This is a genomic window from Streptomyces sp. NPDC050509 (assembly GCF_044457965.1).
Lineage (GTDB): Bacteria > Actinomycetota > Actinomycetes > Streptomycetales > Streptomycetaceae > Streptomyces.
The window spans coordinates 1-54,483 of sequence record NZ_JBITHL010000021.1 but is presented as its reverse complement, the minus strand read 5'-3'; the positions used below and the strand labels follow the sequence as shown (position 1 = coordinate 54,483).

Here is a 54,483-nt window from a genome sequence, read left to right as displayed (position 1 = left end):
GGCCGCCGACCGCAGCATGCGCCTGCCTCGTACGAGGGAGGAGGTACGGAATCCGGCGGTGGCACGCATGGGTGGCTCCTTCGATTCGGGTCTGTGCGGACCATCCTGTGCGACGGCACGAACGCAGTCGTGAGTACACGTACTCAACTGATGTGCGGGCGCGACCACATCGACCGGCAGCCCGAGGCGGTGCCGCACGGCGGTCAGTCGCGGTAGGCGGTTGCCGCGAGGTGGACGAACGAGCGGATCAGTGGGTTCGGGTCGCCCTCGTTCCATGCCGCCACCACGCGGCTCGGCGCCATGTCGATCAGTTCGACCACGGCCAGTTCCGCCGGGTGGTCGTGGCCGAGCGGGGTCATGCCGACCGTGCCGTTCCACAGCACGGCCTGTACGCACTCCTGGACGGCGCGCACCACCGGGCCCTCGCGGGGCTCGCCGCCGTGCCAGTACGCCTGCCAGAGCGGGTCGGTGCCGTCCGGGAAGCGGAACCAGCGCCGGTCGGCGAGGTCCGCCAGCTTCAGGTGGTCGTGGCGGGCCAGCGGGTCGTCGGCGCGCAGCACCGTACCCACCGGGTCGGCGCGCAGTTCGCGTACGGTCAGGCCGGTCGTGTCGAACGGGGCGCGGGTCAGGGCGACATCGACCAGTCCGGCGCGCAGCCCGCAGGTCGGGTCGGTCAGGTCGGTCTCGCGGACGCGGACCTCGACGCCCGGGTGCTGTCTGCGGTACGCGGCGGCGAGCCGGGTCGCGCCCCGGTCGGTGCCGTCGCCCAGGATGCCGACGGTGATGGTCGCGGCGCCTGCCGCCGCCGCGACCCGTACGCGTACCCGGTCGGCCCGGTCGAGCAGGGTGCGCGCCTCGTCCAGCAGTACCGCTCCGGCCGGGGTGAGCGTGACGCCCGTGGGCGAGCGGTGCAGCAGGGTGGCGCCGAGGTCGGTCTCCAGGTGTTTGACCGCCCGGCTCAGCGGCGGCTGGCTCATGTGCAGCCGGGCGGCGGCGCGGCCGAAGTGGAGTTCCTCGGCGACGGCCACGAAGTAGCGCAGCGTGCGTAGGTCCATGACCGGCGAAGATACCCGGCGGCCGGACCCTGGGCAGGTCCGGCCGCCGGGCCGGGATCGCGCCGTTCCCCCGTCCCCACGGGGTGCGGCGCGACGGGGCCGCCGCCGCTTTCGGCGGCCCCGGTCAGGGGGGAAGGGGAGGGAAGGGAAGGGGAGGGGAGGGAAGGGTCGGACGCGGGCCGGTTCGCGGTCGGCCGGGGGCGGGGAGGTGACGCGCCCGGACCGTCGGGGGTCGTCAGGCCGGGTGCCGCTGGGCGCCCGCCGGGCGCCGGCGGGCGTCGTCCCGGAGCAGGCCGATCCGCGCCCCGAGCGAGACGGCGGCCATGCCGACGGCCGTCGCGACGCCCTGCGCGCCGTCCAGGACGAAGGGCGCGATCACGGCGACGACCAGGTTGAACAGGAACAGGAACCAGAGGACCGGACGGGAGGAGAGCAGCGCCTTCATGACGTTTCCTTGGGGGTTCGCGAGCGGTGGGCCTTCTGGCTTCAACCCTCCCGGCCCGCCCGCGCCCGGACGAGGTGGCCCACTCCCGAACCGGTGGTGTAGCGGGCTACACCGCCTGTTCCGGTACACGGGGGCGCGGCGGGTTCATGACGAGGGGCACGAGAGGCGGATACGCCCCATTCGTGGTGTCCTGTCCAGAGGTCCACGCGCCTACCGACCACCTGCCGATCCCTACGGAGCCACTACCGAGCCATTACGGAGCCACTGCGAGGGAAGAACCCGATGAGCGACCCGGCGACACCCGGCGCGGCACCCGGCGTACGGCCCGGTACCTCCGACACCGACCCCGAGGCCCACCGCTGGTGGGGCCTCGCCGTCATCGCGATGGCGCAGCTCATGGTCGTGCTCGACGCCACCATCGTGAACATCGCCCTGCCCTCCGCCCAGCGCGAGCTGGGGCTGACCAACGGGAACCGGCAGTGGGTGATCACCGCGTACACCCTCGCCTTCGGCGGGCTGCTGCTGCTCGGCGGCCGGATCGCCGACCTCGTCGGCCGCAAGCGCACCTTCATCGTCGGCCTCATCGGCTTCGCCGCCGCCTCCGCGCTGGGCGGCGCCTCCCAGAGCCCGTCCATGCTCTTCGCGGCCCGCGCCCTCCAGGGCATGTTCGCGGCGCTCCTGGCGCCCTCCGCGCTCTCCCTGCTCACCACGACGTTCAGCGACGGCAGGGAGCGCGCGAAGGCGTTCGGGATCTACAGCGCCATCGCGGGCGGCGGGGCCGCCATCGGGCTGCTGCTCGGCGGCATCCTCACCGAGTTCCTGTCCTGGCGCTGGTGCCTGTACGTGAACGTGCCGATCGCCGCGCTCGCCGTCTTCGGCGCGTTCACGCTGCTGCACGACCGGGCCGGGCACAAGGAGTCGCGCCTCGACATCCCGGGCGTCGTCCTCGGCTGCGGCGGACTCGTCGCCCTCGTCTACGGCTTCAGCGAGGCCGAGTCCTCCGGCTGGTCCTCACCGCTCGTCCTCGGCCTGCTGTGCGGCGCCGTGGCGTTGCTGACCGCGTTCGCCTGGTGGCAGACGCGCGCGCCGAGCCCGCTGCTGCCGCCGCACATCATCAACGACCGCAACCGGGGCGGCTCCGTCCTCACGATGTGCCTGACGACGATCGGCATGTTCGGGCTGTTCCTGTTCCTGACGTTCTTCCTCCAGAACATCCTCGGCTACTCGCCGCTCAGGACCGGCCTGGCCTTCCTGCCGATGTGCGCGATGATCATCATCGGTTCGACGCAGATCGCCGCCCGGCTGCTGCACTTCGTACCGCCGCGCCTGCTCATGGGCCCCGGGCTGCTGCTCGCGGCGGGCGGGCTGTTCAGCCTCACCTTCATCGACACCCACTCCAGTTACGCGGGCCACATCCTGCCCGGCACGCTGATGCTCGGTCTCGGCATGGGGCTGACGTTCCTGCCCGTCATGTCGGTCGCCACGGGCGGGGTCGCGCCGAAGGACGCCGGGGTGACCTCCGCGACCGTCAACACGGCGCAGCAGGTGGGCGGCTCCATCGGTACGTCCCTGCTCAACACCGTCGCGACGACCAGCACCACGGCCTATCTGGCGGGCCGCCTCGCGGAGGCGGCGCGCCAGGGCGGGCTCACCCCGGCGGAGAAGACCACGCTCGTCAACACGGGTACGGTCCACGGCTTCACCGTGGCCATCGGCTGGGCGGCGCTCATCCTGGTGGTGGCGGCGATCCTCGCGATGGTGCTGGTCACGGCCCGCTCACCACGGCAGAGGGAGCAGGCCGCCACCTGAGCGCCGGGTGGGTCGCCGCGCCCAGGTGAGTCAGCCGCGCCCGGCTGAGTCGCCCCGCCCGAGCGCGTCCAGCGCCCCGTCCGTCAGCCGGAACACCGTCCACTCGTCCTGCGGGAGCGCCCCCAGCGACCGGTAGAAGGCGATCGACGGCTCGTTCCAGTCGAGGACCGACCACTCCAGGCGTTCGTAGCCGCGCTCCACGCAGATCCGGGCCAGCTCGCCCAGCAGCGCCTTGCCGTGGCCGCCGCCCCGGCGGTCGGGGCGTACGTACAGGTCCTCCAGGTAGATCCCGTGCACCCCGCGCCAGGTGGAGAAGTGGAGGAACCAGAGCGCGAACCCGACCGGCTCGCCGTCCTCCGTCTCCGCGAGGTGGGCGAACGCGGCGGGCCGCTCGCCGAACAGCGCCTCGTGGAGCTGTTCCTCGGTCGCGCGCACCTCGTGCAGGGCCTTCTCGTACTCCGCGAGCTCCCGGACCATCGCGTGGATCACCGGTACGTCTGCGGGTGTGGCGGTACGGATCATGGGCTCAGCTTGCCGTCCGCCGCGCCCCGCGCGCCAGCAGTGCCCGAGCGATGGACACCTGTACGGGGTCCAGCTCCGTGTCCCCCTCCCCCAGCCGCCACAGCAGGTTCTGGAGCACGCGCCCCAGCGTCCAGGCCGTGGCCCGTGCGCGGTCCAGGCCCAGCGTCTCCGTCATCAGGTCGAAGCGCCAGAGCGTGTCGTCCGGGTCGAAGCGGTTGCGGAGCGCGGGCATCAGCTCGAAGCCCGGGTCGCCCGCCAGCGGCTTCGGGTCGATCGCCAGCCAGGGCTCCCGGTCCGCCGCGAGGACGTTCTCGAAGTGCAGGTCCCAGTGGAGCAGCCGGTCGCCGGGCTCCGCCGCGACCTCCCGTACCGCCGCCGCGCAGTCCAGCAGCAGCCGCCGGCCGGGCCCGGCGGGCAGGGTCGCCGCCAGGGCCGGGGTGTCGTCGAGCATCCGCGCGGCGATGTCCCCGAGGCGGCGCAGCTCCGGCGGGGCGGGCGTCGCGGCGAGCCGCGCCAGCAGCCCGGCGATGACCGGCAGGGCCGCGCGCGGCTCCAGCGCGCCGAGGTCGCGGGTGCGCAGCCGCTCCAGCAGCAGGGCGCCCGTCGTACCGTCGTACCGCAGCAGTCGTACGGCGCCGTCGCCGCCCCAGGCGCGCAGCGCCACCGGCTCGCCGGCCGTCTCGTCGTCCACCGGCTGGAGTTTGAGCATCGCGGGCGTGCCGTCGGCGTCCGCCACCGGCAGCACCAGCGCGCATCTGCCGGTCAGGGAAGGGCCGTTGACCCGCAGCTCCCAGCGCGCGAGCAGGTCGGCGGCCATGGACGGCAGGGCCGCGAGGAACGCCCGGCCCGCCGCCCCGCCCTCCATCGACTGTGTTTCCGCGAACTCCTCCGGAATGTCAATCACGCCCCCGATCCTAGGACCGTGGGTGAATCGCCCCATGCGCCGCATCCTTCACACGGTCCGCGTCCCGATCCAACCGGTCCGCGCCTGGGTCACGAGTGCTCCGGGCACCTACCTCTGGCTGGCCGCGCTCTTCGTCACGACCGTCGCGCTGCACCGGATGTCGCCGGATTTCGAGGAGGCCTTCCTCCGCCAGCGCTCGACCAACATCCACGAACTGTCCACCGACCCCGTCCGGGTCCTCATCGCCAGCGCGTTCTGGATCGACGGCGGTACGTGGCTCCCGTACGCCGTGCTCTACACGGTGTTCCACGCCCCGGCCGAGCGGTGGCTCGGGACGGCGCGCTGGCTCGGCGTCGTCGTCCTCGCCCATGTCGGCGCGACGCTGGTCAGCGAAGGGGTGCTCGGCTGGGCCGTCCACCACGGGCACGCGCCGCAGTCCGCCGTCAACACCCTGGACGTCGGGGTCAGTTACGCGCTCGCGGGGGTGATCGGCGTCCTCACGTACCGGATTCCGCGCCCCTGGCACCTGCCGTATCTCGCCGCGGTCCTGATCTACTTCGGCACACCGCTGATCGTCGGGCGCAGCTTCACCGACCTGGGGCACTTCGCGGCCGTGCTCATCGGTCTCGCATGCCATCCGCTGACCCGGGAGGCGGCCCCGAGGAGCGGCGCCGCCCGGCGCAACACCCGTGCCGCGTCCGGTCCGTAACCCGGAACGGACCTGGTCATGGCGGTCCGACTACGCTGACCCCCGTGGTTCCCGGACGATGGAGTGTGAGCATGAACGCGGGTCGGACAGCGACGGTCCAGCAGACGGCGCCGGTACGGGCCGGGCACCGGCTGGACATCGCCCGCGCCGCCACCGGGCTGTTCCTGGCCAGGGGCGTGGAGCGCACCTCCCTCGCCGACATCGCCGACGCGGCTGGCATCCCGGCCAGCACGCTGTGGAGCCACTTCCCGTCCAAGGAGGAGTGCGTCACGCCGCTGTACTCCTTCGCCACGGAACGGATCGCGCGGCGGCTCGATACCTGGCCGCCGGACCACCCCCTGATCGACGCCTTCGACGCGTTCGACGGCGAGGACTGGCTGACCCCGACGGGCCCCTCCGGCGAGGAGACCCTGCGCGCCATTCTCGACGCGCTGCGGCTGACCCGCGAGGAGCCGAGCCTGCACACGTTGTGGATACGGGAGAGCTTCGCGGCGCTGCCGCTCGTCGCCCGCGCGATCGCCGCCCGCTCCGGCCGCTCGGAACCCGGCATGGACGCCACGGTGCAGGCGGGCATGCTGCTCTCCGCGCTCCAGCTCGCCCTGCGCGCGTACGCGTGGACGCCCCCGGAGGAGCGCCACGCCGACCTGGTGGAGACCCTGCTCGAAGCGGTACGGATCGCGATGCGCGGGCTGCCCGCGTGACACCGGGTGCCCCGTCCGCCTGACGCCGCGCGGGCTGTCCGCCTGACGCCGTACGGGCTGTCCGCCTGACCAGGGGATGCCGCCGATACGGGAGATTCGGCCGATCTGCTGGCTGCGTCCCATTCCTGTCGCTACGGTTCCTGACATGGCATCCAAGGACGAGCACTCCAAGGACGAACCTTCCGAGCAGGACCCTTTCCAGGACGAATCCTTAAAGGCCGACTCTCCCAAGGCGGACTATCTCCGGGCCGAATCCCTCCAGGCCGAATCCCTCCAGGGTGATTCCCTCAAGGCCGAGTCCTCGGCCGAGGACTGGCCGCTCCCCCCGTCCTGGATGTGGGGGTGCACGGAGTGCACCGTGCTGTACAAGGCGATGAAACGGGCCCCCGAGGTGGTGGACGCGGCGCGGGTGGCGGGCGATCCCGGCATCGACTACGACCCCATGGACACCGTGGTGACCACGCAGATCCGGCTCGCGCGGCACATCGCCACCGACCACGCCGAGGACGTCCCGGCGGTGGACGAGAGCTGCGACCGCTGCGTGTCGGACGTCAAGGCCAAGCACTTCCCCGCCGTGCTCATGCTGGAGCACCGGGCCCGCCACCTCTTCGCACCGCCGAGCATCGCCGGCCTGATCTGACGGCCTGATCTGACGGCCAGGGCTGCCGGTACGGGGCCCGGTCCCATAGGCGTCTCGGCTCAGCGGAAGGCGGCGGCGTTCTCCTCGGCCCACTGCCGGAACGTCCTGGCGGGGTCCCCGGTGATCCGCTCGACGGTGTCGCGCACCTTCAGCAGTTCGTCGTTGACGTCGCCGCCCGTCAGGTCGAGCACCGCGTCCGCGGCCTCGTCGCCGAGGAGCGCCGCCAACCGGCCGTGCGCCTCCAGCCGGTCGGTCTCCGCGCACACCACGTCCCGGCCGAGGGCCGCGGCGACGGCCCCGATCTGCTGCCGGGGCGTGATCCGCGCCGGCCCGGTCAGTTCGTACGTACGCCCCTCGTGCCCGGCGCCGGTGAGCGCCGCGCGGGCCACCGACGCGATGTCCGCCGGGTGGATGGTGGGGAGGCCGATGTCCGCGTAGGGCACGCGGACCGTTTCGCGCGCGCGGATCGTGTCGGCCCACAGCAGGGTGTTCGAGGCGAACTGCGTCGGGCGCAGGATCGTCCACGCCATGCCGCTGTCCCGGAGCGACCGCTCGACGGCCAGATTCTCGCCCGCGGGGCCCAGGTGCGGGTGGGTCAGGGCGGCGAGGGACGACACCAGCACCACCCGCTCCACACCCGCCTCCCGGGCCGCCGCCAGGATCTCCGCGTCGGGTCCGACCCGGGACACCAGGAACAGCGCGCGCACCCCGTCCAGCGCGGGGCGCAGCGACGCCGCATGGGCGAGGTCGCCGTGGACCGCCTCGGCGCCGTCCGGGAACCCGGCCGCCCGTGCCCGTACGGGATCACGGGTGAGCCCCCGCAGGGGACCCGCGCCCGCCGCCAGGAGTTCCCGGAGGAGGGCGCTGCCGATGTTCCCGGTGGCGCCGGTCACGAGGATCATGGGTCCGCTCCTTGCCTGTCGGGCCGTCAGCCCCCGGGCCGTCGGCCCCGGGCCGTCAGCCGTCAGCCGTCGGTGGTTGATCGGTACGGCCCGACGCTAGGACCTCAAGCCTGCTTCAGGTCAAGGACGCCCGTGACCTCCGGCGTCGCCGGTACGGCGGCCGGGCGGTGGCGCGGGAGGAAGAGGCAGAGGACGAAGGCGAGGAGCGCGGCACCGGCGCCGGTGGCCATGACCGCCCTGAAGCCGTCCTGCGAGGGCAGCGCGGTGGTGCCGAAGGTGATGGTCATCTGGGCGAGGACCACACCGGCGACGGCACTGGCGAACGACGTACCTATGGACCGCATCAGCGCGTTGAGGCTGTTGGCGGCGGCGGTCTCGGACGCGGGCACGGCGCCCATGATCAGGGCGGGCATGGCCCCGTACGCGAAGCCGACACCCGCGCCGATGACGCAGGAGGCCAGGATGAGGTGCCACACCTCGGACATCAGCAGGATGTTGAGGACGTACCCGGTGGCGACGACGAGCGCGCCGATCATCAGGGTGACCTTCGGGCCCTTGCTCTTGGAGATGGCCGCGGAGAGCGGGGCCGTCGCCATCATCACCAGGCCCTGCGGGGCGAGGACCAGGCCGGTGTAGAGCATCGACTTGCCCAGGCCGTAGCCGGTGACCTCGGGGAGCTGGAGGAGCTGCGGGAGGACCAGGGACATGGCGAACATCGAGAAGCCGAGCGCCACCGAGGCCAGGTTGGTGAAGAGCACCTGGCGGCGGGCGGTGGTACGGAGGTCCACCAGCGGCTGCGCGGTCCGCAGCTCGAAGAAGCCCCACGCCACCAGGACGGCGACCGCGAGGGCGAACAGACCGAGGACGGTGCCGCTGGTCCAGCCCCAGTCGCCGCCCTTGGAGATGGCCAGCAGCAGGGAGACCAGGCCGGTCGCCAGACCGAGGGAGCCGACCAGGTCGAACCGGCCGCCGGTACGCACCTTCGACTCGGGCACCAGCACCATGACGAGAACGGCGGCGGCGGCGCCGAGGACCGCCGAGGTCCAGAACAGCACGTGCCAGTTGAACTTGTCGGCGATGAGGGCGGCGGAGGGCAGGCCGAGGGCGCCGCCCACCCCGAGCGAGGCGCTCATCAGCGCGGTCGCCCCGGCGAGCCGCTCGGCGGGCAGGACGTCCCGCATGATGCTGATACCGAGCGGGATGACGGCGCCGGCCAGCCCCTGGAGGACACGTCCGACGATCATCGGGACCAGGGAGTCGCTGAGCGCGCAGACGACCGACCCGGTCACCAGCAGGGCGATGCTGACCAGCAGCATGCGGCGCTTGCCGTACATGTCGCCGATGCGCCCGGCGACCGGGGTGGCGACGGCGGCGGCGAGCAGGGTGGCGGTGACCGCCCACGCGGCGTTCGACGCCGAGGCGTCGAGGTACTTCGGCAGCTCCGGGACGATCGGGATCACCAGGGTCTGCATCAGCGAGACGACGATCCCGGCGAAGGCCAGGACCGCCACCACGGCGTTCGCCCTCGGCGGGGCGGAGCCCCCGGTGTCGGGCCGGGCAAGGGTGTCGGACATGGAAGTGCCTCCGTGAGAGCCATCGGATGTGCGTCGGCGTGCTCCGGGCATGCCTTGGGCGCGCTTCGGCATGCTTCAGGTGCGCCGGGTGTACTTGACTCACGCAACCATATTCCGATTGATTGACTTAAGCAACTTTACCCAACCGTGACCGGATACCGCCGGAAGGTTTGCATTACTTGAGTCAAGCAATCTTCAGACTCTTGCTTAACTTAGGCAAGCAGCTCTACGGTGGTCCCATGCCCACACCCCCACCCCCGGCGGCACCGGCCCCCGAGCCCGCCCCGACGGATCTGAACGAGATCGAACGGGGTCTCTCCCGCCTCACCTACCTGGCCGGGCGGGCCCGGCACCACGAGCATCTGAAGACCGTGACCGGGCTCCCGCTCGACCGGGCCGCCGTGGCGATCCTGCGGCGCCTCGCCGCACGCGACGGCGAGGCGGCCCCGCGCCCCGGAGCGCTGGCGGTCCGGCTGTCCGTTGAGGCGTCCCATGTCGCCCGGCAGTTGCGCCACTTGGAGCAGCACGGCTACGTGGCCCGCGCCCCCGACCCGGACGACCGCCGCGCGCAGCGCGTCCGGCTCACGGACGCCGGACTGGCCGCCGTCGACCGCGTACGGGAGGTGAGCCGCCGGAGCGTGGAAGAGGCCCTGGCCGACTGGTCGCCCGAGGAACTGCGGGAGTTCGCCACGCTCTTCCGCCGCCTGGCCGAGGACTTCACCGCCCGCTCCGAGAACAGTGTCGATGTACGGCCCTCCGCCTGACGGCGGAGCCGCGCTCCGCGCGGACCGGTCCTTATGACGAACGGTTTTGTCATGCAGAGCAGCCTCAACGAGAAGCTGTCGCCGCGCCGTGGTGACGGACAGCACGTCCTGGTCGTCGCCGACGATCCCGGTATCAACGAACTACTCACCACCACCCTGGAGTTGGCGGGCTACCGGGTCGGCATGGCGGGCACCGGCGCCGAGGGGATGGTACGGATCTCCCAGCACCGGTTCGACCTGGTCGTCTGGGACGCCACCCTGCCGGACCTGGCGGCCTTCGCCCGGGGCCGCCGCGTCGTCCCGGCGGACCGGCCCCCGCTGCTCTTCCTGGCCGCGTGCGACGCCCTCCCCCGCCTCGCCCCCGAACTCAGCCCCGGGGCCGAGGACTACGTCACCAAGCCCGTACGGATCGCCGAGGTGCTGGCCAGGGCCCAGGCCCTGCTGGGCGCCCGCCGCCCCGGCCCGGGCCCCGCAGGGCGGTCGGCCGGGCCGCCCTGCTACGGCGACCTGGTCCTGGACGACACCACCTGCCGGGCACGGCGCGGACCCCGCCCGCTCGGCCTCACCCCGGCCGAGTACCGGCTGCTGCACCATCTGATGGCCAACGCGGAGCGCGTGCTGTCGAAGGAACAGATCAGCCGGCACGTCTGGGGCGACTTCCGCGCCGGGCAGGCGATCGAGAAGCTCGTCTCCCGCCTGCGCCAGAAGGTGGACCAGGAGGAACCCGCGCTGGTCCACACCCACCGGGGCTTCGGCTACTGGCTCGGCTGCCCCAGCCACTGAGCCTTCACCGCCTTCACCGCCATCCTTTGCCGACAGGCGGCCCGCAGCGTGGACCGGCCAGCAGCCATACCTCTGCCCGCATGCCGCGCCATCGCGGACGGCGATCCTAATGCGGCTGGCCCCGCGTGGCGCGGGGCCAGCCGTGTGCCGTGGGTCAGGAGAGGGGGTGCAGCCAGTGGGCCTCCAGTTCCCCCTCGACCAGGCCCGCGATGGCGGCGAAGTACGTCTGCATGAACGGCTGCGAAACGTGCGCCAGCAGGTGGGCGCCGGAGGACCAGCGCTCGTAGAAGGCGAAGGCGCCCGGCTGGTCCGGCGTGGTGTGCACCACGTACTGCTCGCATCCGTCCTCCTTGCGGGTGAGGCCGATGATCGCCTGGATCTCGCCCAGCATCCGGCCCTCCCCGCCCGCCTTGGCCCGGGCGTATCCATATACCGCGACTGGCGTGTCCGAGGCGAGGATGGCGGCGGGGATGAGGCCGTCGGGTGTCGTGTCGTCAGTGCTCATGAGGTCCTACTCCGTCATGGTCGGTTCCGCCGGTGCTGATGGCCGGCTACCGGAGTGTAAAAGTTGACGTTAACGTCAAAGGCAAGTCCAGTGACGAACCCCGGGACGGCCCGACAGCAACCGGGACCCAGCGGCATGCGGAGCAGAGGGAGCGACGGGATGCGAATCGGCGAGGTGGCATCGGCCGCGGGAGTGAGCACGCGGGCGCTGCGCTACTACGAGCAGCAGCAGCTCATCGCGTCGAGCCGCAGCACAGGCGGGCAGCGCCTCTACACCCCGGACACGGTCGAGCGAGTGCGGTGGATCCAGCTCCTCTACGCTGCCGGGCTGAGCAGCCGGACGATCGTGGAGTTCCTGCCGTGCGTGCACACCGGTATCGCCGGCCCGGAGATGATCGCCCGGCTTCGCGCGGAGCGGGACCGCCTCGACGATCACATGCGGGACCTTGCCGCCACGCGAGCCCGACTGGACTCTGTCCTCGCCGCCGCCGAGTTCGGCGCGACACGGCCGGCCGGCGAGGCCGCGGGGGTCTGAGGCTCGACCAGCACGCGCACGCCTTGGCCCGGTGCCCAGGCCGAGGACGCCGAGCTGGTCCTCCATGCCCTCGCGGTAGCCGACGACCACATCCGGGCCGAGGACGCCGAGGAGTGGCTGTTCTCGGACTTCAGCTGGGCGGAGTTCGACACCGAGGTGCATCTGATGCGCACGCTGGGCCGGTTCGAGGGCGGCGTTGACGCAGACCGGCCCCTTGGGGACTCCTTGGAGGAGTTCACGGCCTCCGAGTTCCACTTCCCGGTCCGCGACTGGGACCTGTGCCGCTACAGCGACTGGTTCCTGCTCTCCTGCGTGGTGCTGCCCTGGATCGTCGAGCAGTACGACGCCGCGCTGGTGCCCGCCGGCTGACAGGCCCGCTTCAGTCGGCCGCCGACTCGTCCTCGTCCAGCTCCGGCGCATCCGGGTCGCGCAGCGGGCGCAGGGCGCCGGCGGCCGGGGTGGAGGCGGGGAAGCTGTAGCGGCCGAGCAGGTTCAGGTTGCGGTGCTTGAGCGGGGACAGGCGGGCAATGTCCTCGTCGCGGAGTTCGTGGCCTTCGGCCTGGAGCTGGGCGACGGCGGCGTCGACGTAGCGCGTCGTCCAGAGCACGATGGCGTCGAGGACCAGACCGAGCGCGCCGGGCTGGTCCTCCATGCCGTCGCGGTACGCCTGGTGGATGGTTCCGCGCTTGCCGTGGCACACATCGCGGGCGAGCTTGTGGCGGGACTCCTGCACGGTGAGCTGCCGGTTCATCTGGCGGCGGTAGGTGTCGTCGACCGGGTCGACCACGCGGAGCAGGTGTTCGGTCCTGGCGATGCGCCCGTACTCGGCGAACGCCTGCCCCAGCGGGGCGGGGCGTCCCTCGCGGCCGAACATCCGCAGCAGGTCGTAGGCACGGACCTGGTTGGTGACCAGGGAACCGGCGACCCTCAGCATGTCCGGCCACTGCGTGATCACCCTGTTCAGGTTCACGCGGTTGCGGGCCAGGTCCTCCAGCACTCCGTACGTCCCGGTCTCCACCCCGGGCATCGTGGCCCGCCAGAACCGCTGGTCGTCCAGGTCGCGGAACCGCGGGCTGAAGTTGTAGCCCAGGTCACCGGGCAGCGCCGCATCCGCGCGGCGCGCGGCTCCCGCGACGGTGGCATGCAGCCGCCTGTCCGCGACCTTCCGCACGTCCGACACCTGCCGGGCCAGCACACTCACCCCCGGCAGCAGCACCCGGTTGCGGCGCAGCCACCCCACCGCGTGGTCGAACAGCGCCTTCGGCCCCTCGGCATGCGTCCACGCACGCCCGTGCAGGAACGTACGGAACCGCCGCGGCCACTCCGCATCCTCGTACTCGCGGTACTCGTAGGCGTCCCTGATCTCCCACGCGTGCTCGTACGCCGTCTTCGGCCGCTCGGTGTACCGCTCCACCACCGACGGGTCCTCGATGCCGAGCTGCGCGGCCAGGTGCTCGATCACCGGCCACGGGGCGTCGAGCGGGCCGTCCGGGAGGAACCGGCCGATGTAGCGCACCGTGCACATCTGGAGCGCGAAGCCCAGTTGGTGGTGCGTGGAGCGCCGCCGCACGATCAGATCGCGGTCGACGTCGTCCAGGAAGAAGAACCGCTCCAGCTCGGGGCGGGTCGGCTCCTCGGCGAACGTCCCGTACGCCTCAGCCTGCTCATCAGTCAGAAACTCCACCGGCACGAGCGGACCGTAGCCGGCACCGGTGCCCGCCCGGCGATCTTTCCGCGAACCCCAGCGGGGCCTCCGGCCGGTGTGCTGGCTGACCATGATCGTTCTCGGCGCCAACCGCTGTACCGATGTTCCCCGAGGCCGCGTACGGACAGCCCGGTCCACCCCGCGGGCATCGCACGGCCGTTCCACCTCCCCCAGGAATTGCAAACTTCTGCAATTGCCTAGATGCTGTACGGGCCGTGCGCCCCGGCGTGGGGGCGGTGCGGCGAGAGGGAGAGCGAGGGTTTCGTGGGGGTTCCGCTGTACCAGGCGAAGGCGGAGTTCTTCCGGATGCTGGGGCATCCGGTGCGCATCCGGGTACTGGAGCTGCTCCAGGACGGCCCGATGCCCGTACGGGACCTGCTCGCCGAGATCGAGATCGAGCCCTCCGCGCTCTCCCAGCAACTGGCCGTGCTGCGCCGCTCCGGGATCGTCACCTCCAGCCGCGAGGGCCCGACCGTCGTCTACGAACTGGCGGGCGGAGACGTCGCGGAACTGCTGCGGGCCGCGCGGCGGATCCTGACCGAGATGCTGGCCGGTCAGCACCAACTCCTGGAAGAACTACGGGAATCCGAGGTCTCCGCGCGATGACCCGGCGCATCGCCCCGCTGCCCCACCGCCATGTGCTGACGCTCCCCGCCAAGCCCGCGGCCGTACGGACGGCACGCGAGACCACCCAGCAGTTGCTGGCCGAGTGGGGCATCAGCCCGCACCATCCCACCGTCGACGCGGCCCTGTTGATCCTGAGCGAACTGGTCACCAACAGCGTCAGGCACGCCGCGTCCGTCTCCCCCAGCCTCACCGTCAGCTACGCGGCCGGCCACGACACCCTCGTGTTCGCCGTCCACGACCGCCACCCCTATCAGCCCTCCCTGCGTACCACGACCGGCACGGACACCGGCAACAAGGGGCTGGCCACCGTCGTCGAACTCACGTCCAGCCTCGCGGGCTCCGCGGTCGTACGCCAGGACGGGGACGGCGGAGGCAAGAGCATCTGCATCACGCTCCCGCTCTGACCCCAGGAAGCCTCAGACCCTTCCCATGGCCCGGGTCACGGTGATCTCGATCGCCACCCGCTCCGGGTTGACGCGGGGCGGCTTGTAGCGCCGGGTGTAGCGCCGTTCCGCCTCGGCGACCGCTTCCGGGTCGCGGTTGACCACGGCGGTCCCTTCGAGCGTGGCCCACCGTGCTCCGTCGAACTGGCTGACCGCGACGTACGCGTCAGGCCCCGCCGCGATGACGTTCCGGGCCTTCGCCGTCGCACCGCCGGTGATGACGCGGGCGATACCGGCCGACGGATCGTAGGTCACCCCTACGGGCACCAGATGCGGGGTGCCGTCGGGGCGGCGGGTGGCCAGCAGGCACACATGGCGCTCCTCCCAGAACGCGAGAAAGGCCGGATCCGCGAGCAGGGTGCGTGATGCCATGGGGGACGTCTTTCGGGACGGGCGGGAGGGGACGTGTCCGTCCCCCGGCGGAGCGGGTGGCCCGCCCACCCCATGCTACGTGCGGAGAACCGGACGCCGACGGACGCCAATGGACAAGGCCGGACGAGGCCGGACCGGCGGAACGCCTTCGCTTTCCAGGACCGCGGCCTTTCATGCACCGGCCCGCGTATTGCCCTCGTTCGTGTGCACGCGACGGCCTTTCCCGACCGCCGCCCCCACGCCGACCGGATAGTGAGGGGACAGCGGCCCAACGACCCGGAAGCCCGGAAGACCCGGAAGCCCGGAAAGCAGAGGTGAGCGCCATGCGTACCGTCGAGGCGACCAACCGTGTCCAGCTCGTCTTCTCCCTGTTCGACGCGGACGGGAACGGCCTGCTGGAGGCCGACGACTTCGCGTTGATGGGGAGCCGCGTGGTCTCGGCGGTCCCCACGGCCGGTGGCGCCAGGAAGCAGGCGATGCTCGACGCCTTCCGCCGGTTCTGGACGACGCTCGTCACCGAGCTGGACGCCGACGGCGACGGACGGGTCAGCCAGGAGGAGTTCACCGCCTGTGTGCTGAATCCGGCGCGGTTCGACGCGGCGAGCGACGCGTTCGCCCGCGCGATGAGCGCGCTCGGCTCGCCGGAGGACGACGGACTCGTCGCGCGCCCCGCCTTCATGGCCGTGTTGACAGCCGTCGGCTTCCAACAGGCCAACATCGAGGCGCTGTTCGACGCCCTGGGGCCCACGGACGACGACCGCGTCGGGGTGGACGCCTGGGCGGAGGCCATCAGGGAGTACTACCGCCCCGAGAAGGCCGGCATCGCCGGGGACCACCTGACCGCGGGCGTGGCTCTGTGACCCCGTCCCTCGACGGCACGGCCCCGGAACGGGACCCCGACACGGCGGGCGGCGTGGGCCTGACCGCCCTCATGGTGGCCGCCGCGCGGGCCATCGAGACCCACCGGCCCGCCCCCCTGGCGCGGGACGAGTTCGCGGAGCACTTCGTCCGGGCGGCACCGGCCTCGGCCGGCTGGCCGGTCCGGGCGGACCAGGTGCCCGGGGGACACACGAACCCGTTCTGGGAACGGCTCGGCCGCTACTTCGCCGTACGCACCCGGGTCCTGGACGACCATCTGCTCCGTACGGTGGAGGCGGGCGTGCGCCAGGTGGTGCTGCTGGGCGCGGGCCTGGACTCCCGGGCGTTCCGGCTCGGCTGGCCGCCCGGCTGCGTGATCCACGAGGTCGACACCGCGGAGATGCTCGCCTTCAAACAGGCGGTGCTCGACCGGGCGGGGGCCGTCCCCACGGCCGACCGCAGACCGCTCGCGGCCGACCTCCGGTTCGACTGGGGCGACGCGCTGATCGACGCGGGCTTCGACCCGGCCGTACCGACCGCCTGGCTCGCCGAGGGGCTGCTGCTCTACCTCCCGGCGGCGGCCGAGCGGCACCTCATCGCGACGGTGGCCGGGCTGAGCACGGCCGGGAGCACACTGGCGTACGAGATCAAGGAGGTGGAGGGGGCGAAGGTGCGCGCCCACCCCCTCTACACCACGGCGAGGGAGCAGATCGGCCTCGACCTGCCGGCCCTCTTCGACCCGGAGCCGCGCCCCGCCTCGGCCGCCGCACTCGCCCGGCGGGGCTGGTCGGTCTCGGTCCGCTCCCCGTACGACTTCACCCGCCTCCACGACCACGGCCCCTTCCCCGAACCGGACGACCCGCTGGCGGCCAACCGCTGGATCTTCGCGGAGACGCCCGCCCCGCAGCCCGGAAGCGGATGACACCCCCGCAGGTCGGAGCTTCCTAGCGTCTGCGGAATGTGAACAAGTTCGGCCAAGGTTGGTCCACGGAGGCGTCCACGCTCTATCGTGGCGCGTGCAGCTGGTTCGCCCTGCCCTCCAGGCAGACGCGTCGTAAGAGGGAACCCGGTGGGAATCCGGGACTGCCCCGCAGCGGTGAGCGGGAACGACCGCCGTCATACGCACTGGATCCGCACGGATCCGGGAAGCGACGGCCAGTAGGTGTCTGCCTCGGCAGATGTGCCCGCGAGTCCGAAGACCTGCCCGTTGCCCGTACGCGACCGTTCGCGTACGGATATCCCGGTGACCTCGTGGGCGGGTCGGCGTACATACCGGACGGACGAGCGCGCCCGAGGCGCCGCACCGATCGTCGGGTCCCGTCACCCCTTCGCGCCCGCGTCCCGTCCCCGGGATGTTCAGGAGTCATCTCGCGAAGGAGATTTCCGTGACACCGAAGTCCGCAGCCGCGGCAGCACGAGCCACCGTGTACGGCTACCCCCGCCAGGGCCCGAACCGGGAACTGAAGAAGGCCGTCGAGGGGTACTGGAAGGGCCGCGTCACCGCGGAAGCCCTCCGGGAGACGGCGGCAGGTCTGCGCCGGGCGAACTGGCGGCAGATGGCCGACGCCGGCGTCCACGAGGTGCCGACCGGCGACTTCTCGTACTACGACCACGTCCTGGACACCAGCGTCATGGTCGGCGCCGTACCCGAGCGGCACCGTGCGGCCGTCACGGCCGACGCGCTCGACGGCTACTTCGCGATGGCCCGCGGCACCAAGGACGTGGCGCCGCTGGAGATGACGAAGTGGTTCGACACGAACTACCACTACCTCGTCCCCGAGCTCGGCCCCGACACCGTCTTCACCGCCGACTCCACCCGGCAGGTCGCCGAGCTGACGCAGGCCCTCACGCTCGGGCACACCGCCCGCCCGGTCCTCGTCGGCCCCGTCACGTATCTCCTGCTCTCCAAGCCCGCCCCCGGCGTGGCCGCCGACTTCGAGCCGCTGACCCTGCTGGACAGGCTGCTGCCCGTCTACGCCGAGGTCCTCGCCGACCTGCGCGCCGCAGGCGCCGAGTGGGTGCAGCTCGACGAGCCCGCGCTCGTCCAGGACCGTACGCGCGCCGAGCTGAACGCCGCCGCCCGCGCCTACCGCGACCTCGGCGGGGCGGCCGACCGGCCCAAGCTCCTGGTCGCCTCCTACTTCGACCGGCTCGGCGACGCCCTGCCCGTCCTGGCGAAGGCCCCCGTCGAGGGCCTGGCGCTGGACTTCACCGACGCCGGCGCCGCCAACCTCGAAGACCTCGCCGCCGCCGGTGGACTCCCCGGCAAGCGGCTCGTCGCGGGCGTCGTCAACGGCCGCAACATCTGGATCAACGACTACGAGAAGTCCCTCGCCACCCTGGGGACGCTCCTCGGCCTGGCCGACCGGGTCGACGTGGCCGCGTCCTGCTCCCTGCTGCACGTACCGCTCGACACCGCCGCCGAACGCGACATCGACCCGGGCGTCCTGCGCTGGCTCGCCTTCGCCCGGCAGAAGACCGCCGAGATCGTCACCCTGGCCACGGGGCTGGCCCAGGGCACCGACGCCATCGCCGCGGAGATCGCCGCCAACCGCGCCGACCTCGCCTCCCGTACGAACTCGGCGCTCACCCACGACCCGGCCGTACGGGCCAGGACCGCCGCCGTCACCGACGCCGACGGCCGCCGCTCGCAGCCGTACCCCGAGCGCGCCGCCGCCCAGCGCGCCCACCTCGCGCTGCCGCTGCTGCCGACGACGACCATCGGCTCGTTCCCGCAGACCGACGAGTTGCGCACCGCCCGCGCCGACCTGCGCGCGGGCCGGATCGACACGGCCGGTTACGAGGAGCGCATCAGCGCCGAGATCGGCGAGGTCATCTCCTTCCAGGAGAAGACCGGGATCGACGTCCTGGTCCACGGCGAACCCGAACGCAACGACATGGTGCAGTACTTCGCCGAACAGCTCACCGGCTACCTCGCCACCCGGCACGGCTGGGTGCAGTCCTACGGGACCCGCTACGTCCGCCCGCCGGTGCTGGCCGGCGACATCTCGCGCCCCGAACCGATGACGGTGCGCTGGACCTCGTACGCCCAGTCCCTCACCAACCGCCCCGTCAAGGGCATGCTGACCGGGCCCGTCACCATGCTCGCCTGGTCCTTCGTCCGCGACGACCAGCCGCTCGGCGACACCGCCCGGCAGGTCGCCCTCGCCCTGCGCGACGAGGTCGGCGACCTGGAAGCGGGCGGCACCTCGGTCATCCAGGTCGACGAACCCGCCCTCCGCGAAACGCTGCCCCTGCGCGCCGCCGACCGCGCCGCGTACCTGGACTGGGCCACCGAGTCCTTCCGCCTCACCACCGGCGGCGTACGCCCGGACACCCAGATCCACACCCACATGTGCTACGCCGAGTTCGGCGACATCGTCCAGGCCATCGACGACCTCGACGCCGACGTCATCAGCCTGGAAGCGGCCCGCTCCCACATGCAGGTCGCCCGCGAACTCGCCGCCCACGGCTACCCCCGCGAGGCGGGCCCCGGCGTGTACGACATCCACTCCCCGCGCGTCCCCAGTGCGGACGAGGCCGCCGCCCTGCTCCGCGAGGGCCTGGCGGCCATCCCCGCCGAACGCCTGTGGGTCAACCCCGACTGCGGCCTGAAGACCCGCGGCTGGCCCGAGACCAGGGCGTCCCTGGAGAACCTGGTCACCGCGGCCCGCACGGTCCGGGGCGAACTGCCCACGTCCTGACGGAGAGCCCCGCGGGGGCCGGGGCGCGTACGGACGCCCCGGCCCCCGCTTTTCCGTCTCCGCCTACCGCTCGCCTCTCACCGCCGCCCGTCGACCAGGCCGGATTCCCAGGCCCAGGCGGCGATCTCCACCCGGTTGCGGGCGGGCAGTTTGACCTGCACGTTGCCGAGATGGGTCTTCACCGTGCCCACCGAGATGGTCAGTTCGGCGGCGATCTCCGCGTTGGTCAGCCCTCTGGCCACCAGACGCACCAGGTCCTTCTCCCGTTCGGAGAGCGCGGTGTGCGGCTCCCGGGGGGCGGGCGCCGCGTTGTTGACGCGCCGCAGCAACCGTACGGTGATGGCCGGGCTCACCAGCGCCTCGCCTGAGGCCGCCGCCCTGATGGCCTCGACCAGCAGGGCCGGCCCCGAGTCCTTGATCAGGAAGCCGGAGGCGCCCTCGCTCAGGGCGCGCTGGACGTACTCGTCGTCGTCGAACGTCGTGACCACGACGACCTTCGGCGGATTCACGGTGCCGGGGCGGGTCAGCCGGCGCAGCGCCTCCAGCCCGTCCATGCGGGGCATGCGGATGTCCATCAGCACCACGTCGGGCCGGTGGCGCTCGGCGAGTTCCACGGCGTGCACCCCGTCCTTGGCCTCCCCGACGACCTCGATGTCGTCCTCAGCGGCGAGGATCATCGTGAACCCGGCACGGACCATCGCCTGGTCGTCGGCGATCAGCACACGGATCGTCACGAGACCATCACCCCGGCCGTGGACACCGGGAGCGTCGCCTCGACAGCCCAGCCGCCGTCGCCCGCCACCGGCCCCGCCTGGACCCTTCCGCCGACCAGGCCCACCCGCTCGGCCAGGCCCTTCAACCCGAAGCCGCCGTGGGAGACATGGCGCGGCTGCCCGTCGTCGCCGACCCGTACGGTGACCTGGTTGCCCGAGCGGTCCACGCGCACCCGTACCTCGGTGCAGCCGTGAGCGTGTTTACGTACGTTGGTGAGGGCCTCCATCACCACCCGGTGTGCGGTGGTGGTCACCTCCACCGGCAGGTCGTCGAAGCTCCCCTCCAGATCGAGCCGGGCCCGGGCGCCACCGACGGCCGAGAACTCCTCGACCAGCGACCGCACTTCGCCGATGCCCGCCAGCGGTGTCAGCGCCACCTCCCCGTCGGCGTCGCGCAGCATCCCCACCATGTGCCGCATGGAGGTCAGCGCCTCCGAACCCGCCTGTTCGATCCGCTCCAGCGCGGGCGGCACCAGTTCGGGCCGCCGGTCCGCCATCGCCTGGGCTCCCTGTGCCTGGACGACGATGCCGGTCACGTGGTGGGCGACGAAGTCGTGCAGGTCCCTGGCGAACTCCGTACGCTGCTCCAGCCTGAGCGCCGCCGCCTGCCGCCGCCGGTCCGCCAGGAGCAGACGCATCACGAGGCCGACACTCAGCGCCGTGACCGCTCCCAGGGCGAAGAGCAGCGCCAGGATGGTGGTGGACTGCCGCATATTGATCGACACCGGCCGCAGCACGATCGCCGCGCACAGCAGGGGGACGGCCAACGCCGCCCATGACGGCTTCCCCCGCCAGGCGACGAGCAGCAGGAGCGCCGCCAGTGCGGCCGGTTCGGCGAATCCGTACGCCAGCGAGCTGACCGACAGCTCCACGCGCAGCAGGACCGAGACGCACAGCGACACGAACGCGAGTGCGCAGGCGGCCACCGACAGCGCCCGGCCGTCGAGCCGCGGCGACACCACGACGCCGGCGAGGGCCAGCAGGGCACTGCCGAGCTTGGCGAGGCCCAGCTGGATGAGGCTGCTTTCGCCGAGCCAGTAGAAATCCCCCACGCAGTCCAGCAGGACGAGGCCGACCAGGCCCGCGACCACCAGCAGCCACCCCGTGACGGGCAGGGGCAGCGAACGCCCCTCGCCCCTGGTGGCCGCGGCTGCGGTCGCTCCGTACGCCGCCCGTGCCATCTCATCCACCGTCGTCCACCGTCGTCTCTCTCGCCGACCGGCCGAAAGTCGCAGCCGGCCGCGCATGATCTGCCTTTCGCCCGATCCGCCGCGGGACGCGGCCGAGGAGAGTGGTTCCACCGGGCGGCGTTCGCCATTCATTGCATAAGGAGCATGTCATGACCACGGCCGACGCCACCCGGGCGGGGACGCCGGAGGCGCCGGAGCCCACGCAGGCAGGCCCCCGCTCACTCTCCCTTTTCCCCTCCTCCTCATTTCCCCCCTCCCCTCTCCCCTCCCCTCCACCTCCCCTCCCCCCACGCACAGGAGCCCCACATGGACCACGCGGTGACGCACCACGGAAGCGGAACGGAGTTCGCACGGCCCGTCGGCGCCGGCTCCGGCTCCGGCGAGTCGGCGATCGAGGCTCAGGGGCTCGGCAAGAAGTACCGGCGCGGCTGGGCGCTGCGGAACGTTTCCTTCCGGCTGCCCGCCGGGCGGGTCTGCGGCCTCGTCGGCCCCAACGGCGCAGGCAAGAGCACCCTGATGGGCCTGGCCAACAACATGATCCGGCCGACGACCGGCGCCCTGCGGGTGTTCGGAGCGGCACCGGGGTCGACGGAGTCCGTCCTGCGCACCGCGTTCCTGACCCAGGAGAAGCCGCTGTTCCGGCGCTTCACCGTGGCCGAGACCCTGCGGCTGGGCCACGAACTCAACCCCCGCTGGGACCAGGAGGTCGCCGAGGGCATCGTCCGCGCGGGCCAGGTGCCGATGGAGGCGAAGATCGGCACCCTGTCCGGCGGACAGCGCACCCGCGTCGCCTTCGCCCTGGCCTTCGGGAAGCGCCCCGATCTGCTCATCCTCGACGAGCCGATGTCCGATCTGGACCCGCTGGTCCGCCGCGAGCTGATGACCACGCTGAGGACGGAGGCCGCCCAGCACGGCACGACGGTGCTGGTGTCCTCGCACATGCTCGCCGAGCTGGAGTACATCTGCGACTACCTCCTCGTCATCGCGAACGGCGGTCTGCGTCTCGCGGGCGAGGTGAACGAACTGCGCGCCGCACACGCCCTGTTCGCCGTCCCGGCGGACGGCTCGCCCCCCGCCGTCGCCCCGCACCAGGTCATCGAGTCCCGCAGCGGCGAGGGCCGGCCGGGCCTCCTGGTACGTCTCGGCTCACCGATCGAGTACGGCGGGCCGGCCGAGCCGCCCACCCTGGAGGAGTTGCTGCTCGCCTATCTGCGGTCCCCCGACGCGCCCGCGCTGATCGCCCCCAGCGCCCGGGTCGGCGACATCCACGACATCCTCACCCACGACCGTACGAAGGCTGTGACCGCATGACCACGCTCACCCGTGAACCGGCCCACGCGGCACCCGCCGGCCCCACCCGGAAGAACGTGATGCCCCGGCTCGGCGGTACGGTCTGGCTCGTCTGGCGCCAGCACCGCGCCGCGTTCTGGACGATCATCGCCGCCACCCTCGTCGGCGTGGCCGCCATGCTCTACCTGCGCGGGCAGATGATGGACTTCCTGGGCACCCAGGAGCCGACCTCACGGAGGTCCGGCGGCCTGCCGCCCGAGTTCGAGACCCACGTCGACCGTCTGCTGAGCATCGGGAGCTACCTCAGCTACATTCCTGTCCTGGCCGGCGTCCTCCTCGGGGCTCCGCTCATCGCGGGCGACCTGGAGTCCGGCACCGCCAAGCTGGTGACCTCGCAGTCCGTCAGCCGACTGCGGTGGCTCACCACGAAACTCGCCGTTCCCGCCGCGATGCTCGCCCTGTCGACCGGCGTGCTCGCCGCCGTCTTCACCCGGTGGTGGGGCCCGGTCAAGGGACTTTCCGACGGCCTCATGTGGACCTCCCTCTTCAGTGTCACGGGGGTCGTACCGGTGGCCTACGCCCTGCTCACGTTCACCGTGGGCGTGGCGGCCGGCCTGCTCCTGCGCCGCACGCTGGTCTCGATGGTGGTCACGCTCGGCATCGTCGTGGCGATCGAGTTCCTCTGGAGCGAGGTCTGGCGGAGCCTGGGACACGTCATGTCGATCAGCACCGACCAGGGCGTCGGCCCCGGCATGACACCGCCGGAGCTGCCCGCCGAGGCGGAGCAGCAGGGCCAGGGCACCTACTTCCTCACCGGCTCCGGCGACCGCCTGGACTGGATGACCTGCCTCGACCAGATCGAGAACGACCGGGCACACACCGCCTGCCTGCAGTCCAAGGACGTCATCGGATGGGCCATCGACTACCTCCCGGTCGACCAGATGCAGACGATGCAGTGGCTCGGGGCGGGCGCCATGCTCACGATCACGGCCGCCGTCGTCGCCTTCATCCTCACCTGGGGCCGCAAGCGCCTCCTGTGATCCACGGGACCGGAGCACCACGGGGACCCACGGGCGCCTGGCACCCCTGGCGTCACACCCGGGCCGCAACACAGCGAGAAGCCCAGGTCGGACAGCATCCGACCTGGGCTTCCTCGGAGCCCCCTGTCGGATTCGAGCCGACGACCTGCGCATTACAAGACCGTGAGCGTTCGTGTTGCGTGGTACCTGGTCGTGCTACCGAGGGCCGGGAGTGCCTCGGCCTCCTGCTCGACCGGCGGCGCACAGGCTGTGGATACGTCAGCCGTTGCCGCGCGGGTGAAGGGGATCCTTGACTGCGGTGGCTGATGCGGCGGTCGTACAAGGCCGCCGGGGTCACCCTGACGCGGACGACTGGCCGGCCTCCACCGCCTCCGTATGCCGTCCCTTCGGCGTCGGATGCGCCCGGCGCGGTATGCCGAGGCGCCGTGCGCTTGCGGCCCGGCCGATGTCCTCGATGACGTGCGTCTGTGTCACCCACCTGTGGGCGCCGGCCCGGTGGCGCCGTGTCATTGACGGGTGAACCGGCTCAGCCGTGTGGTCCCGCGCCGTGCAGGAGTGTGTCGATGACGAGCGTGGCCAGCGCGTCCGGGTCCTGGTCCGCGCCGGGCCTGTTGAGGGCTTCGCTGAGGAGGGCGTAGTACACCTGCCGCACCCATTCCAGGTCCGCGTCCGGGGCGAGCAGGCCCTCCTGCTGCGCCCGGACCAGGAGTTTTACGGTGTGGGTGTTGATCTCCTCCCAGAGTGCGGCTGCGGTGCTCGTGTGGGCGGTGGCGTGGCTGAGAGTGAAGCGCCAGGTGCTCTTGACCCGCAGGACGTTCGCGGTCACCCGGTGCAGCGCCACGAGTGCGGGAGAGGCATCGGGCCGTGCTTCCTCGATCGCGTCGATGAGCTGCTGCTTCGCGTTGACGGCGAGCGCCTCCAGCAGTGCCTGCCGGTTCGCGAACCGCCGGTGCACGGTGATCCTGGTCAGCCCCGCCGCCTCGGCGATCTGCTCCATCGAGGCGCCGGCGTCTTCGGCGAGGACTTGCTCGGCCGCCTCCAGAATCGCGCGCACGCTGCGCTCGGCGTCTGCCCGTAGTGCTCGGACCATGTCCTTCTCCTTACTCGACGTTCATCTCTCGATCCGCCATAGACGATACGTGAGCGCTACGACTACCTAGATAGTCGATCCGTCCATGTTGCCATTAAAGCAATACCTGATACTGTCGTGAAACAGATACGGGGTTGTCGAACTGGCCAACCCCCTAAAGCGGGACGAACGAGTCCCCCTGAGCCAGGAGCCCGAAATGGCGACAACACGACCGGTGGCCCTCGTGACGGGTGCGTCCTCCGGCATCGGAAAGGAAGCCGCCCTCGCGCTGGCCGCACAGGGCTACGAGGTGGTCGGCACCAGCCGCGACACCGCGCACGTCGCCCCGCTGAAGGGCGTGACCTTCCTCGACCTGGATGTGGCCAGCGACGCGTCGGTGACGGCCGCGGTCGCCTCGGTGATCGACCGGTTCGGGCGGATCGACCTCCTGGTCAACAACGCCGGCGTCGGCTCGGCGGGCGCCGCCGAGGAGAGCTCCGTGGCGCAGGCGCAGGGCGTCTTCGACATCAACGTGTTCGGTGTGATCCGTATGACGAATGCCGTTCTGCCGCACATGCGCGCCCAGGGCAGCGGGCGCATCGTCAATCTGTCGTCCATCGTCGGGTTCATGCCGCAGCCCTACATGGCGGTCTACGCCGCCTCCAAGCACGCCGTCGAGGGCTACTCGGAGTCCGTCGACCACGAGGTCCGTCAGTACGGCGTGCGGGTCCTGCTGGTGGAACCCGCCTGGACCAGCACCGCCTTCGACGCGGCCAGCGTGCGCCCTGACCTGCCCCTGGAGGTCTACGCCGAGCAGCGCCACGTCTTCGAGGAATACATGGCCTCGGCGGTCAAGGACGGCGACGCTCCCACCGTCGTGGCCAAGGAGATCGTCGCGGCGGCGACCGACGCCAAGCCGAAGCTGCGCTACACCGCCGGCGCCATGACCGGACGGGTGCGCACCATGCGCCGCCTGGTCCCCGCCCGCATGTTCGACCAGCAGCTGCGCAAGCAGAACCAGCTGCCCGCCTGACCACCCCCACACCGCACAGCACAACACAGCACAACACAGCGACAAGGAAGCGACGTTCGCCATGACCACCTATCTGGCAGACACGGCCGAGAACCTCACCGTGGAAGGCCCCTCCGCGACGTTCACCTACCGGCGCATCGGTCCGCGCGGCGGCCTCCCGCTGGTCCTGCTCAACCGGGTCCGGGGCACCCTGGACGCGTGGGACCCGCAGTTCCTGGAGCACCTCGCCGCCGGCCACGACGTGATCGTGTTCGACAACGTCGGCACCGGCTACACCACCGGCACCCCGCCCGACTCCGTCGAAGGGCTCGCCGCCGGCACCCTGGAGTTCATCGAGGCCCTCGGCCTGGACCGGGTCGACCTGCTCGGCTGGACGCTGGGCGGCACCGTCGCCCAGCACATCACCCTCCGGCGGCCCGACCTGGTGCGCAGGCTGGTCGTGGCGGCCGCCGGTCCGGGCGGCACGGTGCCCGGCGCGCCCGCCCCGAACCCGAAGGTCGGGGCCACCATGACCAAACCCGAGGTCACCGACGACGACCTGGTGTTCCTGTTCTTCCCCGAAACCGACACCGGACGCACCGCCGGTCACGCATACCTCGCCCGGGCCGCCACCCGGCTGGCCGCAGGGCTCCCCGACGTGTCCCGAGCCGCCGCCATGGGCCAGATCGCCGCGATCCAGAAGGACGCGTCGATCCCCTTCGAGCAGGTGCGGGCGGACCTGGCGGCCATCGGGCAGCCCGTCCTGTACGCCACCGGCATGCAGGACGCGATGATCCCCGCGCTGGCCGCCTACACCGCCGTCCAGCACCTGCCCAACTCCACCCTCGTCGCCTACAGCGACGCCGGCCACGCCTTCCTCTTCCAGCACGCCAAGGACTTCGCCGCCCAGGTGACCGCCTTCCTCACCGATTGAGTCGCCCACTCGCACGCCGGCACCGCCGGCTGACACGGGTGGACCTCCGCGGCACTGCTCGACGAGATCGGGCGCGGCACCGATGCCACCGGTTGTCCACAACAACCTCACCGTGATCGAACCGGCGTGACATCGCCGTCACCCCAGGCCGCCGGCCTACGGCATCCAGAAGATCGTCGTGGACGACATCAGCCGCCAAGTGCAGGCTGGACTGGCCGGTGGCGTCGCAGCGCTCTACCCCGAGCTGCCCTGACGAGCAGTCGCAGGAGTCATGCGGCCATCACGCGATCCGGGTCCACAGCCCCCTTCTCGTCCGCCTGCCAGCAGATCCACCGACCGCATGCCCCACGGCGGACGACTCGCAGAAACGACGCCCCTTCCCGGAGCGAGATCAAGAACGGTCGGCGGAAGCGGTCCGGATCACGGGATTCACTGTCACAACTCGTTCTCACTCAAAAGTGGGACCAGGCATGTTCTGGGAAATGCTGAACAGCACCCGGGTCCGGGTCCCCCCGCAGTTCGAGGCCAGGACATCCAGCCCGGCCCGCTCATCCCCACCGGCTGCCGTAAAGGACAGAGCCCCGGCCTCTCCAGCATCTACCGGGCTCCGGCCGAGCACGAGAAGACCCAGGCGCACCCGGAGGCCGTCGAAACGGCGCACGCCGACTTCGCCGCCCTCCAGCAGCGCGGTGGAGCAGCCGGTGCCGGTGCCGATGCCGAGGAGCTCCAGCACGCGCGCCACCAGTGACGGCAGGGTGGCCGAGGATGTGGGCCGGCCCGCCTGCGGCGTGGTGGCGGCGCCCGGTCCGCCGATCCGGGTCACCAGGGTCTTGTCGGCGTACGCCAGGTGCAGCCAGCCCTCCTCGCCGAGGTCGCTGCGGGAGACCGGCTCCCACAGCAGGTCGCGGTTCTGCCGGTAGAGGTGGCTGCCGAGGAACACCTCGCGGGGCACGGCTGTCGGCGGGCGCCACTGCTGGCTCGTACCGGTGACCTGCCGCCTTCGTCGCCCCCTTTCCCCTCCCGCGCCAAGCCGCAGATTCCCGGCGATCGCCGGAGCCGCTCCTTGCCATCCACCCCATCGCGCAATAGGCTTACGATCGTAAGCCAAACGATCGTAATTCAATGACGCAAGGAGTCCGTGATGGCGACACATCGGCCGGTAGCACTCGTGACGGGGGCGTCATCGGGGATCGGTAACACCACCGCTCGCGCCCTCGTCGCAGCCGGGTTCGAGGTGATCGGAACCGGACGGAACACCTCGGGCCTCACCCCGCCCGCCGACGTGACCTTCCTCGACCTCGACGTGACCAGTGACGAATCCGTCACCGCCGCCGTCCAGAAAGTGATCGAACGGTTCGGACGGATCGACGTCCTCGTCAACAACGCCGGTCTGGGCTCGGCCGGCGCCGCCGAGGAGAACTCCGTCGCCCAGGCCCAGAGCCTCTTCAACCTCAACTTCTTCGGTCTCGTCCGCATGACGAAGGCCGTCCTGCCGCACATGCGCACCCAGGGCCGTGGACGCATCGTCAACCTCTCGTCCGTCCTCGGCGTCATCCCGCAGCCCTACATGGCCCTCTACGTCGCCGCGAAGCACGCCGTCGAGGGCTACTCCGAGTCCCTGGACCACGAGGTCCGCGAGCACGGCGTCCGCGTCCTGCTCGTCGAGCCCGGCTACACCCGGACCGCCTTCGATGCCAATGCCGCGCAGCCCGACACCCCGCTGCCGCTGTATGCGGAGCGGCGGCGTGTCTTCGACGAAGTGCTCGCTGCGGCGATGAAGACCGGCGACGACCCCGCCGTCGTCGCCAAGGAGATCGTCACGGCAGCCACCGCCCCGAAGCCGAAGCTGCGCTACACCGCCGGACCGCTCGCCTCACGCATCACCACCGCGCGACGCCTCGTCCCCGCCGGGATCTTCGACAAGCAGATCCGCAAATTCAACCGGCTGCCCGGCTGACGTCGCCCCCGGCCCATCGCCCCGCAGTGCGCGCGAGAGGCGCGCGCGCTCAGCTCGGACCTGACAAGGAGCATCACCATCATGGGAATCAGCACGGAAGCACAGCAGTTCGCGCAGTTCCTCGAAAGCGTGCGCGCGAAGGCGTCGACACCGGGCCTCGATCTGGCCGTCGTCCGCGCCATCGTCGACACACACGCTTCGGCCTCGACCGAGCCGGAAGGCGTCACCTACGCCGACGTGGACGCGGGCGGCGTCCCCGCCCTGTGGGCCATCCCTGAGGGCGCCGACCCCGACAAGGCGCTGCTCCACTTCCATTTCGGCGGATCGGTCGCCGCCTCGATCGCATCGGACCGCAAGGCAGCCGGCCACATCGCCAAGGCGGCCGGAGCCCGCTCACTCGTCGTGGGCTTCCGTCTGGCGCCCGAACACCCCCACCCGGCGCAGATCGACGACGCCGAGACCGCCTACCGCTGGCTGCTCGCGCAGGGCTACGAGCCGCGGAACATCGGCAGCACCGGCCACTCCATCGGAGGCACCCTCGCGGTCGCGCTGCCGCTGCGCCTGCTCGCCAAGGGCGAGGCAGCCCCTGGGGCGATCATCAGCATCTCGCCGTGGACCGACCTCACCATCAGCAACCCGAAGGTGGACGAGAACGAGGAACTCGACAAGATGCTCAGCCGGGACATCCTCCAGCAGTTCCGAGCGGCTTGGCTGCAGGACCCCGGCGTGGACTTCGCCGCCCCCGACATCAGCATCGTGAACGCCGACCTGACCGGCCTGCCGCCCACGGCCCTCCACTACGGCGAGTACGAGGCGCTCGCCGGCGAGGGCGCCGACTTCGGCCGTCGACTCGCCGACTTCAAGATCCTCTCCGAGGTCCGCCCGCTGCCCGGGGGCCAGCACTCGTTCATCCTGGGCGCGGGGCGCGTGCCCGAGGTGGACCGGGCGATCGAGCAGATGGGGCAGTGGCTTCGACGGCACCTCGGCAGCTGATGTGGAAGCTGCCCGGACATGCGCATCGTCCGCAGAGAAAGCAACCGAGAAGATCACGCAAAAGGGGTGGCTGACATGAAGGCATTCGTCGTCGAGAAGTACGGCAAGGACGGCCTGCGCGCCGCAGACGTTCCCGAGCCTGCGGTCGGGGACGGCGACGTCCTGGTCCGAGTGAGCGCCACCAGCATCAACCCGCTGGACAAAATGGTCCGCAACGGGGAGTTCAAACGACTCCTGAAGTACAGGCTTCCGTTCGTGCTCGGCCACGACGTCGCCGGCATCGTGACGCAGGTCGGGTCGGCCGTGCGCGACTTGGCAGTCGGCGACGAGGTCTACGCACGCCCCCGCGACCTGCGGATCGGAGGCTTCGCCGAGTTCATCGCGATCGACCAGGACGACGTCTCGCCCAAGCCGGAGTCACTCACCCTCCCCGAGGCGGCCGCGGTGCCGCTGGTGGCCTTGGCCGCCTGGCAGATCCTCGTCGACCGCGCCCACGTGATGCCGGGTCAGAAGGTGCTCATCCACGCCGGTGCAGGTGGCCTCGGATCGACGGTCATCCAGCTCGCCAAGCACCTCGGTGCCACGGTGGCGACGACCACGAACTCCCGCACCGAGAAGCTGGTCAGGAGCCTCGGCGCCGACATCGTCGTCGACTACACCAAGGAGGACTTCTCGCAGGTGCTGTCCGGCTACGACCTGGTGCTGGACTCCCTTGGCGGGACGAACCTCGAGAAGTCGCTGACTGTGCTGAAGCCGGGCGGCCTGGCCATCGGTGTCGTCGGCCCGCCGGACGTCGGGTTCGCCAGGCAACTCGACGCCCCGTCGTTCATGGGCGTGGTCATGAACGCGCTCAGCCGCAAGGTGCGCAAGCAGGCCAAGGCCCTGGGGGTGCGCTATCAGTTCTTCTTCATGCAGGCCAGCGGCGCCCAGCTCCGTGAACTCGGCGCCCTGTACGACAACGGACGGCTCCGCCCGGTCATCGACCGAACTTTCCCCTTCGACCGGACGCTTGAGGCGATGGCGTACGTTGCGCAGGGGCGTACCACGGCCGGAAAGGTCGTGATCTCGATGGCGCCCGACAGCGACTGAATCGGGCTGGCCGCAGAGAAGGCATGGCGGTGCTTCAAGCCGCCGTCCGCACACCATTGGAGTACGTTCGCAATCCAATATGATGGCGAAGCCGGCGGAGGGCAGGTGACCCTTCCGGCGCACAAAGGAGCGAGCGCGTGGCGCGTTACGAGAAAGACCACAAGCAGGCGACGAGGCAGCGGATCATAGAGACCGCCGGCCGCCGGTTCAAGCAGGACGGTATCGACGGCTCGGGCATCTCGACGCTGATGGCGGACGCCGGACTGACCAACGGCGCCTTCTACGCCCACTTCGCATCCAAGGACGACCTCGTGACCACCGCGGTCGCGGACCAGTTGCGCGCGCAGTACGCGAACGTCATCGAGCAGGCGGCCCCCGGGATCGCCGGACTCGAGCAGATAGTGCGGTGGTATCTGTCGCCCCAGCACCGCGACAGTCCCGACGAGGGCTGCCCCTCCGCCGCTCTCCTCGATGAGATCGGGCGCTGCACGGACGAGACCAAGCAGGCGTACACCGACGGCGTACTCGCCGTCATCGACGGTATCGGCGCCCGCCTGGCGCCTGCCGATCCGCGCTCGGTGCACATGAAGGCCCTCAGCGTCTACGCCATGATGGTCGGGACGCTGCAGCTCTCCCGCGCCCTGGCCGACCGGCGGCTCTCCGACGAACTCCTCGAAGAGGGCATCCGTAACGCCCTCACTCTGCTCTGCGCGCAGGAGCCCCGCTGACACGCCGCAGCACCACGCGGCAGCCCCGCCCGAGCCGCTCCACACCACGCCCCCGGCCGAGCGTCCCCGCCGCCACGGTTGGCCACACCGAGCTCCACCAACGTCACTCTCGGCCACTTGCCGCTTCGGCGTAGCTCCGGGAGCGCAGGGCCGTCTCCCAGCCTGCCGGCGGCGCCCAGGAGGTTGAGGCCGAAGCGGCCGATGCGGCGGACAAGCGCAAGGAGTTGGGAGCGATTGTCCAGCGGCATCGCCACCATCGGGGGTGTCTGGGAGTAGGAGGCGGAGGCGCTGACCATGGTGCTGTGAGGGCGATCGCCATCCATGGTGGTAACCACGGTTGACCGGGGGCGACGGCGGCCATGGCGTCGCGGAACGCTTGAGGGGGCGCGGAGTTGGACGGGTGCGGGGTGGTGGTCATGACCGGGCTGGCTTCGTGAGGCGTGGGTCGAGGCCGTACTGCTCGTGGGCGCCGAGGTTCTCGCGCAGGGTGGGGCCTTCGTAGTCGTCGTGGAACAAGCCGCGTTCCCGCAGGATCGGGACGACCTGGTCGACGAAGGCGTCGAAGCCGTCGTGGTAGCTGTCGATGGCGATCGAGAAGCCGTCGCAGGCCCCTGCCTCGAACCACTGCTGCATGTGGTCGGCCACGTCGGCGGCGGTGCCGGCGACCACCGGGTGGTAGTCGATGACGCCGTGGGCGAGCACGTCGCGCAGGGTCCAGCCTTCCCGGGCCACTTCGAGGGCGCGGGCGGAGCGCGGGTCGTGCGGACTGGGCATGGCGTCGGCGAGCTGGTCCGCGGTCAGCGGCTCGTCGAGCCGGCCGGGGCCGAGCGGGAGGCCGATCATGGCGCCGAGGTAGCGGACGCGTTGGTCCAGGTCGACGACCTCGTCCAGGAAGTGGCGCCGCTCCAGGGCGGCCTGGCGGGAGGGGGCGATGGTCGGCATGAAGCCGGCGAGCATCTTCACCTCGTCCGGGTCGCGTCCGGCGCGCTTGGCGGCGTCCCGCAGGGTCTGGCGCTGGGCCCGGGCGTCCTCGATGGTGTACGGGTTGGCGTAGACGCCGCTGGCGTACCGGCCCGCGATTTCCAGGCCGTAACTGCCGCCACCCGCCTGGAAGATGACCGGCTGGCCCTGCTCGGACGGCGGAATGGGCAGCGGGCCGCGGGAGGCGACATGCTTGCCCTGGAGGTTGACCGGCTGGATCTTCTCCATGTCGGCGAACCGCTTGCCCTCGACGTCGAGCAGCCAGGCATCCTTCTCCCAGCTGCCCCACAGTGCCTGGACGATCTGGATGACCTCGTGGGCACGCTCGTACTTCTCCGCGCGCGGCGGGATCGTCGCGCCGAAGTTCGCCGCGGCGGCGGGGTCGGAGGTGGTCACCGCGTTCCAGCCGGCCCGGCCGCGGCTGATCACGTCCAGGGCCTTGAACTGGCGGGCGAGGTTGTAGGGCTCGGTGAACGTGGTGGAGGCGGTGGTGACCAGGCCGATCCGCTCGGTCTCGCGCGCGAGGACGGTCAGGATCAGCAGCGGGTCGATCATGTGGTGCGGGGCGTGGTGGTCGAGGTCGACGTCCAGGACCGGGGTGTCCGCGATGAACAGCAGCTGGACCTTTCCCCGCTCGGCGGCCTGCGCGTAACGCACGAACTGGTCCATGTCCGTGTAGCTGTTCAGGTTCGCACCCGGCAGCCGCCAGGCCCCGGGCGCGGCCCCGTAACCGCCGCTGAACTGCATGCCCAGGATCATCTGTCGGCTTGTCATGGTTGCTCCTCCAGACGAGGCGATGAAAACGGAGGGCTCCTCCGGTTGCCTTCCCGACGAGAATACGGAGGCATCCTCCGAATTGTCAAAAGCCTTGCGGCGCCGGGCCCGGGCCGGCCGAGTGGTGGCCCGGACCCACGCGCCGGACGGTTCCTGCGGGCGGACGTGCTACTGCCTGTCGAGGACGCCAGGGGTGTCATGCAGGACCACGCTCCGCTGGAGCGGGATCCGCTCCCTGCCGACCGCGTTCACCGGTGCCGCCGGGTCGGCCGTGCCGAAGGAGATGCCGAACAGCAGCTTGAGCTCCTCGGGAACGCCCAGGAACTCGCGGACGGTGTCGGCGTAGACGCCGAGTACGGTCTGCGGGATGCCGGCCAGCCCCCGGGCCGCCAGCGAGAGCAGGAAGTTCTGCGCGTACATGCCGATGTCGCCGGCCGTCCGCACCCCGTCGCCGAGTGCCGGCATGAACAGGAAGGCGGCATGGGGCGCGCCGTAGAACTCCAGGTTCTCGCGGACCGCCGCCCGCCTGCCCTCCCGGTCCGAGCGCGCTATGCCCCGGGCTCCGTAATTGGCTGCGGCCAGGGCCTGCGCCCGCTCAAGGTAGATGCCCTCACCGTAGCCATCGGTGAAGTCCGGGGAGGTCCGTCCCTCCTCCTCGGCCCGGAGCAGCTCTTTGCCCAGGGCCTCCCGCGCCGCACCCGAGACGACGTGCACCGCCCACGGCTGGGTGTTGCTGTTCGAGGGGGCCGTCTGTGCGTCTTCCAGCACACCGCGGATGTCCGAAGGGGACAGGGCGGCGGGCAGGAACCGCCGGGGGGAGCGTCGGGAGCGTGCGATGTCGGTGAAGGGTGATGCGGTGCCGGGCAAGGCGGTTCCTCTCTATGGCGCGCAGTCACCGCCACGGCGCAGTACGGCAGGCCACACCAGGAGGCGGCCGGCGTAAGGGCCGGGTGCGGACGCACCCCTACGGGTACCGGCAGGCTTGCGGATGCTCGTGGGCAGCGGCGTGCCGGGGCCGCAGGCTGCAGCGTGGGGGGCTGTGCGCTCTTCGTGTTCGTCGTGTGTGTGCGTGGCGTGCCGACGCTGTCGCCCTGGTGCCGTTGTGTGCGCGAGAGCCGCGTCGGTGGCTCAGCGGTGGGCGGCGCGGTTCATTTCGACGATGTCCTCCAGGGTGGCCGTGGCCGGGAGGGTGGCGAAGCGTTCCGGCACGCTGTCGCGGATGGCCGCGTCCTTGACGCGGTCGGCCGCGGCCAGGGCCGCCGGGAGCTCCTCCAGGGTCAGCTCGGTGCAGTAGGCGGGGCTGTTGGGCTGCTGGCGCCAGGAGTCGGCCAGCGTGCCGGCGTCGTAGGGGTCGAAGCCGGTGTCGTCCACGAGCTGCATGGCCACACGCCGCGCCTCCTCGAAGTCGCCGGCGACGGGGATGGCGAGGCGGCCGGGTGTTCCGGCCGGAACGCCCCGGGTCCGCTGGGTTTCGGCCAGGGCGGCGTTCCACGCCTTGACCACGGGGCGCCCCAGCTGTTCGGCGTTCCACACGCTGTCGACCTCGCCGTTGTCCACGGCCTCGATCTGCCCGCTGAGGTGCGGATAGTAGTTCGAGGTGTCGATGACCACCGTCTCGGCGGGGACCGGGGCGAACAGGCCGGCCAGCTTCCCCGCCACCCCGAAGGGGACGGCCAGGACGATGACGTCCCGGCCCTGGACGGCGTCGGCGAGGTCCCTCGCACGGGCCCCGGACTCCAGCACCTGTGCCCGGACGGTCTCGGGGCCGCGGGCGTCGGCCACCTGGACGTCGTGACCGGCCGTGCTGAGCTTGGCAGCGAGGTTCCCGCCGATGGCACCGGCGCCTATGACAGTAATTTTCATGATTTATCCCTTGGGAGGTTGTGCTGCCCCTGAGGGCAGCGCGATGTGATGGCCGCGTCGTGGTGCCGCCCGGCGTTGCGGGGTGCCGCCTGGCGTTGCGGGGTGGAGCGGGGTGGTGCCGGCGTTCTACGCCTGGACGTCCCGCTCGCGGTAGCCGCTCGCGATGAGCGTGCGGAGCCGGTCGAGCGGCTCCTCCTCCATGCCGGTGCCCTTGATCCAGGCAACGGAACAGGCCGCGAGGAACAGGTCGTGCCCCCGCACCGACGCGCGCACACGCCCCGCGAGCTGCGCCGCTTCCACGTACTGATCGGTGGCGGAGATGAGGATGTCGCAGGGAATCGTGAGCGGGTTGTCCGGCTCCTGCGCCCTGGCCGCGGCCATCAGCGGGTCCGGCAGCCCGCTGAAGGCGCTGAAGTACTCCTCCATCGCCCGCAGCCACTGCTCCAGCGCATCGACCGGGTCGCCGAGCTGATCGATGTCCGCCTGGCGGGCCACCAGCTCCTCGGAACGCGTCTGCAGCACAGCCGCCAGCAGCGCCTCCCGCGTGGGGAAGTGCCGGTACAGGGTGCCCGGCCCGACGCCCGCCTCCTTGGCCACCGCCTCAAGCGAGGTGCCGACCCCGTGCCGCAGGAAGTGACGCTGCGCGGTCTCCAGGAGGGCAGCGCGATTGCGCTGGACGTCCGCGCGGGGCTTGCGCCCCCGCTGCTCACCAGCGCCCATGATGCCCTCCTGCCTGCCTGCCGTGATCCTGCGGTCGCAGCAAAACGGATGCTGCCTCCGTACGCATTCGAGAGTAAAGCGGAGGCGGCGTCCGGTCAAACCGGCGACCCGCCGGCGACCCTGACCGGGTTCGGCACACAGGTCCCCACACCCCGGCCGAAGGGCACCAGGACGTCAGGGGGTGAGCTGCTGGTGCCCTATGACGGAGAGCAGTTCGAGCTTGCTGTGGCTCTCCGTGCCGGGGCGCGTGGTCAGCACCACCAGAGCCTGGGCACGGTTCTCGGTGAACAGGACCTGGCCGTCGACATCGATGCGGCCGAGTTCGGGATGGAGGATGGTCTTGCAGTCGTCGTAGCGTTGGGCGACCTCCTGAAGTTCCCACATGCGGACGAACTCGGGGCTGTGTTCCTGGAGTTCGGCGAGGATCCGGGCGGCTCGGGGGGTGTCGCTGCCCGCTGCCAGCGCGGCCCGCAGGCGCGCTGCCTGGGCACGGCCGTGGCGTTCGTGGGTCTCCTCGGGGTACAGCAGACGCTCGGCCGGGTCCATGAACCAGCGGTAGTAGCCACTGCGGGCCAGACCGGTGTGGCGGGTCTGGTCGCCGAGCAGTGCGACAGCCAACGGGTTCATCGCGAGGGTGTCGACCAGGTCGGTGTGCACCAGGGCCGGGGTGTCGTTCAGTCGGTCCAGGACCCGCATCAGCGTCGGGCTGACATGCTCGGAGCGCTGGAAGCGGGCCGGGGCGTTGTGGCCGATGAGGACGAAGAGATGGTCGCGTTCGTCCAGGGTCAGCCGCAGCGCCCGGGCGAGAGCCGCGGTGATCTGGACGGAGGGCTGCGGAGCACGCTGCTGTTCCAGCCGGGCGTAGTAGTCGGTGGACATGCCGACGAGCTGCGCGACCTCCTCGCGGCGCAGCCCCTGCGTACGCCTGCGCGGCCCCTCGGTCAGCCCGACGTCGCGCGGGCGCAACATCTCACGCCGGCGGCGCAGGAATTCCGCCAGTTCTTTCTTGTCCATGTCTCCATACTCGCCCCGTCCCGCCCGACTATCCAGAGACCACCGGTCCATGGATGAGCCGTCCTCTCCCACCCGCGCGAAGCCGCTCGTTCGACCGACGCCGAGGGCGCTCGCAGCGAGACGACCCGATGCCCACTTGACCTGCATGACCCGCTGGGACATTCGCCGACCGTCGGCGGTGCGCCGCAGGCCGTCGGCGTGGAAGGCGGCCTGCGGCGACGGTCCCCCCGTCGACGACGCCCGCCGCTTCGGACCGGCCTCGGGCCTCGTCGCCCGGACCGTCCGATACGACTGTGTTCGTCGGTGACGGGCGACCTCGTACCCGTCGGTACTCAGGACGGAGCTGGTCGCTTCCAGCCCGGCGACCGGGGCGAAGGCGAAGACGCTTCCTTACCGTTCCGCGTCTTCGGCGAGGACCTCCCCGCAGCGGTCCGGCTCGCGTTCATCCCTGATGTGACCCCGCAGGGACCGCCCACGTGCTGATCCGACAGTGTCCTCGTCGTCCTCGTCGGCTTCGGTCGTGTGTTTCGCTTCCGTCGTTACGGGTCGGTCAGCTTCCGCTGATCATGGCGAGGACGTTGTCGTAGGAGCCGTTGGCCTCCGCGTCGCGGATGATCCTGGCGCGCTCGACGACAAGTTCCTTCGCGTCGGGCTTCTGGCGCAGCAGGTCGAGGGTCTCGGTGAGGAAGTCGTCCAACGGCATGGCGTGGTCGTCGTCCTGCTGGCCCAGCAGGCCCGTACGCACGCCCGGCGGGACCATCTCGATCACCTGGACGCCGGCGTCATCACCGGCGAGTTGGATGCGCAGGCTCTCGGAGAAGGAGTGCAGCGCGGCCTTGGTCGCGCTGTAGGTCGGGGTGATCGGGAACGGTACGAACGCCAGCGCGGAGGTGACGTTCATGACGACCGCATCCTCCTTGCCCACCAGCAGCGGCAGGAAGGCGTACGTCATCCGGATCGTGCCGAGCAGGTTGGTCATGATCTGATCCTCGGCGACCTGGAGTCCGGCCGGGTCGAGGACGTTCTCCCGCAGCATGATGCCGGCATTGTTGACCAGCACGTTCAGCCCCGGGTGGCTCGCCGCCACGGTCTCACGGGCCCGGGCAATCGAGTCGGGGTCCGCGACATCGAGGACGAGCGCGTCGATGCCCGGATGCTTGGCAGTGATCTCGTCGAGGAGTTCCTCGCGCCGGCCGGCGACGACCACCTTGTTGCCGGCCTCGTGCAGGCGCAGGGCCAGGCCGAGCCCGATCCCCGAGGTTCCGCCGGTGATCAGGATCGTGTTGCCGGTCATCTTCATGGGGGGTTCGCTCCTTGGTTGCGGCGGGCCGATGAGCGCCCGCAGCCTCGACCGTAGGGGCGCCCGCGCGGGGGCGGGAGAGGAAGGTTTATCCATGGATCGGCGGTCTCTGCCTGGTGAAGTGGTCCCACCCGGCGGATCCGGTGTCGCTGTTCGGCGTCGCGGCATCGGGTCGAGCTGAGGCGGTGGTGGGCAAAGGAGCCGTCGAGGGGTGACCGCACTCGACGGGCACGGCTACGTGTCGGCGCCGACCTTGGCGGTGTCCAACTCGCCCTGCGGCGGCGTGGTGGTGCGGGAGTGCAGGACCTTGCGGGCCTGTTCGGTGTCGAAGTCGTTCTCCCACTTGCCGATCACGATCGTGGCGACGGCGTTGCCGAGGACGTTGATGAAGACGCGGCCCTCGTTGAGGATGCGGTCGATGCCGACGATCAGGGAGAGGGCGGCGAGCGGGATGTGGCCGACCGCGGTGACGGTGCTGGCGAGGACGATGAACGCGCCGCCCGCGATCCCGGCGGTGCCCTTGCTGGTGAGCATCATGACGCCGACCATGATCAGCTGCTGCTGCCAGGACAGATCGATGCCCATGGCCTGGGCCAGGAAGAGGGAGGCCATCGTGAGGTAGACCGCGGAGCCGTCCAGGTTGAAGGAGAACCCGGAGGGGATGACGATGCCGACCACGGGCCGGCCGACGCCGAGGATCTCCAGTTTGCGTACCAACTGGGGCAGAACGGCCTCGCTGGAACAGGTGCTGAGGGCGACGAGCAGTTCGGCCTTGAGGAAGCGCATGAGGCCGAACAGGCTCAGGCGGCAGGCCCGCATGATGGCGCCGAGGACGACCAGGACGTAGATGACGCAGGTCGCGGTGAACAGGATGATGAGGTAGCCGAGCTGTTTGAGGCTCTCGGCGCCGTAGGTGGCGACCACGGTGGCCAGGGCGCCGAAGGTGCCCAGGGGCGCGAGCCGCATCACCCAGCCCACGATGCGGAAGACGACGTCCGACAGCGCCTTGATGCCGCGGGTCAGCGGTGCCCCTTCCTCGCCGGCCATGTTCAGGGCCACACCGAAGACGATCGAGACCATCAGCGCGGCCAGGATCGCGTCCCCGGTGATCGCGCCCAGCAGGGAGGCGGGGATGAGGGAGGAGACGAAGCCGGTGAAGGTGGCGTGCTCGGTGGCGGTCCTGGGCACGTCGTCGGCGTTCAGCGACGAGGGGTCGACGTGCAGGCCGGAGCCGGGCTGGAAGATGTTGGCGACGACCAGCCCGATCAGCATGGACACCAGGGACAGCACCAGGAAGTAGCCGATCGCCTTCACACCGATCCGGCCCGCCTTGCGCAGGTTGTCCATGGAGGCGATGCCGGTGGTGACCACGCAGAAGATGACCGGGATCACGATCATCTTGACCAGCGCGATGAACCAGTCGTTGAGCGGCTTCAGGTCCTCACCCAGCCCGGGCGCGAGGATGCCGACGGCGATGCCGAGGACGGCGGCCAGTACGACCTGGAACCACAGCTCACGTATGAGACGGCTCAGCCGTGACCGCTGCGGGCGGTCGGCGGTGGTGGTGCTTGTCATCGTTGGTGCTCCCTTGCACGACGATCGTGTGTAGCCCTGTCCCGTGGGGGTGCGGGGGACGCGACGCGGCTCGCGCGCCCCCGATCTCGTGTGCGGCGCCCGTATCCGACGGCGCGGCCGACGGCGCCCGCCCGGTGGCGGGCGCGTCTGCGGCGGGGTGGCGGTCAGCCGTGCAGGGCGCGCAGCACCTTGTAGAAGGCGGCCTTGCTCTCGAAGCCGATGCCGGGGGTGTCGGTCAGGCCGACGCGGCTCTTCTCGACGACGGCGTCGTCGGCGAAGCCGCCGGTGGGCTGGAACTCGCCGGGGTAGGACTCGTTGCCGCCGAGCTTGAGGGCGGCGGCGATGTGGAGGGAGAACTGGTGCCCGCCGTGCGGGATGCAGCGCCGGGAGGACCAGCCGTGCTGACGGAGCATGTCCTGGATGCGCAGGTACTCCACCAGACCGTAGGAGAGCGCGGGGTCGACCTGGACGGTGTCGCGGTCGGGGCGCAGGCCGCCGTAGCGGATCAGGTTGCGGGCGTCCTGGAGGGAGAAGAGGTTCTCGCCCGTGGCGATGGGGCCGCGGTAGTGCTCGGCGACGGTGGCGTTGAGGTGGTAGTCGAGCGGGTCGCCGATCTCCTCGTACCAGAACAGCCCGTACGGCTCGATGGCCCGCCCGTACTCCAGGGCGGTGGTGAGGTCGAAGCGGCCGTTGACGTCGACGGCCAGCCGGGAGCCGTCGCCGTCCAGGACGTCGATGACGGCCTCGATACGGCGCAGGTCCTCCGCCAGGTCGGCGCCGCCGATCTTCATCTTGACGACGTCGTAGCCCAGGTCGAGAAAGCCGCGCATCTCGTCCTGAAGGTCGGTAAGGGTCTTGCCCGGGGCGTAGTAGCCGCCCGCGGCGTAGACGAAGACGGAGTCGTCGGGCTGTCCGTCGCCGTAGCGCTCGGACAGGTACCGGTACAGCGGCTTGCCCTCGATCTTGGAGGCCAGGTCGAACAGGGCCATGTCCACCACACCGACCGCGACCGAGCGCTCGCCGTGCCCGCCGGGCTTCTCGTTACGCATCATCACGTCCCACGCCTTGGCGTGGTCCAGGCCGCCCTGCTCGTCGAGCAGGCTGCCGGGTTCGGCGTCCATCAGCCGCGGCAGGACGCGGCGGCGCAGGATCTCGCCCGCGCTGTAGCGGCCGTTGGAGTTGAAGCCGTAACCCACCACCGGCTTCCCGTCGCGGATGACATCGCTGACGATCGCGACGATCGAGCAGTCCATCGCGCTGAAGTCGATCCACGCGTTGCGGATCGAGGAGCTGATCGGAACGACGCCCTCGTAGACGTTGGTGATCTTCACTGCGAAGCCTTCCTCATATCTTATAAGATGCAACGCCTGTTAGAGTGAGCTGGCCCGCTGCGCGATGTCAAGGGGTGGAGAAGCTCCGGAAAGGAATGGTCAGGGGGCTATGGCAGGACAGAACCTGTTCTTCAGCAAGAGCGACCTCGCCTACGCGGAACTCCGCGACCGGATCCTCTTCGGCACCCTTCCCGCCGGGTCACGGCTCGCCCAGTACGACCTCGCCGAGTCCCTCAACATGAGCATCACGCCCCTGCGCGAGGCCATCCGCCGCCTCAGCAGCGAGGGGCTCGTCACCGTGGAAACCCACCGTGACGTCCGGGTCTCCGTCATGAATTCGGACGAGGCCCGCCAGCTTTTCGAAGTCCGCCTGTCCCTGGACCCGACCGCCGCCGAACTCGCCGCCCGGCGACGTACCGACGACGACATCGCCACGATGCAGGCCGCCGTCGACCGCCTCCTCCCCGTCACCCGCCAATGGGGGGAAGAGGCACTCACGGCCCACCGCGGCTTCCACCAGGCGCTGTACCGGGCCTCGCACAACGACGTCCTCATCCGTCTCCTGGACGACCTGTGGGACAAGTCCGACCGGTACCGGCGCCTCGGCCTCGAACTCCCGCCCGGTGACGAACCCCGCACCCGGGACCTACAGGAACACCACCAACTTGTCTCCCTCATCGTGGAAGGACGCGCCGCCGAAGCCGGCCAGCTGATGCGGGGCCACATCACCCACAGCCTCACCGCCACCGCCATCAGCGCCCTCGAAGACCGCGAGGGCGTTCGCGTGACGTGACGCGCGGACGGGGACTGATGAAAATGCGTGAGCTGGAGTATTTCCTGGCAGTCGTCGACTCCGACGACTTCAACCGTGCCTTCGCCCTGTACGTCTCGTGACCGCCCCTGTCGGTTTCCAGGCAGTCCGTGCGCTGGAGCACGACAGGTCCCGACCCGAACCCGGGTCCGCCAGGAGGGACTTGGGGATCTCGGTCAGCATGAACACCTCGTCCTCGCGGGTGTGCAGGTGGAACGGCGGGGCTTCGCCCTTGGCGACGTCGAAGCGGCCCACGGTGGGTCAGTCGGGAACGCTTCACGGGCGCGGTACGGCAGACACTCGGTACGCCACCCGTGCCCCCGTAGCTCAAGCAGGAAGGGGCGCCGGCCGAGAGCAACGGAGGGGCCAGATCACCAAGCGGGGCAGGCTCACCCAGTAAGCCCTGGCCCCCTCCGCTCACGCATCGCTCACGCAAGCCGGCTCACGGCTTCTCGACCGCCCCTCATGTTCATGTGTCGAGCAGCAGAAAACCCCAGGTCAGAAGCCGTCCGACCTGGGGTTCATCGGAGCCCCCTGTCGGATTCGAACCGACGACCTACGCATTACAAGTGCGTTGCTCTGGCCAACTGAGCTAAGGAGGCGCGTCCGAGAAGTGTAACCGGACCCGATCACCCGTCCTCCGGGAATTTACCCCGTGCAGGAGTGCTGACAGATCGCCGAGCGGCGGGTAGCGTCACCGGGAAGTTCACCCAGGTGGACTAGACCCATCTCCCGCCTCCTTCGGCGGGAGACCCATTCCTTTACTCGGATCGTCCGGCACGTTCCTGCCGGTGAGGGGACACATCGCCATGGCTACTGTCTCGTTCGACAAGGCAACCCGCGTCTACCCGGGCTCCACGAAGCCCGCCGTGGACCAGTTGGAGATCGAGATCGAGGATGGCGAGTTCCTCGTCCTCGTCGGTCCCTCCGGTTGCGGCAAGTCGACCTCCCTGCGCATGCTCGCGGGTCTGGAGGACGTCAACGGCGGCGCCATCCGTATCGGCGAGCGCGATGTCACGCACCTGCCGCCCAAGGACCGCGACATCGCGATGGTGTTCCAGAACTACGCGCTCTACCCGCACATGTCCGTCGCCGACAACATGGGCTTCGCGCTCAAGATCGCCGGTGTGAACAAGGCGGACATCCGTAAGAAGGTCGAGGAGGCCGCGAAGATCCTCGACCTCTCCGAGTACCTGGACCGCAAGCCGAAGGCGCTCTCCGGTGGTCAGCGGCAGCGTGTCGCGATGGGGCGGGCCATCGTGCGGGAGCCGCAGGTGTTCCTCATGGACGAGCCACTGTCGAACCTCGACGCCAAGCTCCGTGTCTCCACCCGTACGCAGATCGCCTCGCTCCAGCGGCGCCTCGGCATCACCACCGTGTACGTGACCCACGACCAGGTCGAGGCCATGACCATGGGCGACCGGGTGGCGGTGCTCAAGGACGGGCTGCTCCAGCAGGTCGACTCGCCGCGCAACATGTACGACCGGCCCAACAACCTCTTCGTCGCCGGCTTCATCGGCTCCCCCGCCATGAACCTGGTCGAGGTGCCGATCACCGACGGCGGTGTGAAGTTCGGCAACAGCGTCGTGCCGGTCTCCCGCGAGGCGCTCTCCGTCGCGTCGGAGAAGGGCGACAAGACCGTCACGGTCGGCGTCCGTCCCGAGCACTTCGACATCGTCGAGGAGGGCGGCACCGCGGGCGCGCTCTCGAAGGACGCCCCGGCCGGACTCGCCGTGACCGTCAACGTCGTCGAGGAACTGGGCGCCGACGGTTACGTGTACGGCACCGCCGAGGTCGGCGGTGAGTCCAAGGACATCGTCGTCCGCGTCAACGGCCGTGCCGTGCCGGACAAGGGTGCCAAGCTGCACGTCGTGCCGCGCGCGGGCGAGACGCACGTCTTCTCGACCTCGACGGGCGAGCGCCTCACCGACTGATCCCGCCCGATCCCGTACCGCGAAGGGCGGAGTCCGGCGCGCCCGCGCCGGTCTCAGGCCCGAATTCGTCCGCACGGCCCCGTACTCCGGTGCGGGGCCGTCGGCGTATTCTGTCGGCCTGTCGCAAATACCGCCCCATAGGGGCCATTTCGGATGCCGCTCGTCAACATCCGATTCGAAAAAACCTATCGAACCGTCCCTCAAGTGAGTGACTAAATGTCGCCAAATCATCACTGACCGCTACGCTCGCCTGCGTGACCCACACAGCCCGCCGTATCGGCCGAACTCTCGCATTCGTACTGCCCGTCGTCCTGGTGCTCTCCGGGACCCTCGCGGTCGCCCGTGTTCCGTGGGCGACCAGCACCACCGAGTCGCAGGTCCTGACGGCCTCCTCGGACACCGCCTCGGTCCGGGCCAAGTCCCGTACCCCCCAGGATGTTCTGCGCGACCAGCTCCTCGTGGAGCTTCAGGAGAAGGATCCGGGGATCGCCCTGACGCACCTTCAGCGGCAGGTCGAGGAGCGCCCCTCGCTCGCGCGGCACTGTGTGTCGATCGCCCGCGCCCTCGGACGCGCCGCGGTCGCCACGTACGGCCCGGCGCGCGCGCAGTCGTTCTCCCGTCCCGTGTGCGACACGTCCTTCGCGTACGGCGTCTCCGAGCAGGCCACGGGGAGCTGATCCCCCGGACCGCGGACGCCCGCACGCCGTCCGCCTCGTTCGCTCCGTACCCGTACCCGTACTCGTACCCGCACCCGGACCGCCCGCTCCCTGGCCGCGAGCCGCCTGACCGCCCCGCCTATCGTTCACGGCATGCATACGTATCCGACACAGGCCGTGGTGCTCGCGGGCGGCCAGGGGTCGCGGCTGCGGCCGTACACCGACGACCGCCCCAAGCCGATGGTCGAGATCCCCGGAACCGGGACCCCGATCATCGGCCATCAGCTCGCCTGGCTCGCCGCCGAGGGCGTGACCGACGCCGTCGTCTCGTGCGGCCATCTCGCCGAGGTCCTCCAGGAGTGGCTGGACTCGGCCGATCTCCCCCTGCGTGTCACCACCGTGGTGGAGGAGGAGCCCCTGGGGCGCGGCGGCGGCCTCAAGCACGCCGCGGGCGGGCTGCCGGATCCCGGGCAGCCCTGGTACGCCACCAACGGCGACATCTGGACGCGCTTCTCGCTGCGCGAGATGGCCGCCTTCCACTTCGAGCGCGACGCGACCGCCACCCTCGCGCTCGCCCGGCCGCGGATCCCCTGGGGAGCCGTCGAGACCGACGAGTTCGGCCATGTCCTCGACTTCATCGAGTCCCCGCCCTCCCCGTATCTGATCAACGCGGGCGTGTACGTGTTCTCCGCGGGCTTCCACGAGCTGCTGCCGGACCGCGGCGACCATGAGCGGACCACCTTCCCCCGGCTGGCCCGGGAGCGCCGTCTCGCGGGCTTCCCGCTGCCCCACGGGGCGTACTGGCGCGCCATCGACACCGCGAAGGACCTCACGGAGGCCGCGAAGGAGCTGGCCGGCGGGTCCCGCTGAGCCCGGACAGGGCGAACAGGAGGAAGGGGGCGGCCATCCCGTGGTCCGGGTGGCCGCCCCCTCGTCGGAGAGCGGGTGTGGCGGTCGCGTCAGCCGAGGAGTCCACCGATGGGGTTACGGTTTCCGCCGCCCCCTGAGGAGCCCCCGGACGAGCCGGTGGCGGGCGCGCCCCCGTCGCCGCCTCCCCCGCCGCTCCCGTCGCCCGTACCGCCCGTGGAGGACGGTCCCTGGCTGCTGGCGGGCGGCGGGGCCTGCTCGGCCGTCCGGGGCGGCTGCTGGACGGCGCCCTGGGTCTGGCTGGGCTGCTGCTGTTGCTGTTGCTGCCCCGTCCGCCCCGTGCCCGTCCCCGTACCGGCCCCGGTGCTCGCGCCGCCGCTCTCCGGCGTCGTACCGGCGCCCGGCGCCGACTCCCGCGCCGACGGGCTGCCCGAGCGGGTCGCTGACGGCGCCGACGACGTACCGCTGGTGGCGCCGCCGCTGTCCGGCGAGCCGGACGCGCCGCCCGACGCGCCGCGCTGCCGCTGCGGCAGCGGCATGCCGGGAAGCTGGTTGACCGGGTCGACGCCCGGGCCCGGCACCCGCACCAGGTCGGAGGAGCGCACGGCCCCGCCCAGCATCGAGCCGATCAGCAGCGTCAGCCCGATGACGACGCTCGCCACGATCGTGCCCCTGCGCAGCACGCGCCGTCGCAGGTCCCAGATCTCGGAGCGCGGTCCGAGCGTGCGCCACGCCTCGCTCGCGAGCCGTCCGTCGACGGAGTAGACGGGCGCGCCCGCGATGATCAGCGGGGACCAGGCGGCCAGATAGATGATGTCGGGCGCGTCGTACGCCGGTACGGTCCGCCAGCTCACCGTCAGCAGCAGCGCCGCCGACAGCAGCGTCCCGACGGAGGCGGCGACCCGCTGCCAGAGGCCGAGGACGGTCAGGACGCCGACGACGATCTGGAGGAAGGCGACGCTGAGCCCCGCGCCGACCGGGTGCGAGAGCGCGAACTCCCGCAGGGGTTCCGCCAGCGCCCACGGGTGCAGCGAGCTGAGCCACTTGACCATGGAGCCGCGCTCGCCGCCGTCGAAGTAGACGGGGTCGCAGAGCTTGCCCATGCCCGCGTAGACGGAGATGAAGCCGAGGAAGACGCGGAGCGGGAGCAGCACCACGCCGAGGTTCATCCGGCGGCCGGGGTAGTAGGCGTGCCGGACGGAGTCGTTGCCGTGGCGCTGGAGGCGCGGGCGCTCGTCGGGGTCGTACCCGAGGTCGTCGTCGAAGTCGAAGCCGGTGCCGGTGTCGTCCACGCCCCGGCCGCCGTACGCTCCCCTGCCCTGCTCGGGCAGGTCGTACGCGCCGACCGCCCGGCGCATGGGCGGCAGCAGCGGCGTGGCCTCCGTACGGGGGCCGCCGACGACGGGGGTCGGCATCGTCGTCTCGGTGTCGGTGCCCGGTCCCGGCCGGGGGATGACCTGCGTGGCGCCGGCCTCGTACCGTCTTCCGGGGCCGTGGGCCCCGCCCGCCGGTACCAGGGCGGAGTTCCGTACGGCCTGGAGGAGCCCGCCGGCCCCGGGGTCGCCCGGCGCCGACTTCCCGCTCCAGACGACGGGCGCCCGCCTCCGTGGCGCCCTGCCGCCGGCGGCGACCGCCGCGCCGGTCATGGCGGGGATGCGCAGGGGGCTGGGGCGCTGAGGCGTTGCGAGCTTCACCCGGAAGCTGGCGTGGTTCACGATGACCTGCGCGGGATCGCAGTCCACCTTGAGCATGCTCAGCGGGGGCTGATCGTCGAACCCGGGCCGGGGCGTTCTGGTGTCCACACTCATCTAACCGAGTGACTTGTGTTTAGGACACTGCCTTGACACGCCTATGTGTCCGAGACCCGTCAAGATCATCAAGCAGGGCCGTTCGGGGGACGGTACGGGGGCGGACGGCGGGCCCGTTCAGGGGGCGGTACGGGGGCGGTCAGGGGCGGTACGGGGTGTGTCCCGACCGCCCCGTGAAGGCTCCGTGAAGGCTCCGTCCCCTCCCCGGTGACCCGTCTCAGGCGCGGTGCCGCGACGCCTCGTACAGCACCACACCCGCCGCGACGCCCGCGTTCAGCGACTCCGCGCCGCCCGGCATCGGGATCCGTACGCGGATGTCGCAGGTCTCCCCGACCAGCCGGGACAGACCCTTGCCCTCGCTGCCGATCACGATCACGACCGGGCCGCTCAGCGCCGCGAGGTCGCCGACCTCCGCCTCGCCGTCCGCGGCGAGACCGACGACCGTGAGACCCGCCTTCTGGTACGCCTCCAGCGTGCGGGTGAGGTTGGTGCAGCGGGCGACCGGCGTGCGGGCCGCCGTACCCGCCGAGGACTTCCAGGCGCCGGCCGTCATCCCGGCGGCGCGCCGCTCCGGTACGACGACGCCGTGGCCGCCGAAGGCGGAGACGGAGCGGACGACGGCGCCCAGGTTGCGCGGGTCCGTCACCCCGTCGAGCGCCACGATCAGCGGGTCCTCGCCCTCGTCGAAGGCGGCGGCGGAGAGGTCGTCCGGGTGCGCGTACTCGTACGGCGGGACCTGGAGGACGAGCCCCTGGTGGTTGAGGCCGTTCGTCATCCGGTCCAGCTCGGGCTTGGGGGCCTCCATGAGGTGGATGCCGCCGCGGTCCGCCGCGAGCTGGAGCGCCTCGCGGACGCGCTCGTCGTTGTCGATGAACTGCTGTACGTAGAGCATCGAGGCGGGCACGCCGTCGCGCAGCGCCTCGAAGACCGGGTTACGGCCGACGACCATCTCGCTGGTGCCCTTGCCGCCGCGCCGGACGACCTGGCGGCGGGCCGTCTGCTTGGCCTTGGCGTTGGCGACGCGGTTCTGGACATGGCCCTTGCGCGCGGACGCGGGCGGTGTCGGGCCCTTCCCTTCCAGGCCGCGGCGTCGCTTGCCACCGCTGCCGACCTGCGCGCCCTTCTTGTTGGACGTACGGCGGTTCCTGCGCTGGCTGTTCCCGGCCATGACCTACCTGTTTCATTGCTTTCGTTACGCGGCTACGCGGCGCCTTCGTTCACGCGGCGTTCATACGTTTTATGTCAGGGTACGTAAGTGTGCCGCCCGGACCACCGGGCGGCACACTTCAGCAGGTCAGCGCGGTCCCAGAGTCCACCGCGGACCCGAGGGCCCGTCCTCGATGACCAGTCCGGTCTGCTGGAGCTGGTCCCGGATCCCGTCCGCCGTACCCCAGTCCTTGCGGCCCCGCGCCGCCTCGCGCTGCTCCAGCACGAGCCGTACGAGCGTGTCCACGACGCCGTGCAGATCCGCGCCGCGGTCGGTCTCGCCGGCCCAGTGCGGGTCGAGCGGGTCCAGGCCGAGGACGCCGAGCATGGCCCGTACCTCCGCGAGCCGGGCGACGGCCGCCTCCTTGTCGTCGGCGGCGAGCGCGGAGTTGCCCTGGCGGACGGTGGTGTGGACGATCGCGAGGGCCTGCGGGACGCCCAGGTCGTCGTCCATGGCCTCGGCGAAGGCGGGCGGCACCTCGTCCGCGGGGGCGACGGCCTTCCCCGCTTTCTCGGTGACCCGCTGCACGAAGCCCTCGATCCGCGCGAACGCGGACTCGGCCTCGCGCAGGGCCTCCTCGCTGTACTCGATCATCGAGCGGTAGTGCGGGGTGCCGAGGTAGTAGCGGAGCACGATGGGGCGCCAGTGCTTGACCATCTCGGAGACCAGCACCGAGTTGCCGAGCGACTTGGACATCTTCTCGCCGCTCATGGTGACCCACGCGTTGTGCACCCAGTACTTCGCGAACTCGTCGCCGTACCCCTTGGCCTGCGCGATCTCGTTCTCGTGGTGCGGGAAGATCAGGTCGAGGCCGCCGCCGTGGATGTCGAAGGCGGAGCCCAGGTACTTGTGGGCCATCGCCGAGCACTCCAGGTGCCAGCCGGGCCGGCCGCGGCCCCAGGGCGTCTCCCAGGAGGGCTCGCCGGGTTTGACGGCCTTCCACATCGCGAAGTCGCGCTGGTCGCGCTTGCCGGTCTCGCCCTCGCCGGACGGCTGGCGCAGATCGTCCAGTTCCTGGTTGGACAGCTCCAGATAGCCGGGGAAGGACCGGACGTCGAAGTAGACGTTGCCGTCGGCCTCGTACGCGTGGCCGCGCTCGATCAGGCCGCGCATCATCTCGATCATCTCGGTGATGTGGCCGGTGGCGCGCGGCTCGTACGTGGGCGGCAGGCAGCCGAGCACGTCGTAACCGGAGTTGAAGGCGCGCTCGTTCTCGTAGCCGATGGACCACCACGGGCGGCCCTGGTCGGCCGACTTGGCGATGATCTTGTCGTCGATGTCCGTGACGTTGCGGATGAACGTCACGTCGTAGCCGCGGTGCTCGAACCAGCGGCGCATGATGTCGAAGTTCAGTCCCGACCGGATGTGCCCGATGTGCGGGGCGGCCTGCACGGTGGCGCCACACAGGTAGATCGAGACGCAGCCCGGGACGAGCGGGGTGAAGTCACGGATCTGCCGGGCGCCGGTGTCGTACAGCCGAATAGTCACGCGACAAGGGTAGTGCGCCCGGGGCAGTGCCCCGCGACCCTTTGGGCCACGGGGACACCGAAGCGTGACATTGACGCCCCCGGTCATGTGTCACGGTCACCTGGCGCGGACGCCCGTCACGGCGTTGCGGCCGGGGCGGGCGGGGCGGACGGGTCCGCGGTGGTTCAGAGCCTGCCGACGACCTTGCGGGGCGTGATGCGGACGACGACCCGCGTGTTGTCCTCCCCGGCGCTCGGGTTGAACGCGGCGTACGGCTTGCCCGTGTACTTCAGGGACAGCTCGTCGATCAGCTCCTGGCCGCCCTCGGTGGTGAGCGCCGCCGTGCCCCGGATCTCCGCGTAGGTGTACGGGGCGTCGGCGGGCTGCACGACGACGGTGACCCGGGGGTCGCGGCGCAGGTTCTTCTCCTTCTGGCGGTCGACCGTGGTGGAGATCAGTACGTCGTCCCCGTCGCGCTTCACCCATACAGGTGAAACCTGCGGGCTTCCGTCGGGCTGGATGGTGGCGATGTTGACGAAGATGGGGGTGTCGAGGAGCTTCTTGAGGTCGTCGGAGAGTGCGGCTGTCATGACTGCCTTCCTGCTGCTGCCGAACGGTTGATGAATACCGGACGATGATCGCCCGATCCGGTCACTCCCGCCGGTATTTCGCGCCGTTCGGGCTCAGTCCGCCGCGTGAGGGCCGCGGTCCGCCACGTTCGGCCCCGGTCCGCCGGGTTCCGGCTCAGCCCGCCGCGTTGGGGCCGCGGTCCGCCGGGACCGTACGGACCACCAGCGCCGTGGCGATCGCCGCCAGCCCCTCGCCGCGTCCCGTGAAACCGAGGCCGTCGGAGGTGGCGGCGGAGACCGCGACCGGCGCGCCGACCGCCTCGGAGAGCACCTTCTGCGCCTCGTCCCGGCGCTTGCCGATCTTCGGCCGCGTACCGACGACCTGGACGGCGACGTTGCCGATCGCGAAGCCCTCCGCGCGGACGATCCGGGCCGCCTCCTTGAGGAGGGTGACGCCGGGGGCCCCGGACCACTCGGGGCGACCCGTGCCGAAGTGCGCGCCGAGGTCGCCGAGGCCGGCGGCGGAGAAGAGCGCGTTGCAGGCCGCGTGCGCGACCACGTCCGCGTCGGAGTGGCCGGCCAGCCCGGGTCCCTCGCCCTCCCAGAGCAGGCCCGCGCACCACAGCTCGCGGCCCTCCTCGAAGGCGTGGATGTCGGTGCCGATGCCCACCTGCGGCAGCGGCGCCATCGGCGCGGGGTGGGCCTCTTCAGGGCGCTCAGAAGCCATCGGTGAGCCTCCTCCGGGCGAGAACCGCCTCGGCCAGCACCAGATCCAGCGGCCTGGTCACCTTGAACGCCTCCTCGTGTCCTGGCACGACCACCACGGGCGCGCCGAGCCGCTCGACCATACCGGCGCAGTCCGTCGCGCCCTCACCCACCTGCGCCACCGTCCGGTGCGCGCGCTCCAGCGTGGCGCGGTCGAAGCCCTGCGGGGTCTGTACGGCGCGCAGCAGGGCCCGATCGGGGGTGGCGACGACCGGCTCCGGCTCGCCCTTCTCCCGGGGCTCGACCTGCTTGACGGTGTCGGCCAGCGGCAGCGCGGGGACGACGGCGGGCGCACCGTCCCGTACGGCCTCGATGACGGCGTCCACGGTCTCGACCGGGACCAACGGGCGGGCCGCGTCATGGACGAGGACGCTGGTGACGGCCTCGGGCAGGGCGTCGATGCCGAGCCGTACGGACTCCTGGCGGGTCTCGCCGCCGGGCACGACGAGGTAGTCGGTGCGCTCGGGCAGGGCGTGCGCGTCGAGGAGGTTCTTCACCTCGGGCGCGCCGTCCGGCGGGGCGACCACGACGACGAGCGAGACGGCGCGCGAGGCGGCCATCGCGCGGACGGCGTGGATCAGCATCGGTGTGCCGCCCAGCGCGCGCAGCGCCTTGGGGGCGCCTGGACCGAGCCGTACGCCCCGGCCTGCGGCGGGGATCACCGCGGCGGTGCGGTGGGAGCGGGGTTCCTCAGACATCGCATGCACTCCGGCGGGTTCGTTCTGGCTTTGTTCCGGCAGGTTTGTTTCCGCGGCCGACATGGGTAGGGGCTCAGCGAGCCGGGCGCGACGCCTTGACCGGACCCTTCCGTGACCAGGGTCGAGACGGTCGCCGCACCGGCCACCCGAGGGCCTCGGCGTCGGACGTACGAACGCACGACGCGCCGCGCACGAAGCGCGACGCGACATCCACACATCCGGGGGCGCGTGGGTATGAAGACGAGGGCATGAAGCGTGAAAACGTGGACATGAGCGTGCCACGAAACGAACATGGACACGATCATGCATAGACGCGACCATGCCGGACACGAACATGCCGCAGTGCCCGACGACTCGGCTTTCCCCCAAAAACCGGCCAACGGGCACCACGGCATTCACTGCACGGCATTCACTGCTTCACTTCACATCGCGCGTGTGCGTGCGTCGCGTTCAGTTCAGGACACGCAGTTCAGGACGCGAGGACCTCGTCGAGCAGAGCCTCGGCCTTGTCTTCATTCGTGTTCTCCGCGAGAGCCAGCTCGCTGACAAGAATCTGCCGCGCCTTGGCGAGCATGCGCTTCTCACCCGCGGAGAGTCCGCGCTCGCGCTCCCGGCGCCACAGGTCGCGGACCACTTCGGCGACCTTGATGACGTCGCCGGAGGCGAGCTTCTCGAGATTTGCCTTGTAGCGACGGGACCAGTTCGTCGGCTCTTCCGCGTACGGCGCCCTGAGCACCTCGAAGACCCGGTCCAGCCCGTCCTGACCGACCACATCGCGTACGCCGACGAACTCCGCATTGTCCGCCGGTACACGCACCGTCAAGTCGCCCTGGGCGACCTTGAGCACCAAGTAGGTCTTGTCCACGCCTTTGATCTGGCGAGTTTCGATGGCCTCGATCAGCGCGGCCCCGTGATGGGGATAGACCACGGTGTCGCCAACCTTGAACGTCATGTGACAGGTACCCCTTCCGTGGCTATCCAGGGTAACACGAGAATGGCTTCTTCTGAATGGCGTTTTCGCAGGTCAGGGCGCATCTCGGGGCTTGACAACAGCGCCAGGAACGTGCTGCGAGCGGCTTCCGGAAGGGGGTATTCGCAGGTCGGAGCCGCTGCACGGGGGCGCGGAAACGCCCACGTTACGTGCGGCACGACCCCCTCAGCGGAGGACTAACGTCCCGTTTTGCCGGATTCAGGCAGCGGAACTTCCCGTACCGCGTTCGGCTGTCGCTCACCCGTACGAACAGAAGTGTGGCGGGGGTACGACAGAAGTGCGACGGAAGTGCGCGGGAATCCGAATTCGATCACGGTCGCGCGTGCCACGGTATTCGTAAGGAATGCGAGGGCGGCCCGGATAATCGATCACCGGATTTATGTGAACGGCGTGCGAAACGAGAGGAAGATCAACCGTCGGCCGATCATCGACGGGGACGGGGCCGGAACCCGCGACCGACGGCGAAACGGACGGGCGGTGCCGGGAGGCGGGTCGGGTGCGGGGCGGCGAGGGCGGCTCGGTAACCTGAGGGCGCCGGTGCGCCTTTGGCCCGTCTTGAGGTTCTCGGCTCGCTGCTCGCACCCGTATCACCGCAGCACTCGTATCACCGCAACACTCGTTCCGCAGCAGCACCCGTATCACCGCAGCACTTGTTCCACCCGCACCACCGCAGCATCACATCGTCCACAGCCCTCCGTCCGTACGTCCTAGGAGATGCCGCCGCCGTGAGCCGCAGCCTTCGACGCGGCGCCCTCGCCGCTTCTGCCCTCGTGTTCTCGCTTGCCTCGCTCACCGCGTGCGGCGCCGGCAACAACGCGCAGACACTCGGCGTCAAGCCGGACAACGCCGCCACGTCCGTCGACAAGATCACCCTCCAGAACATCACGGTGGTCACCCAGCCCGAGGCCGACGCGGAGGGTCCCGCGGTCGTCACCGGCACCGTCTTCAACAACGACACGAGCGCGCAGACCCTCGACTCGGTGAAGCTCCCGGGCACCAGCGCCACGGTGAAGCTCGCGCCCGCCAAGGGCTCCGGGCCGATCACCGTCCCGGGGCTCGGCTCGGTCCAGCTCGGCGGTGCGGGCAATGCCTCGGCCGTGGTCGAGAACGGCCGCGAGGCCGCGAAGAACGGCGACGCGCAGAAGGTCGTGTTCTCGTTCAGCAAGACCGGCGAGGTCGCGCTGCGCGCGTTCGTCTTCCCGTCGGACAGCTACTTCAAGGGCGTCGGCCCCAGCTCCGCCCCGTCCGGGGGCACCCCCAGCGGCAGCCCGTCGGGCGAGAAGACGTCCGGCGCCGGTGCGGCGGGCGAGGACGCTCCGGGAACCCCGTCGAACTCCACCTCGGCCGACGCGGAGACGGACACGAGCACGGACACGGACACGGGTACGGCCCACTGAGGCACGAGCTCGGCAGTACGGATACGGCGTTGGGGGGGGGGGGGGGGGGGGGGGGGGGGGGGGGCCCCCCCCCGGCGGGGGGGGGGGCGGGGGGCGGGGGGGCCGGGGGGGGGGGGGGGGGGGT

The 54,483-nt window shown here is 70.9% G+C and carries 55 protein-coding genes, 1 tRNA gene, 1 pseudogene and 1 riboswitch (1 of these 58 only partly in view); of the genes and pseudogenes, 26 read left to right on the top strand and 31 right to left on the bottom strand.

All coding sequences use genetic code 11. The annotated features are described in order from the left end of the window. The 3 genes from ACIBJC_RS37385 to ACIBJC_RS37375 form a co-directional block, all read right to left on the bottom strand. Positions 1 to 69, bottom strand: the beginning of a protein-coding gene (locus ACIBJC_RS37385; protein ID WP_399300802.1) for an SCO0607 family lipoprotein. The gene continues 267 nt to the left of window position 1, outside the view; the window shows 69 of its 336 coding nt (coding positions 1-69); its start codon is at positions 67 to 69; the stop codon falls past the left edge of the window. Between the two features lie 134 nt (positions 70 to 203). After that, positions 204 to 1,055, bottom strand: coding sequence for a LysR substrate-binding domain-containing protein (locus ACIBJC_RS37380; RefSeq protein WP_399300800.1), 852 nt, complete (start codon positions 1,053 to 1,055; stop codon positions 204 to 206). A gap of 235 nt (positions 1,056 to 1,290) precedes the next feature. Continuing rightward, a complete protein-coding gene (locus ACIBJC_RS37375; RefSeq protein ID WP_399300799.1) occupies positions 1,291 to 1,500 on the bottom strand; it encodes a hypothetical protein in 210 nt (69 codons plus the stop codon). Between the two features lie 282 nt (positions 1,501 to 1,782). On the opposite strand from ACIBJC_RS37375, the gene ACIBJC_RS37370 reads away from it, so the two are divergent. Beyond that, positions 1,783 to 3,309: an MFS transporter gene (locus ACIBJC_RS37370; protein WP_399300797.1), complete on the top strand. Its 1,527-nt coding sequence runs from the start codon at positions 1,783 to 1,785 to the stop codon at positions 3,307 to 3,309. A 30-nt stretch (positions 3,310 to 3,339) separates the two neighbouring features. Here ACIBJC_RS37370 and ACIBJC_RS37365 read toward each other — a convergent pair whose 3' ends face one another. Beyond that, complete coding sequence (locus ACIBJC_RS37365; protein WP_399300796.1) at positions 3,340 to 3,831, bottom strand: GNAT family N-acetyltransferase; 492 nt, start codon at positions 3,829 to 3,831, stop codon at positions 3,340 to 3,342. Between the two features lie 4 nt (positions 3,832 to 3,835). Beyond that, the gene (locus ACIBJC_RS37360; protein WP_399300794.1) at positions 3,836 to 4,771 is read right to left on the bottom strand and encodes an aminoglycoside phosphotransferase family protein; all 936 of its coding nucleotides are present in this window, start codon (positions 4,769 to 4,771) and stop codon (positions 3,836 to 3,838) included. On the opposite strand from ACIBJC_RS37360, the gene ACIBJC_RS37355 reads away from it, so the two are divergent. From ACIBJC_RS37355 to ACIBJC_RS37345, 3 genes are all read left to right on the top strand, one after another. Next, positions 4,770 to 5,444, top strand: a complete 675-nt coding sequence (locus tag ACIBJC_RS37355; protein WP_399300792.1) for a rhomboid-like protein — start codon at positions 4,770 to 4,772, stop codon at positions 5,442 to 5,444. The two genes, ACIBJC_RS37360 and ACIBJC_RS37355, sit on opposite strands and share 2 nt — an antisense overlap. 71 nt (positions 5,445 to 5,515) lie before the next feature. Continuing rightward, a complete protein-coding gene (locus tag ACIBJC_RS37350) occupies positions 5,516 to 6,145 on the top strand; it encodes a helix-turn-helix domain-containing protein (protein WP_329824872.1) in 630 nt (209 codons plus the stop codon). A 145-nt stretch (positions 6,146 to 6,290) separates the two neighbouring features. Then, positions 6,291 to 6,785, top strand: coding sequence for a hypothetical protein (locus ACIBJC_RS37345; RefSeq protein WP_399300788.1), 495 nt, complete (start codon positions 6,291 to 6,293; stop codon positions 6,783 to 6,785). Positions 6,786 to 6,844: 59 nt separating this feature from the next. Here ACIBJC_RS37345 and ACIBJC_RS37340 read toward each other — a convergent pair whose 3' ends face one another. Next, positions 6,845 to 7,687 carry an NAD(P)H-binding protein gene (locus ACIBJC_RS37340; RefSeq protein ID WP_399300785.1) on the bottom strand — a complete coding sequence of 281 codons (843 nt, stop codon included), beginning with the start codon at positions 7,685 to 7,687 and terminating at the stop codon, positions 6,845 to 6,847. A 104-nt stretch (positions 7,688 to 7,791) separates the two neighbouring features. Then, positions 7,792 to 9,261 (bottom strand): MFS transporter, encoded by a 1,470-nt coding sequence (locus tag ACIBJC_RS37335; RefSeq protein WP_399300782.1) that lies wholly within the window; start codon positions 9,259 to 9,261, stop codon positions 7,792 to 7,794. 239 nt (positions 9,262 to 9,500) lie between these two features. Between ACIBJC_RS37335 and ACIBJC_RS37330 the strand changes: the two genes are divergently transcribed. Both ACIBJC_RS37330 and ACIBJC_RS37325 read left to right on the top strand, forming a co-directional pair. Continuing rightward, positions 9,501 to 10,025, top strand: coding sequence for a MarR family winged helix-turn-helix transcriptional regulator (locus ACIBJC_RS37330; RefSeq protein ID WP_399300779.1), 525 nt, complete (start codon positions 9,501 to 9,503; stop codon positions 10,023 to 10,025). A gap of 51 nt (positions 10,026 to 10,076) precedes the next feature. Next, positions 10,077 to 10,808: a response regulator transcription factor gene (locus ACIBJC_RS37325; protein ID WP_399300775.1), complete on the top strand. Its 732-nt coding sequence runs from the start codon at positions 10,077 to 10,079 to the stop codon at positions 10,806 to 10,808. Between the two features lie 154 nt (positions 10,809 to 10,962). Here ACIBJC_RS37325 and ACIBJC_RS37320 read toward each other — a convergent pair whose 3' ends face one another. Continuing rightward, positions 10,963 to 11,313 (bottom strand): putative quinol monooxygenase, encoded by a 351-nt coding sequence (locus ACIBJC_RS37320; RefSeq protein ID WP_055612311.1) that lies wholly within the window; start codon positions 11,311 to 11,313, stop codon positions 10,963 to 10,965. A gap of 159 nt (positions 11,314 to 11,472) precedes the next feature. Between ACIBJC_RS37320 and ACIBJC_RS37315 the strand changes: the two genes are divergently transcribed. Then, on the top strand, positions 11,473 to 11,847 hold the full coding sequence (locus ACIBJC_RS37315) for a MerR family transcriptional regulator (protein WP_214964288.1): 375 nt from the start codon (positions 11,473 to 11,475) through the stop codon (positions 11,845 to 11,847). 165 nt (positions 11,848 to 12,012) lie between these two features. Next, complete coding sequence (locus ACIBJC_RS37310; protein WP_157881305.1) at positions 12,013 to 12,216, top strand: hypothetical protein; 204 nt, start codon at positions 12,013 to 12,015, stop codon at positions 12,214 to 12,216. A 10-nt stretch (positions 12,217 to 12,226) separates the two neighbouring features. Here the strand turns inward: ACIBJC_RS37310 and ACIBJC_RS37305 are convergent, their stop codons facing one another. After that, positions 12,227 to 13,537, bottom strand: coding sequence for a Tn3 family transposase (locus tag ACIBJC_RS37305; RefSeq protein ID WP_399300770.1), 1,311 nt, complete (start codon positions 13,535 to 13,537; stop codon positions 12,227 to 12,229). A 279-nt stretch (positions 13,538 to 13,816) separates the two neighbouring features. On the opposite strand from ACIBJC_RS37305, the gene ACIBJC_RS37300 reads away from it, so the two are divergent. Together ACIBJC_RS37300 and ACIBJC_RS37295 are read left to right on the top strand one after the other, a co-directional pair. Further along, complete coding sequence (locus ACIBJC_RS37300) at positions 13,817 to 14,158, top strand: ArsR/SmtB family transcription factor (RefSeq protein ID WP_399300767.1); 342 nt, start codon at positions 13,817 to 13,819, stop codon at positions 14,156 to 14,158. Next, positions 14,155 to 14,583 carry an ATP-binding protein gene (locus ACIBJC_RS37295; protein ID WP_399300764.1) on the top strand — a complete coding sequence of 143 codons (429 nt, stop codon included), beginning with the start codon at positions 14,155 to 14,157 and terminating at the stop codon, positions 14,581 to 14,583. The genes ACIBJC_RS37300 and ACIBJC_RS37295 overlap by 4 nt, the downstream gene beginning before the upstream one ends. Positions 14,584 to 14,595: 12 nt before the next feature. Here ACIBJC_RS37295 and ACIBJC_RS37290 read toward each other — a convergent pair whose 3' ends face one another. Continuing rightward, a complete protein-coding gene (locus ACIBJC_RS37290; protein WP_399300761.1) occupies positions 14,596 to 14,994 on the bottom strand; it encodes a pyridoxamine 5'-phosphate oxidase family protein in 399 nt (132 codons plus the stop codon). Positions 14,995 to 15,317: 323 nt separating this feature from the next. Here ACIBJC_RS37290 and ACIBJC_RS37285 point away from each other — a divergent pair, with 323 nt between their 5' ends. The 3 genes from ACIBJC_RS37285 (at position 15,318) to metE (ending at position 19,556) form a co-directional block, all read left to right on the top strand. Then, complete coding sequence (locus tag ACIBJC_RS37285) at positions 15,318 to 15,854, top strand: EF-hand domain-containing protein (RefSeq protein WP_399300758.1); 537 nt, start codon at positions 15,318 to 15,320, stop codon at positions 15,852 to 15,854. Between the two features lie 71 nt (positions 15,855 to 15,925). Continuing rightward, a complete protein-coding gene (locus tag ACIBJC_RS37280) occupies positions 15,926 to 16,774 on the top strand; it encodes an SAM-dependent methyltransferase (protein ID WP_399300881.1) in 849 nt (282 codons plus the stop codon). A 102-nt stretch (positions 16,775 to 16,876) separates the two neighbouring features. After that, positions 16,877 to 17,075, top strand: a riboswitch (cobalamin riboswitch). A gap of 162 nt (positions 17,076 to 17,237) precedes the next feature. After that, a complete protein-coding gene (gene metE / locus ACIBJC_RS37275; protein WP_399300755.1) occupies positions 17,238 to 19,556 on the top strand; it encodes a 5-methyltetrahydropteroyltriglutamate--homocysteine S-methyltransferase in 2,319 nt (772 codons plus the stop codon). 77 nt (positions 19,557 to 19,633) lie between these two features. Here metE and ACIBJC_RS37270 read toward each other — a convergent pair whose 3' ends face one another. Both ACIBJC_RS37270 and ACIBJC_RS37265 read right to left on the bottom strand, forming a co-directional pair. After that, a complete protein-coding gene (locus ACIBJC_RS37270) occupies positions 19,634 to 20,290 on the bottom strand; it encodes a response regulator (RefSeq protein WP_399300752.1) in 657 nt (218 codons plus the stop codon). Beyond that, positions 20,287 to 21,510 carry a sensor histidine kinase gene (locus ACIBJC_RS37265; protein ID WP_399300879.1) on the bottom strand — a complete coding sequence of 408 codons (1,224 nt, stop codon included), beginning with the start codon at positions 21,508 to 21,510 and terminating at the stop codon, positions 20,287 to 20,289. Before ACIBJC_RS37265 ends, ACIBJC_RS37270 begins: the two co-directional genes overlap by 4 nt. Before the next feature lie 315 nt (positions 21,511 to 21,825). Here ACIBJC_RS37265 and ACIBJC_RS37260 point away from each other — a divergent pair, with 315 nt between their 5' ends. Together ACIBJC_RS37260 and ACIBJC_RS37255 are read left to right on the top strand one after the other, a co-directional pair. Beyond that, positions 21,826 to 22,830, top strand: coding sequence for an ABC transporter ATP-binding protein (locus ACIBJC_RS37260; protein ID WP_399300749.1), 1,005 nt, complete (start codon positions 21,826 to 21,828; stop codon positions 22,828 to 22,830). After that, positions 22,827 to 23,849, top strand: coding sequence for an ABC transporter permease (locus ACIBJC_RS37255; protein WP_399300746.1), 1,023 nt, complete (start codon positions 22,827 to 22,829; stop codon positions 23,847 to 23,849). The genes ACIBJC_RS37260 and ACIBJC_RS37255 overlap by 4 nt, the downstream gene beginning before the upstream one ends. 526 nt (positions 23,850 to 24,375) lie before the next feature. On the opposite strand, the gene ACIBJC_RS37250 is transcribed toward ACIBJC_RS37255, so the two are convergent. Continuing rightward, positions 24,376 to 24,939, bottom strand: coding sequence for a TetR/AcrR family transcriptional regulator (locus tag ACIBJC_RS37250; protein ID WP_399300743.1), 564 nt, complete (start codon positions 24,937 to 24,939; stop codon positions 24,376 to 24,378). Between the two features lie 196 nt (positions 24,940 to 25,135). Between ACIBJC_RS37250 and ACIBJC_RS37245 the strand changes: the two genes are divergently transcribed. Both ACIBJC_RS37245 and ACIBJC_RS37240 read left to right on the top strand, forming a co-directional pair. Beyond that, a complete protein-coding gene (locus ACIBJC_RS37245; RefSeq protein WP_399300742.1) occupies positions 25,136 to 25,951 on the top strand; it encodes an oxidoreductase in 816 nt (271 codons plus the stop codon). A 61-nt stretch (positions 25,952 to 26,012) separates the two neighbouring features. Then, the gene (locus ACIBJC_RS37240) at positions 26,013 to 26,864 is read left to right on the top strand and encodes an alpha/beta fold hydrolase (protein ID WP_399300739.1); all 852 of its coding nucleotides are present in this window, start codon (positions 26,013 to 26,015) and stop codon (positions 26,862 to 26,864) included. Between the two features lie 448 nt (positions 26,865 to 27,312). Here the strand turns inward: ACIBJC_RS37240 and ACIBJC_RS37235 are convergent, their stop codons facing one another. Beyond that, positions 27,313 to 27,816 carry a hypothetical protein gene (locus tag ACIBJC_RS37235; protein ID WP_399300736.1) on the bottom strand — a complete coding sequence of 168 codons (504 nt, stop codon included), beginning with the start codon at positions 27,814 to 27,816 and terminating at the stop codon, positions 27,313 to 27,315. A 189-nt stretch (positions 27,817 to 28,005) separates the two neighbouring features. Here ACIBJC_RS37235 and ACIBJC_RS37230 point away from each other — a divergent pair, with 189 nt between their 5' ends. The 4 genes from ACIBJC_RS37230 (at position 28,006) to ACIBJC_RS37215 (ending at position 31,631) form a co-directional block, all read left to right on the top strand. Then, positions 28,006 to 28,821 carry an oxidoreductase gene (locus tag ACIBJC_RS37230; RefSeq protein WP_399300733.1) on the top strand — a complete coding sequence of 272 codons (816 nt, stop codon included), beginning with the start codon at positions 28,006 to 28,008 and terminating at the stop codon, positions 28,819 to 28,821. 81 nt (positions 28,822 to 28,902) lie between these two features. Beyond that, the gene (locus ACIBJC_RS37225; protein WP_399300731.1) at positions 28,903 to 29,814 is read left to right on the top strand and encodes an alpha/beta hydrolase fold domain-containing protein; all 912 of its coding nucleotides are present in this window, start codon (positions 28,903 to 28,905) and stop codon (positions 29,812 to 29,814) included. Positions 29,815 to 29,889: 75 nt separating this feature from the next. Further along, positions 29,890 to 30,903 carry an NADP-dependent oxidoreductase gene (locus ACIBJC_RS37220; protein WP_399300877.1) on the top strand — a complete coding sequence of 338 codons (1,014 nt, stop codon included), beginning with the start codon at positions 29,890 to 29,892 and terminating at the stop codon, positions 30,901 to 30,903. 137 nt (positions 30,904 to 31,040) lie between these two features. After that, complete coding sequence (locus ACIBJC_RS37215) at positions 31,041 to 31,631, top strand: TetR/AcrR family transcriptional regulator (protein ID WP_399300728.1); 591 nt, start codon at positions 31,041 to 31,043, stop codon at positions 31,629 to 31,631. Positions 31,632 to 31,861: 230 nt separating this feature from the next. Here ACIBJC_RS37215 and ACIBJC_RS37210 read toward each other — a convergent pair. The 9 genes and pseudogenes from ACIBJC_RS37210 to ACIBJC_RS37170 form a co-directional block, all read right to left on the bottom strand. Continuing rightward, positions 31,862 to 31,927 (bottom strand): annotated as a pseudogene (locus tag ACIBJC_RS37210) (hypothetical protein); the annotation flags it as partial. A gap of 118 nt (positions 31,928 to 32,045) precedes the next feature. Then, the gene (locus ACIBJC_RS37205; protein ID WP_399300725.1) at positions 32,046 to 33,386 is read right to left on the bottom strand and encodes an NtaA/DmoA family FMN-dependent monooxygenase; all 1,341 of its coding nucleotides are present in this window, start codon (positions 33,384 to 33,386) and stop codon (positions 32,046 to 32,048) included. A 168-nt stretch (positions 33,387 to 33,554) separates the two neighbouring features. Then, the gene (locus ACIBJC_RS37200; RefSeq protein ID WP_399300722.1) at positions 33,555 to 34,253 is read right to left on the bottom strand and encodes a nitroreductase; all 699 of its coding nucleotides are present in this window, start codon (positions 34,251 to 34,253) and stop codon (positions 33,555 to 33,557) included. A 261-nt stretch (positions 34,254 to 34,514) separates the two neighbouring features. Then, positions 34,515 to 35,249 carry an NADPH-dependent F420 reductase gene (locus ACIBJC_RS37195; RefSeq protein WP_399300719.1) on the bottom strand — a complete coding sequence of 245 codons (735 nt, stop codon included), beginning with the start codon at positions 35,247 to 35,249 and terminating at the stop codon, positions 34,515 to 34,517. Positions 35,250 to 35,375: 126 nt separating this feature from the next. Beyond that, positions 35,376 to 35,969: a TetR/AcrR family transcriptional regulator gene (locus tag ACIBJC_RS37190; RefSeq protein WP_399300716.1), complete on the bottom strand. Its 594-nt coding sequence runs from the start codon at positions 35,967 to 35,969 to the stop codon at positions 35,376 to 35,378. Between the two features lie 174 nt (positions 35,970 to 36,143). After that, entirely contained in the window at positions 36,144 to 36,983 is an 840-nt protein-coding gene (locus tag ACIBJC_RS37185; protein ID WP_399300713.1) for a helix-turn-helix transcriptional regulator, read from the bottom strand. A 550-nt stretch (positions 36,984 to 37,533) separates the two neighbouring features. Then, on the bottom strand, positions 37,534 to 38,283 hold the full coding sequence (locus ACIBJC_RS37180; protein ID WP_399300710.1) for an SDR family oxidoreductase: 750 nt from the start codon (positions 38,281 to 38,283) through the stop codon (positions 37,534 to 37,536). Between the two features lie 234 nt (positions 38,284 to 38,517). Continuing rightward, positions 38,518 to 39,858: a cation:dicarboxylate symporter family transporter gene (locus ACIBJC_RS37175; RefSeq protein WP_399300706.1), complete on the bottom strand. Its 1,341-nt coding sequence runs from the start codon at positions 39,856 to 39,858 to the stop codon at positions 38,518 to 38,520. 164 nt (positions 39,859 to 40,022) lie between these two features. Beyond that, complete coding sequence (locus ACIBJC_RS37170) at positions 40,023 to 41,189, bottom strand: mandelate racemase/muconate lactonizing enzyme family protein (RefSeq protein ID WP_399300704.1); 1,167 nt, start codon at positions 41,187 to 41,189, stop codon at positions 40,023 to 40,025. A gap of 109 nt (positions 41,190 to 41,298) precedes the next feature. Between ACIBJC_RS37170 and ACIBJC_RS37165 the strand changes: the two genes are divergently transcribed. Then, positions 41,299 to 41,982 (top strand): GntR family transcriptional regulator, encoded by a 684-nt coding sequence (locus tag ACIBJC_RS37165; RefSeq protein ID WP_399300701.1) that lies wholly within the window; start codon positions 41,299 to 41,301, stop codon positions 41,980 to 41,982. Positions 41,983 to 42,528: 546 nt separating this feature from the next. Here ACIBJC_RS37165 and ACIBJC_RS37160 read toward each other — a convergent pair. Next, positions 42,529 to 42,602 (bottom strand) — tRNA-Thr (locus ACIBJC_RS37160). A 207-nt stretch (positions 42,603 to 42,809) separates the two neighbouring features. On the opposite strand from ACIBJC_RS37160, the gene ACIBJC_RS37155 reads away from it, so the two are divergent. The 3 genes from ACIBJC_RS37155 (at position 42,810) to ACIBJC_RS37145 (ending at position 45,460) form a co-directional block, all read left to right on the top strand. Continuing rightward, positions 42,810 to 43,934: an ABC transporter ATP-binding protein gene (locus tag ACIBJC_RS37155; protein WP_399300698.1), complete on the top strand. Its 1,125-nt coding sequence runs from the start codon at positions 42,810 to 42,812 to the stop codon at positions 43,932 to 43,934. 254 nt (positions 43,935 to 44,188) lie between these two features. Beyond that, positions 44,189 to 44,611 carry a hypothetical protein gene (locus ACIBJC_RS37150; RefSeq protein WP_329824842.1) on the top strand — a complete coding sequence of 141 codons (423 nt, stop codon included), beginning with the start codon at positions 44,189 to 44,191 and terminating at the stop codon, positions 44,609 to 44,611. Between the two features lie 132 nt (positions 44,612 to 44,743). Beyond that, the gene (locus ACIBJC_RS37145; protein ID WP_399300694.1) at positions 44,744 to 45,460 is read left to right on the top strand and encodes an NDP-sugar synthase; all 717 of its coding nucleotides are present in this window, start codon (positions 44,744 to 44,746) and stop codon (positions 45,458 to 45,460) included. Between the two features lie 89 nt (positions 45,461 to 45,549). On the opposite strand, the gene ACIBJC_RS37140 is transcribed toward ACIBJC_RS37145, so the two are convergent. The 7 genes from ACIBJC_RS37140 to ACIBJC_RS37110 form a co-directional block, all read right to left on the bottom strand. Next, the gene (locus ACIBJC_RS37140; protein WP_399300691.1) at positions 45,550 to 47,265 is read right to left on the bottom strand and encodes a DoxX family protein; all 1,716 of its coding nucleotides are present in this window, start codon (positions 47,263 to 47,265) and stop codon (positions 45,550 to 45,552) included. 217 nt (positions 47,266 to 47,482) lie between these two features. Further along, positions 47,483 to 48,433 carry a 23S rRNA (guanosine(2251)-2'-O)-methyltransferase RlmB gene (rlmB, locus tag ACIBJC_RS37135; RefSeq protein WP_329824840.1) on the bottom strand — a complete coding sequence of 317 codons (951 nt, stop codon included), beginning with the start codon at positions 48,431 to 48,433 and terminating at the stop codon, positions 47,483 to 47,485. A gap of 126 nt (positions 48,434 to 48,559) precedes the next feature. Further along, the gene (cysS, locus tag ACIBJC_RS37130) at positions 48,560 to 49,960 is read right to left on the bottom strand and encodes a cysteine--tRNA ligase (RefSeq protein ID WP_399300687.1); all 1,401 of its coding nucleotides are present in this window, start codon (positions 49,958 to 49,960) and stop codon (positions 48,560 to 48,562) included. A gap of 164 nt (positions 49,961 to 50,124) precedes the next feature. Further along, entirely contained in the window at positions 50,125 to 50,529 is a 405-nt protein-coding gene (locus tag ACIBJC_RS37125; protein WP_399300684.1) for a PPOX class F420-dependent oxidoreductase, read from the bottom strand. Between the two features lie 154 nt (positions 50,530 to 50,683). Continuing rightward, positions 50,684 to 51,235 (bottom strand): 2-C-methyl-D-erythritol 2,4-cyclodiphosphate synthase, encoded by a 552-nt coding sequence (gene ispF / locus ACIBJC_RS37120; RefSeq protein WP_399300681.1) that lies wholly within the window; start codon positions 51,233 to 51,235, stop codon positions 50,684 to 50,686. After that, positions 51,225 to 51,971: a 2-C-methyl-D-erythritol 4-phosphate cytidylyltransferase gene (gene ispD, locus ACIBJC_RS37115; protein ID WP_399300676.1), complete on the bottom strand. Its 747-nt coding sequence runs from the start codon at positions 51,969 to 51,971 to the stop codon at positions 51,225 to 51,227. Before ispD ends, ispF begins: the two co-directional genes overlap by 11 nt. Before the next feature lie 469 nt (positions 51,972 to 52,440). Then, the gene (locus tag ACIBJC_RS37110) at positions 52,441 to 52,923 is read right to left on the bottom strand and encodes a CarD family transcriptional regulator (RefSeq protein ID WP_003953493.1); all 483 of its coding nucleotides are present in this window, start codon (positions 52,921 to 52,923) and stop codon (positions 52,441 to 52,443) included. Positions 52,924 to 53,687: 764 nt separating this feature from the next. Here ACIBJC_RS37110 and ACIBJC_RS37105 point away from each other — a divergent pair. Then, complete coding sequence (locus tag ACIBJC_RS37105) at positions 53,688 to 54,359, top strand: DUF461 domain-containing protein (RefSeq protein ID WP_399300673.1); 672 nt, start codon at positions 53,688 to 53,690, stop codon at positions 54,357 to 54,359. Positions 54,360 to 54,483 lie beyond the last annotated feature (124 nt).

Bases quoted from the DNA above. Each gene is read 5' to 3' on its own strand.
- ACIBJC_RS37190 (WP_399300716.1), bottom strand. From the start codon at position 35,969: ATGGGCGCTGGTGAGCAGCGGGGGCGCAAGCCCCGCGCGGACGTCCAG.
- ACIBJC_RS37330 (WP_399300779.1), top strand. From the start codon at position 9,501: ATGCCCACACCCCCACCCCCGGCGGCACCGGCCCCCGAGCCCGCCCCG.
- ACIBJC_RS37165 (WP_399300701.1), top strand. From the start codon at position 41,299: ATGGCAGGACAGAACCTGTTCTTCAGCAAGAGCGACCTCGCCTACGCG.
- ACIBJC_RS37255 (WP_399300746.1), top strand. From the start codon at position 22,827: ATGACCACGCTCACCCGTGAACCGGCCCACGCGGCACCCGCCGGCCCC.
- ACIBJC_RS37195 (WP_399300719.1), bottom strand. From the start codon at position 35,249: ATGAAAATTACTGTCATAGGCGCCGGTGCCATCGGCGGGAACCTCGCT.
- ACIBJC_RS37345 (WP_399300788.1), top strand. From the start codon at position 6,291: ATGGCATCCAAGGACGAGCACTCCAAGGACGAACCTTCCGAGCAGGAC.
- rlmB (WP_329824840.1), bottom strand. From the start codon at position 48,433: ATGGCCGGGAACAGCCAGCGCAGGAACCGCCGTACGTCCAACAAGAAG.
- ACIBJC_RS37180 (WP_399300710.1), bottom strand. From the start codon at position 38,283: ATGAAGATGACCGGCAACACGATCCTGATCACCGGCGGAACCTCGGGG.
- ACIBJC_RS37175 (WP_399300706.1), bottom strand. From the start codon at position 39,858: ATGACAAGCACCACCACCGCCGACCGCCCGCAGCGGTCACGGCTGAGC.
- ACIBJC_RS37260 (WP_399300749.1), top strand. From the start codon at position 21,826: ATGGACCACGCGGTGACGCACCACGGAAGCGGAACGGAGTTCGCACGG.
- ACIBJC_RS37350 (WP_329824872.1), top strand. From the start codon at position 5,516: ATGAACGCGGGTCGGACAGCGACGGTCCAGCAGACGGCGCCGGTACGG.
- ACIBJC_RS37240 (WP_399300739.1), top strand. From the start codon at position 26,013: ATGACCACCTATCTGGCAGACACGGCCGAGAACCTCACCGTGGAAGGC.
- ACIBJC_RS37225 (WP_399300731.1), top strand. From the start codon at position 28,903: ATGGGAATCAGCACGGAAGCACAGCAGTTCGCGCAGTTCCTCGAAAGC.
- ACIBJC_RS37250 (WP_399300743.1), bottom strand. From the start codon at position 24,939: ATGGTCCGAGCACTACGGGCAGACGCCGAGCGCAGCGTGCGCGCGATT.
- ACIBJC_RS37125 (WP_399300684.1), bottom strand. From the start codon at position 50,529: ATGACAGCCGCACTCTCCGACGACCTCAAGAAGCTCCTCGACACCCCC.
- ACIBJC_RS37245 (WP_399300742.1), top strand. From the start codon at position 25,136: ATGGCGACAACACGACCGGTGGCCCTCGTGACGGGTGCGTCCTCCGGC.
- ACIBJC_RS37310 (WP_157881305.1), top strand. From the start codon at position 12,013: ATGCGCACGCTGGGCCGGTTCGAGGGCGGCGTTGACGCAGACCGGCCC.
- ACIBJC_RS37295 (WP_399300764.1), top strand. From the start codon at position 14,155: ATGACCCGGCGCATCGCCCCGCTGCCCCACCGCCATGTGCTGACGCTC.
- ACIBJC_RS37335 (WP_399300782.1), bottom strand. From the start codon at position 9,261: ATGTCCGACACCCTTGCCCGGCCCGACACCGGGGGCTCCGCCCCGCCG.
- ACIBJC_RS37380 (WP_399300800.1), bottom strand. From the start codon at position 1,055: ATGGACCTACGCACGCTGCGCTACTTCGTGGCCGTCGCCGAGGAACTC.
- ACIBJC_RS37110 (WP_003953493.1), bottom strand. From the start codon at position 52,923: ATGACGTTCAAGGTTGGCGACACCGTGGTCTATCCCCATCACGGGGCC.
- ACIBJC_RS37280 (WP_399300881.1), top strand. From the start codon at position 15,926: ATGGTGGCCGCCGCGCGGGCCATCGAGACCCACCGGCCCGCCCCCCTG.
- ACIBJC_RS37230 (WP_399300733.1), top strand. From the start codon at position 28,006: ATGGCGACACATCGGCCGGTAGCACTCGTGACGGGGGCGTCATCGGGG.
- ACIBJC_RS37320 (WP_055612311.1), bottom strand. From the start codon at position 11,313: ATGAGCACTGACGACACGACACCCGACGGCCTCATCCCCGCCGCCATC.
- ACIBJC_RS37360 (WP_399300794.1), bottom strand. From the start codon at position 4,771: ATGGGGCGATTCACCCACGGTCCTAGGATCGGGGGCGTGATTGACATT.
- ACIBJC_RS37375 (WP_399300799.1), bottom strand. From the start codon at position 1,500: ATGAAGGCGCTGCTCTCCTCCCGTCCGGTCCTCTGGTTCCTGTTCCTG.
- ACIBJC_RS37370 (WP_399300797.1), top strand. From the start codon at position 1,783: ATGAGCGACCCGGCGACACCCGGCGCGGCACCCGGCGTACGGCCCGGT.
- ACIBJC_RS37290 (WP_399300761.1), bottom strand. From the start codon at position 14,994: ATGGCATCACGCACCCTGCTCGCGGATCCGGCCTTTCTCGCGTTCTGG.
- ACIBJC_RS37265 (WP_399300879.1), bottom strand. From the start codon at position 21,510: ATGGCACGGGCGGCGTACGGAGCGACCGCAGCCGCGGCCACCAGGGGC.
- ispD (WP_399300676.1), bottom strand. From the start codon at position 51,971: ATGTCTGAGGAACCCCGCTCCCACCGCACCGCCGCGGTGATCCCCGCC.
- ACIBJC_RS37315 (WP_214964288.1), top strand. From the start codon at position 11,473: ATGCGAATCGGCGAGGTGGCATCGGCCGCGGGAGTGAGCACGCGGGCG.
- ACIBJC_RS37155 (WP_399300698.1), top strand. From the start codon at position 42,810: ATGGCTACTGTCTCGTTCGACAAGGCAACCCGCGTCTACCCGGGCTCC.
- ACIBJC_RS37285 (WP_399300758.1), top strand. From the start codon at position 15,318: ATGCGTACCGTCGAGGCGACCAACCGTGTCCAGCTCGTCTTCTCCCTG.
- ACIBJC_RS37140 (WP_399300691.1), bottom strand. From the start codon at position 47,265: ATGAGTGTGGACACCAGAACGCCCCGGCCCGGGTTCGACGATCAGCCC.
- ACIBJC_RS37185 (WP_399300713.1), bottom strand. From the start codon at position 36,983: ATGGACAAGAAAGAACTGGCGGAATTCCTGCGCCGCCGGCGTGAGATG.
- ACIBJC_RS37325 (WP_399300775.1), top strand. From the start codon at position 10,077: ATGCAGAGCAGCCTCAACGAGAAGCTGTCGCCGCGCCGTGGTGACGGA.
- ACIBJC_RS37355 (WP_399300792.1), top strand. From the start codon at position 4,770: ATGCGCCGCATCCTTCACACGGTCCGCGTCCCGATCCAACCGGTCCGC.
- ACIBJC_RS37145 (WP_399300694.1), top strand. From the start codon at position 44,744: ATGCATACGTATCCGACACAGGCCGTGGTGCTCGCGGGCGGCCAGGGG.
- ACIBJC_RS37365 (WP_399300796.1), bottom strand. From the start codon at position 3,831: ATGATCCGTACCGCCACACCCGCAGACGTACCGGTGATCCACGCGATG.
- ACIBJC_RS37205 (WP_399300725.1), bottom strand. From the start codon at position 33,386: ATGACAAGCCGACAGATGATCCTGGGCATGCAGTTCAGCGGCGGTTAC.
- ACIBJC_RS37220 (WP_399300877.1), top strand. From the start codon at position 29,890: ATGAAGGCATTCGTCGTCGAGAAGTACGGCAAGGACGGCCTGCGCGCC.
- ACIBJC_RS37340 (WP_399300785.1), bottom strand. From the start codon at position 7,687: ATGATCCTCGTGACCGGCGCCACCGGGAACATCGGCAGCGCCCTCCTC.
- ispF (WP_399300681.1), bottom strand. From the start codon at position 51,235: ATGGCTTCTGAGCGCCCTGAAGAGGCCCACCCCGCGCCGATGGCGCCG.